Here is a 54,344-nt window from a genome sequence, read left to right as displayed (position 1 = left end):
CCGCTCGACACCTGGGCGATGAGCCATGCCACGGCAACCGCCGTGGTCGGGGACGGCGGCGAGAGCTGGTTCTTCCTCGCCGCGGACTATGCCTATGGCCATGCGCTGCGCGACGACGCCGCGCGCTTCGTGCAGGCCGCCGGCGGGCGGGTGCTGGGCTCGGTGGCGCATCCCTTCCCGGGGACGACGGATTTCGCCTCCTTCCTGCTGCAAGCCCAGGCCAGCCGGGCCAAGGTGGTGGCGCTGGCCAATTCCGGCTCCGACCTCATCAATTGCCTGAAGCAGGCGAAGGAGTTCGGCGTGACGCGGCGCGGCACCCGCCTCGTCGGCCTCGGCGCCTTCATCACCGATGTCGCCGCGGTGGGCCTGCCGGTGGCGCAGGGGCTGCTGCTGACGGAGAGCTTCTACTGGGACCTGACCGAGCGCACGCGCGCCTTCCACACGCGCCTCAAGCCGCAGCTCGCCGCGGGGGTCATCCCGAACACCCTGCATGCGGGGGCCTATGCGCTGGTGCGGCACTACCTGACGACGGCGCGGGGCATGGGCTTCGCCGAGGCGAAGCGGTCGGGCCAGGCGACGGTCGCCGCCATGAAGGCGAGGCCGACCGACGACGATGCCTTCGGCGCGGGCAGGATCCGCGAGGACGGCCAGATGATCGTGCCGGTCCACCTGTTCCAGTCGAAGGCGCCGGAGGAAAGCCGCGGCGCGGGGGACCTGTTCAGGCTCGTCTCCACCATCCCGGCAGCCGAGGCGTTCCGCCCGCTCTCCGAGGGCGGCTGCCCGATGATCCGGACCTGAGACCGGGCGCAGCACGGTTTCGCCGTCCCGCGCCCAGGGCACTTCCCCTGAACACCGGTTCAGGAGAAGTGCCCCAGGCTATTGTTTTCACGAGCATCTTCACCTGTCCGGATGAGGTCATCCGGACAGGATCTACTCTAGTAGGAGGCCATTTCCCCCTGGCCGGCGCTGCGCCAGGATGGCCCCTCGGAAAAGGCCCCTGCCGGCCTGCCAGGGCTGGCGGGCACCGCGGGGACGGGAGGGATGGAGATGGCGATACTGGCATCCGGCGACGCCGCCAGGGGCAGCCGCCGGCCGATCGTGTCCAACGGCGTATCGGCCTTCCTCACCACCTATATCGGCGGCAACCGGTACAACGCCGCGCCGGATGGCGCGGCCCTGCCGGGGGCCGAGGCCGTCTATCCGATGGCCTTCCTGGTGGAGCAGCCGGCGGGCTCGGTGGTGCAGGCGCATTTCCACGAGGCCAACCAGTTCCAGATCGTGGTGGCCGGCAGCGGCCGGCTCGGCACGCACGCCTTGCAGCCCCTCGCCGTGCACTACAGCAATGCCTACAGCGCCTATGGGCCGATCACGGCGGGGCAGGCGGGGCTGCACTACCTGACCCTGCGCAACGGCTATGACCGCGGCGCCCGCTACCTGCCGGCGGCGCGGGCCGAGCTCCGCGGCGTCCGGCGCCGGTTCCGCGAGGCGGTCGCCGAGGCGGCCCCCATCCCGGCCCCCATCCCAGCCCGGATCGCGGTCGAGCCGCTGCTGCCGGCGGCGGCCGACGGCCTCTCGGCCTGGCGCTATCGGCTGCCGGCGGGCGCGGCGGTCACCGGCCCGGACCCGGCCAGCGGCGATGGGCAGTTCTGGGTGGTGACGCGCGGCGGCCTGGCGCGCCCCGATGGCAGCGCCCTGCGGCCGCTGTCCTGCGCCTTCGTCGGCCCGGACGAGCCGGCCTTCGCCGCGCAGGCGGCGGCGGATGGGCTGGAGCTGGTGGTGGTGCAGTTCCCGCGCGGCCGCGACCATCTGCCCGAGGCGGCGCCGGCCGCCGGGGGGTGATACCCGTCGCAGGAGGTTCCGACCCGCCGCCCGCAGGGCCGAGCGCCCGGAGAGGGATCAACCGGGGAGCGGCCCGCCCCTCCCCTCGGCCTGGCAGAGCGTCCGGACCATGGCCTCATAGGCCTTGGCATCGATCTTCCGGAGGGAATTCTCGCTCTGGTAGCGAACGGTCCCGAAGATCGGCCGCCGGGCCCAGGGCCGGTCGTGCAGGCCGTAGATCCAGGCCACGTTGGTGAAGGAGTTCGGGTCCCGGCCATCCAGGAAGAAGCGGTTGTTGAGACGCAGGGTGCGCTCGAAGCCCTCCTCCGGCGTGGCGGACCATTCCAGGATCTTCTTGCCCCAGTACATGCGCAGGTGGTTGTGCATGTAGCCCGTGTCGCGCATCTCGCCCATGGCGACGTTCCAGTAATGGTCGTGCGTGCGCCCCTCGATCAGCTCGTCGTCGCCGTAGCGGTGCGGGCGCCGATCATCCGCATGCTCGGCGAGGGTCTTGCGCGCCCAGGCCGGCACGGCGCCCTCGTAGCGGTCGTAATGCTCCGTGTAATGGACGTGGTTCATGGCCAGCTCGCGCCGCACGACCACCTCCTCGGCGAAGGCGGCCTTGTCCTCCGCCGTGCCGCCCCTCGCGGCCCGCACGGCAAGGACGAGATCCACCGGCGAGATCTGGCCGAAATGCAGATAGGGGCTCATATGCGAGGCCGCGCCCGCCTCCGGCCGGCCGCGATGGCTGCCATAGCCATGGAAGCCGCCGGCGAGATAGGCCGCCAGCCGGCGCCGCGCCGCGGCCTCGCCGCCCTGGAAGCGCCGGACCTGGGGCACCGAGCGGTCGAGCGTCATGCCCCCCAGCACCGCCGCGGGATCGGCGGCGTCGATGCCCCGCGGCTCCAGCCCGTCGGCCCGGCACCGGACCTCGCCCTCGGCCAGCGGCTGCAGGAAATCCTCCATGCGGCGGCCGAGCTTCGGGCGCAGGCTGCGCGCGGCGTATTCATGCTTGCCGGATGCCGTCTCCACCGGCACCACCACGTCGCCTTCGACCTGCACGACCCGCAGCCTGGCCTGGCGCGCGATATCGGCATACCAGCGCTTCTGGATCGCCAGGTAGCCGCGGTCGAGCACCAGCAGCGCGGCGTGCCGCGACAGGTCGATCGCCACCTCGGCCGGCGACCCCTTGCGCATGACGAAGCCGATGCCGCGCCCGGCCAGGCGCCGCGCCACCTCGGCGAGGCCCTCCAGCAGGAAGGCGTAGTGCCGGGCATTGGCCGAGGGAAAGCCGCCCGCGCCGTCGAGCAGCCCGAAGCAGGCCAGCACCGGCAGGTTCAGCCGGTTCGCCTCCTCCACCGCCAGCTCGAGCGCGGGGTTGCCGCGCGACCGACATGACTGCTGCATCAGGTACAAGACATAGCGGCCGCCGGCGCGGATCTCCGCCTGGTTCAGGAGGCGGATGCGGTCCGCTGCTATCGGCATGCCGCGCCACCTTTCAGGATCGCCCCCGGAAGCAAGGACCGGCGCCGACGGCCGCCGCCAGGGTATTTTCACCCGCTCGCGTCTTTCCACTCGGACGGGATCTGCTCTAGGCTTTCTTCAACGCTTCGGGCTTGTGGACGGCCCGCTTCCCCGATGTCGTGCTCTTGACGACCACCTGCGGCTCGTCCTGCGTGGCCTTCGCCACATGGCCCTTGATCCGGGTCGTCCGGGTGACGGTCTTCTCCACGACCCCTTCCGCCCGGCCCTGGGACGTATCCCACGTCACCTTGTCGCCCGTCTTCGGTTTCGCTGCCATGGGGCCTCTCCGCGCCTCCAGGCCCAACGACGCGGCCGGGCGCCGGGTTCGCCGGAACCGCGCGGCGCCGGGCCGGTGGTCCCTCCTCGCCCGGTGCAGGCCGCCTTCGCATGCGTCCAGGCGGCATGCGCCGCCTTGTCGTGGTGCGCGCCTCGTCACGCGCGCCGGCGGTTCCAACGGAGCATGGTCCAGCGTGTTGTTTGGTCGCGTGATCCACGCCTTCGGTGTTTCCACCTCAGGCGATCACGCTCCCAGGCTCCACCCGCCGCGCCAGCACCCGCGCCGGCGCCCCGTCCGCGCCGACGAGGGAGAGCGCGCCGAAGACGAACTCCACCCGTCCGCCGGCCAGCGCCCGCGGGCTGCGCAGATGCTCGCAGATCAGCACGCCGTCGCGCAGCAGCCGGCGATGGATGGGATAGTCGAACTCCCCGGCCGGCCTGCGGCCGACCGGCAGGTCCGGCGTTGCGAAATCGCAGGCGAGCAGCTTCGGCCGGCGCGCCACCAGCCATTCCGCCGCCGCCTCCGAGAGGCAGGGGTGACGGTCGTAGCTTTCCGTGCCCACCCGCTCCGACCAGCCGGTGTCGAGCGCCAGGATGTCGCCCGGCTGCAGCAGCGGCCGCGCCGCCGCCAGATGATCCGGCTCGATCAGGCTGTCGGGCGGCAGGTCCAGCCGCCACACCACGCCGCCGCCATGCAGCCGCTCCAGGGGGATGGCGTCGAAGGCCGGGCCGTCATTGTAGAAATGGAACGGCGCATCCAGATGCGTGCCGGTATGCACCACCATGCTGAAGGCGGTGACGTTCAGCGGATCGGCCGGCAGGCATTTCAACCGCTCCAGATGCAGGGGCCGGAAGACCGGCACGCGCGGCATGTCGGGCGAGAAGGGATGCGAGAGATCGATCCAGGGCCCGGCCGGCGAGCCGATGCGCGGCGGCGGCAGGGACATCCAGCCGCGCCATCCCTGGCCCCGTGGCGGCGATGGGTCGCACATCCCTGTTCCCTCCCCCTTGGCCTCCCCCTGGCCTCCCCTTGGCCCGCGCGCGAGGGCTCGATGCTGGCTCCCTCGCCGGATCCTGGTCAACCGCCCGAGAAGGTTAGCAACCCGGTCAAGGCGCGCAGCGAGCCGGCCTCCGGCAGGCCCTGGATCGCGGCCTGCAGCTGCGCGGTGCGCTCCGGCGTCAGGCTGGCCGCGCAATTGTCGCGGAACTTCGCCTCCAGCTCGGCATCGCTGAGCGGCTGGCCGGGGTCGCCCTTCGGCAGCAGCACCGTCTCGGTGAAGGACGGCCCGTCCTCCAGCGTGATCGTCACGCGGGCCGGGAACTCGGCCGGGTAGCGCGCATTCAGCGCCGCATCCGCGATCACCTCGGTGCGTGCGAGCACCCGGCGCACCAGGGGGTCGTTGATCCGGGCCGGGTCGAACTGCGCCTGGGTCAAGGCCCCGTCCACCGCGGCGACGGCGATGCAGTAGGGGACCGAGATCCGCGCCGCCATCACCGAGCCGACCTCCTTGCTCGAGAAATGGCTCAGCACCGTGTTGTAGGTCTCGTTGGTGATGCGCGCGATCCGCGCCGGGTCGATCGCATGCCGGCGCACCAGGGCGAGCGTCGCCTGGATCGGCGAATGGCTGGCGAGGATGGAGGGGAAGGACTTGAAGCCGTTCTGCAGGATCTCCCATTCCGTGCCGAGCCCCCGGGTCAGCGCCGCGGCGTCGGGCTCCAGCGAGAAGGCGTTCAGATAGCCTTTCGGATGCTCCAGCATGTTCGGCGGGCTGGTCATGCCGAGCCCGGCGAGCTGGGCGGAGAGGATGCCGTTCAACGCCGCCTTGCCCGGATGCAGGCTCTTGGTCATGTCGCCGGATTCGAAGAAGGTGTTGAGCCCGGCCGCCTGCGTGCCGGCCAGGCCCAGGGCGCGCTGCACGCCATCGGCATCGAGGCCGAGCGCATGCGCCGCCGCCGCGGCGGCGCCGAAGGTTCCGTTGGTCGCCGTGGAATGCCAGAAGCGGTAATGCGTCGGCATCACCGCCATGCCGACGCGCACGGCCACCTCGTAGCCGGCCACCAGGGCGGCGAGGCAGCGCCGGCCGTCCAGCCCGCCCGCCTGCGCCATGGCGAGCGCCACCGGAACCACCACGGAGCCGGCATGCAGCAGCGCGCGCTTATGCGTGTCGTCGTTGTCGGCGGCGTTCACCAGGATGCCGTTGGCCAGCGCCGCGAAGGCGGGCTGCGCAGGCTGGCCCGCCACCCCGATCACGCCGGCGCCCTCCGCCCCCGCCGATGCCGGGTACATCGCCGCGACCGCGCCGGCGATGCGGGCCTTGCCGGCATCCTCCGTCCAGGCCGAGACGGCGCAGCCCACCGCATCGAGCACGAGGCGGCACGCCTGACGCCGCACCGCCTCCGGGAGCGCCTCGAAGCGCAGCTGCGCGACGAACTCTGCCATGGCACGCGTGGTCATGTCGTGGTCCTTGCTGCTCGACGGCGATCTCCGGACAGGCGCCGGCCGCCCTGCGCAGGATCGGGCCATTCCGGGGCCACGGCCAGCCCGTCGCCCGCATCGTTGCGGATGAGGCCCGCTGCCGTCCGGCGCGGCCCGCCCCTCGACGCGGTTCGAGAGGCCCGACCATCCCCCTGTTGGATCGCGTGTCGCGCGCCTTCGGTGATTCCACCCGAGGCGATCACGCTCTAGGCTCGACCTTCAATCGAGGCAGGCGCGCGACATGACATTGGCGATGAGCTGGGACGAGTGGGCGGGACAGGATGCCGTGGGGCTGGCGGCCCTGGTCCGCGACGGGCAGGTGACGCCGGCCGAGCTGGCGGCCCAGGCCGCCGCCGGCATCGCCAGGACCAACCCGGTCCTCAGCGCCGTCGTCGAGGTCTTCGAGGATGTCGTCGCCGATCCCTTGCGGGACGGCATGAACCCCGATGGCGCCTTCGCCGGGGTCCCCTACCTGATGAAGGATCTCGGCCCGACCCTCAGGGGGCGGCTGCAGGAGATGGGCTCGCTGTTCATGCGGGGCAACCGCGCCGCGGCGGACAGCCACCTGACGGGGCGGATCCGCGAGGCCGGGCTGAACATCCTCGGCCGCAGCACCACGCCCGAATTCGGCTGCTGCAGCGCCGCCGACAATCCCGCCGTCTATGTCACGCGCAACCCGTGGAACGCGGACTACACCACCAACGGCTCCTCCGCCGGCACGGCGGCCATGGTGGCGGCCGGGGTGCTGCCGATCTCGCACGCCACGGATGGCGGCGGCTCCATCCGCATCCCGGCCGGGGCCTGCGGCAATATCGGGCTGAAGGTGTCGCGCGGCGTCTTCTCCATCGCGCCCGCCGCCTCGGACCTCACGGGGCTGGTCTCCATCCAGGGCTGCCACAGCCGCAGCGTGCGCGACACGGCGGTGTTCGTCGATGCCTGCCGCGGCGGCGCGCCGGGCGAGTTCATGCCCTACTGGACCGCGGCCGAGCCCTATGCCGCGCTCATCCAGCGCGATCCGCCCCGGCTGCGCATCGCGCTGTCGCATGAATGGGGCGATTACCGCGCCACCCCGCATTTCGTGGCGGAGCTGGAGCGGGTCGGCCGCTTCCTCGAAGGCCTGGGCCACAGGGTGGACTGGGCGCTGCCCGCCATCGACTTCCGTGCCGCCTTCGCGGCGCAGACGCGCTGCTACATCAGCAATTTCGCGCAGACCATCGCCAACCTCCTGGCGCCGCGCGGGCTCGACCGGCCGCCCGAGGGCCTGATCGAGCCGATCAACATCAGGATCTGGGAAGCCGGGATCGGCATGTCCTACACCGAGCGGGCGCAGATGCAGGCGGTGTTCAACACCACCTCGCGCGGGTTCGGCGCCTTCTTCGAGGATTGGGACATCATCCTGACCCCGATCACCGCCCTGCCGACGCCCCTCTCCGGCACCACCGAATACCTGACGACCAGCGACAACCCCTCGGTGCAGGACTGGTTCGGCACTCTCTGGCGCCAGTTCGCCTACACGCCGCTGGCCAATCTGTGCGGGATCCCGGCCATCTCCCTGCCGCTCGCGGCGCAGGAGAACGGCCTGCCGCTCGGCATCCAGGCGCAGGCGCGCCAGGCCAATGACGGGTTGCTGCTGCAGCTCGCGGCGCAGATCGAACGGGCGATCGACGGCCGGTGGAATGCCGGGCGCCGCCCGGGCGTGCACGTCGCCGGCGGCTGACGCCGCAGCGCGCCGCGCCGGCACGGCCCGCACCGCCCCGCCGGCCGCCGCTACACCGGCACGTCGCCCGGCGGCTTCAGGGCGGTGAGCACGAAGGAGCTGCGGGTCTCCTTCACGCCGGGCATCCGCAGCAGCGCCTTCAGGGCGAATTCGGCATAGGCCTCGAAATCCGCCGCCAGGACGTGCAGCAGGTAGTCCATCTCGCCGCTCATCGCATAGGCGGCGAGCACCTCCGGCCGCTCGGCCAGCGCCTTGTGGAAGCGCGCCACCACCTCCTCGGCATGGCTCTCGAGCGCGACCATGACGAAGGCCTGCAACGGCAGGCCGAGGCGCGCGGGATCGAGCAGCGCCGCGTAGCGGGTGATGACCCCGGCCTCCTCCAGCCGCCGCAGGCGGCGCTGGCAGGGCGTCGGCGACAGCCCCACCTGCTCGGCCAGCGCCACCACCGGCAGGCGGCCGTCGCGTTGCAGCGCGCGCAGGATGCGGCGGTCGATGGCATCGAGGTCGATGGCGGATTTCGCCATGGCTGGGCTACTCTTTGGTGATTTCCTCCAAGCCTAACCCGGAGCGGACCAAAAATCGCCGAAAACCCCTCCGGCCCTTGCGGCATTCTTGCTGCGATACGGGGAGCGGCCGAGATGGAAGGGAGCCTCTGGGACCTGCCCGCCGGACTGCGCGGCGACTATGCCGCGGCCCGGCCGGACTTCACCCTGCCGCAGCGCTGGGGCGACTACACCGAGGCCGACCACGCCACCTGGCGCACGCTCCAGGCCCGCCAGGCAGGGCTGCTGCCGCGGCATGCCGCGGCGGCCTATCGCAACGGCCTGGCGCAGCTCGACTTCGCCGCCGGCATCCCCGATTTCGCCCTGACCTCCGGCCGGCTCCGGGCCGCCACCGGCTGGACGCTGGTCGCGGTGCCGGGGCTCATCCCCGACGCCGCCTTCTTCGCCCATCTCGCCGCGAGGCGCTTCCCGGTGACGCGCTGGATCCGCCGGCCCGAGGAGCTCGACTACGTGGTCGAGCCCGACATCTTCCACGACGCCTTCGGCCACGTGCCGCTGCTGACCCAGCCCGACTTCGCCGATTTCCTGGAAGCCTATGGCCGGATGGGCGAGGTCGCGGCGCGGCTCGGCGCGCTGAAGCCGCTCGCCCGGCTCTACTGGCACATGGTCGAGTTCGGCCTCATCCGCGAGGCGGGCCAGATCCGCGCCTATGGCGCCGGCATCCTGAGCTCCTCGGCCGAGACGGTGCACGCCACCACCGCGGCGACGCCGCGGCGGCTGCGCTTCGATCCCCGCCGGGTGCTGCGCAGCGACTACTTCATCGACGATCTGCAACCGACCTATTTCGTCATCGAGCGCTATGCCGAGCTCTTCGCGGCGATGCCGCGGCTGCCCGCGCTCCTCGCCGAGGCGCGCGACGCGGCGCCGATCCCGCCCGGCGCGGCGGCGCCCGAGGACCAGCCGGCCGCCTGAGACACCCCCGACCCATCCGGCCTGCCCCGGGCAGCGCCGGCACGCATCGACACGGAGGAGACGCCCCATGGACATCCCGCCCGATCGCACCCCGCTGGCCGGCATCGTCTCCGATGCCAACCCGATGGGCACCGACGGCTTCGAGTTCGTCGAGTTCACCGGCCCCGACCTGCCGGCGCTGGAGGCGCTCTTCGCGCGCCTCGGCTTCGCCGCCGTGGCGCGGCATCGCAGCAAGCAGGTGACGCTCTGGCGCCAGGGCGACGTGAACTTCATCCTGAATGCCGAGCCGGAAAGCTTCTCCAGCGCCTTCCAGCGCGTGCACGGCCCTTCGGCCTGCGCCATGGCCTTCCGGGTGGCCGATGCCGCCGCCGCCTACCGGCGCGCCATCGCCCTCGGCGCCAGGCCGGTCACCGGCAAGCTCGGCCCGATGGAGCTGAACATCCCGGCGATCGAGGGCATCGGCGGCTCGCTGCTCTATTTCGTCGACCGCTACGGGCCGCGCGGCAGCATCTACGACATCGACTTCCGCTGGATCGAGGGCGCCGAGGCGCGGCCGCAGGGCCAGGGCATCACGGTGATCGACCACCTCACCCACAACGTCCATCGCGGGCGCATGGATGTCTGGTGGCAGTTCTACGAGAAGCTCTTCAATTTCCGCGAGATCCGCTACTTCGACATCGAGGGCAAGCTGACCGGGCTGAAGTCCCGCGCGCTGACCTCGCCCTGCGGCCAGATCCGCATCCCGATCAACGAGAGCAGCGACGACAAGTCGCAGATCGAGGAATACCTCCGCGCCTATGGTGGCGAGGGCATCCAGCACATCGCCCTCGGCACCCGGGACATCTTCGCCAGCGTCGAGGGGATGCGGGCGGCCGGCATCGCCTTCATGGACACGCCCGACACCTATTACGAGCTGCTGCCGCGGCGCATGCCCGACCTGGCGCCGGAGGAGATCGCCCGGCTGGCGAGGAACCGCATCCTCACCGATGGCGCGCCGACGCCCGAAGGCGGGCGGCTGCTGCAGATCTTCACCGGCACCGTCATCGGCCCGATCTTCTTCGAGCTCATCCAGCGCAAGGGCGACCAGGGCTTCGGCGAGGGCAATTTCCGCGCCCTCTTCGAGAGCATCGAGCTCGACCAGATCCGCCGCGGCGTGCTCGCGGCCGAATAGGCGGCGCGGCGCACGCGCGCCGCGGGGGCCGGCTCAGCGCGCCGGCGCCGGCCGGTCCTGCGGCGCCGGGCGTGGTTTGGCGGGCGCGTTGGGATCGGAGCCGGTGAGCTCGCGGTAGAGCTGATCCACCGTCTGCCCCTCCTTGCGGCTCTGCTGCCGGTCCGGCGCGACGCCGACGGCCTGCTCGCGGTCCCGCACCTGGCCGGGCCGCGGCTCCCGGTTGTCGAGGGGCTGGGTGCCGGCCGCGGGCTGCGCCGCGGCGCCTCCCCCCAGGGCCAGCATGGTCAGCAGGGCAACGGCAGATCGGGCGCGCATCGGACACCTCCGTCGAGGCCGCAGCATGCGGGCAAGGCGGCGGCCCGCACAACCGGCGGCTGCGCGGCGCGGCGGTCAGCGCCGGTCGGAATCCCGCATCCGGGTCGATTGCGGCTGTGCCGCGGGATCGCTGCCGGTCAGGTCGCGGAAGATCCTGTCGACATCCTGGGCCTCGACATCCCGGGCCTCGCGGTCCCGTGGCTGTTCCGCGAGGCCCCGGGCCCGCGCCCGGGCCTCGATCTCGGCCGGGTTGGGCTGGTGCTCGCGGTGATCCCAGACCGGGCCGATCCGCTCCGGCACCGCCTGCGGGTCGCGCTGCGCCAGGGCCGATACGCCTGGCAGGGCTGCCAGCGCGATCCCCATCCAGCCCGTCCGAAGCCATCGCATGGCCTGACCTCCCTCGCCTCCCGGGCGCCGCCTCGGCGGCGCTCGATCACGCAGGACAGGCAACGCCGCTGCCAGGGGGGCGTTGTCGCCGCCCCGTCATGGACCCGGCGCCTCGCCGGGCCGGCGGCGCTGCGCCGCATCGTCCAGCAGCGCCTGCGCCCGCCGCGCCGCGCACCGCCGCGCCGCCGCCGCCTGCTGCTCGCGCAGCAGCTCGACCGCCCGCTCGGCCGCTCGGGCCTCGGCGAGCGCCTCCCGCGCCTGGTCGCGCCGCGCCGCCGCCTGGTCCCGCGCCAGGGCGGCACGATCGCGCTCCGCCAGGCCGCGCGGCAGCCAGAGGCGCCAGTCCGTCGCATCGGCCGCGGCCTCCGCCCGCAGCGCGGCGCTGGCCCCGGCGAGGCGTTCCGCCGCCGCCGCCTCCTGCGCCAGCATCAGCGCCATCCGTCGCTTCGCCTCGGCCACCTCCAGCCGCCGCAGCCGCGCCAGCGCGCCCAGCCCGTCACGCGCCATCGCCCGGTCCCGCCTCCGCCCCGTCCAGGGCCGCGGCCAGGGCCGCGAAGGCGGAGCCGATGCTGCCACGCTCGCCCTTGCCCTGCGCCAGCATCGCCTCGATCCGCGGCGCCAGGCGGATCGCCTCGTCCACCGCCGGATCGGTCCCGGCCCGATAGGCGCCGAGACGGACCAGATCCGCCATCTCCGCCTGCAGCGCCAGGATGCGCCGGGCGCGCTGCATCAGCGCCCGCTCCTCCCCCGTGAGGCAGCCGGGCACGGTGCGCGACAGGCTGCGCAGCACATCGACCGCCGGATAGCGCCCCGCCTCGCCGATGCGCCGGTCGAGCACCACATGCCCATCGAGGATGCCGCGCACCGCATCCGCCACCGGCTCGTCATGGTCGTCGCCCTCCACCAGCACGGTGAAGAGGCCGGTGATGGCGCCGGGATTGCCCTCCTCCCGCGGCCCAGCGCGTTCCAGCAGCCGCGGCAGCTCGGCGAAGACGCCCGGCGTGTAGCCGCGGGTCGCCGGCGGCTCCCCGGCGGCGAGGCCGATCTCGCGCAGCGCCATGGCGAAGCGCGTGATGCTGTCGATCAGCAGCAGCACCTGCCTGCCCTCGGCCGCGAAATGCTCGGCGACCGTCATCGCGGCATAGGCGGCCTCGCGCCGCATCAGGGCCGAGCTGTCCGAGGTGGCGCAGATGGTGACGGCGCGCGCCATCCCCTCCGGCCCGAGATCGTCCTCGAGGAATTCGCGCAGCTCGCGGCCACGCTCGCCGACCAGGCCGAGCACCGCGACATCGCAATCGGCGCCGCTCGCCAGCATCGAGAGCAGGGTGGACTTGCCGACGCCCGAAGCGGCGAAGAGGCCGAGGCGCTGGCCGCGGCGGCAGGTGGCGAAGGCGTCCAGCACCCGCACGCCGAGATCGAGCCGCGGGCCGAGCCGGGCGCGCCGACCGGCGGGGGGCGGCGGCGCGCGCAGCGGCCGTGGCCGCGGCCCCGGGCGCAACGGGCCACGGCCATCGATCGGCCGGCCAAGGGGGTCGAGCACCCGGCCGAGCCAGCTCCCATCCACGGCCAGGGTCGCGGGCGTGGCGAGCCGCGCCGGCGTGCCGATGCCGATCCCCTCCGGCGGTTCGAAGGCGAGCGCGGTGGCAGCGCCCTGGCGCAGGGCCACCACCTCCCCCGGCACGCTGCCGCCGGCGCCGCACAGGGCCAGCCTGGACCCCAGGGCAAGCCAGGGTGCGAGACCCTCGATCACGAATGAGACGCTGTCGGCCGATACAACCCTGCCGTGTCTCTCGACGGTCGGGAGGCGCCCAAGCCCCAGCCTGGCCGCCCACAATCTTGCAAGACCTTGATTCGATGGTTCTGTTGCCAGGGAAGGAGGAATGATCTTCGCCTTTCAAACCAGGAGTCTCGGAAAATAAGACAACTTTTGGGTGAATTTCTCCTTCACACAACGCGCAGAGATGATAGTTTTTGCACGCGGAACGTGTGGAGAACCCAAGGATGCGCGCTCTCTTGGTTGAGGACGATCTCACCGCCTCTCGCGGCATCGTCGCCCTGCTGAAGGCGGCCGCTATGGTCGTCGATGCGGTCGATACCGGCGAGGAGGCCCTCGAACTCGCCCGTCTCTACGACTACGACGTCGTCGTCCTCGATCTGGTCCTGCCGGACATGGACGGCTACGAGGTGGTGCGCCGGCTCCGGGCGGCCCGGGTGGAGACGCCCGTGCTGGTGCTCTCGGGCCAGACCCGGCCGCAGGCGAAGGTGAAGGCCTTCAGCGTCGGCGCCGACGACTTCATCACCAAGCCTTTCGACCGCGAGGAGCTGGTCGCCCGCATCCAGGCGGTGGTCCGCCGGACCAAGGGCTTCTCGCAGCCGAGCCTGACGGCCGGCCCGCTGATGCTGAACCTCAACTCCCGCGAGGTGACGGTGAACGGCCGGCAGATCCACCTGACGGGCAAGGAATACGCCATCCTCGAGCTGCTGACGCTGCGCAAGGGCGTCGTGATGACGAAGGAGGGCTTCCTCAACCACCTCTATGGCGGCATGGACGAGCCCGAGGTGAAGATCATCGATGTCTTCATCTGCAAGCTGCGCAAGAAGCTGGCCCAGGCGGGGGCGGACAACCTGATCGGCACGGTCTGGGGCCGCGGCTATGTCCTGCGCGAGCCGAGCGCGGCGGCGAACCGCCACGGCGCTGCCGATACGCTCGCGGCCGAGGCGGCCTGATACGAACGGCCGTTGCTGGCGACCCATCAACAGCCCCTCCGTCGCCGGGCGGCTTGCTGCGCAAACCTTGGCACCACGCCGTCGCGCCGTCAGGCGCGCCTGACGGCGCGACGCGCGGCGCCCATCCGGGCGCTCGGCAGGAATGAATCCTTCATGCCGTTGGTATGAGGGCGGTGGACCGCCCTCTGGATCACTGCCCCACGGCCGGCGCCGACGCCCCGCGGCCTCGTGGCGCGCCGGACCGGCGCGACATCGCGCCGCAGCGGGATCGGCGGCCTGCGCCTGGAGCGGATCCCATTCGGGTGGAAACGCCCGGACGGATGCAAATGCCCTGAAAACGACGCGCCGCAGCATCCGCCGCGCAGGCAGTTGAATGGAGGCTGCTCCAGCCTTCGGGCGCCTCGCCCCCGTCGGTGGCCCGGGGCCCCCGCCTCGCCCGCCCTACCCCGCCAGCGCGGCCATCCCGGCGCGCCGATAGGCGCCCCGCTCGCCGGGCAGCGCCACCAGCCTGTCCGTCAGGCCGAGGACGGTCTCCGCCCCGCCGAGATAGAGCACGCCATCGGGGGCGAGCTGCGCCGCCATCGCCTCCAGCACCCGCGCCTTGGTCGGGGCATCGAAATAGATCAGCACGTTGCGGCAGAAGATCACGTCGAACCGTCCGAGCGGCCGCAGATCGGCGAGCAGGTTCCAGCGCTCGAAGCGGATCATCTCCCGCAAATCGGGCGCCACCTGCCACCGCCCCTCCTCCTGGCGGAAATGCCGGACGAGCAGCCGCGCCGGCAGGCCGCGCTGCACCTCGAATTGCGAGAAGCGCCCCTGCCGGGCCCGCGTCACCACCGCCTGGGAGATGTCCGTCCCCAGGATGTCCGCCCGGCAGCCGCCGAGTTGCGGCGCCAGCTCGGCCAGGATCATCGCGATGGAATAGGCCTCCTGGCCGGTCGAACAGGCCGCCGACCAGAGGCGCAGCGGCATCCCGGCGCCGCGCGCGGCGGCCAATCCGGGCAGGAGGCGCCGCAGATGCTCGAAGGGCCTGCCGTCGCGGAAGAAGGAACTCTCGTTGGTGGTCAGCGCCTCGGTCACCGCCTCCGCCAGGCGATGCCCCCCGGGCCCCTGCAGGCGCTCGGCGAGCGCCTCGAAGTCCGCCAGGCCTTCCCGCTTGAGGATGGGGCCAAGCCGCGTCTCCAGCATGTAGCCCTGCTCGGCGGCGAGGACGAGGCCGGACCGGCTCTTCACCAGCGCGGCGATGAAGGCGAAGCTGCGCGGGGTCATGCCGCATGCCCCGCGGCAGGCCCCGTCCGGGCGCCGCAGGCGGCGAGCATCTGCGCGGCGAGGCCGGCCGGCGGCAGCAGCCCCTGCGCGAGCCCGGCCCGCGCGACCGCGCCCGGCATGCCCCAGACCACCGAGCTCGCCTCGTCCTGTGCCATCACCAGCCCGCCGGCGCCGGCCACGGCGCGGCAGCCGGCGAGCCCATCCTGCCCCATGCCGGTGAGGATCACCGCCAGCACCGCCCCGCCGCAGGCCGTGGCCAGGCTGCGCAGCATCGGGTCGACGGAAGGCCGGCAGAAATTCTCCGCCGGCGCGTCGGACAGCCGCGCCACCAGGCCGGCGCCGGCGCTCTCCGCCAGCAGGTGCCGGTCGCCGGGCGCCAGATAGAGGCGGCCCGGCCGCAGCGCCTCGCCGTCCCGCGCCTCGGCGCAGGGAAGCTGGCCAAGCCGGTCCAGATGATCCGCCAGCATGCCGATGAAGCGGGCGGGCATGTGCTGCGTCACCAGGAGCGGCACCGGCGGCGGACGGTCCAGCCCCTGCAGCAGCGCCGCCAGGGCAGCCGGCCCGCCGGTCGAACTGCCAATGCCGATCGCCTTCATGCCCCTGCGCGGCACCCTCGCCGGCGCGGCCCGCGCGCCGGCCGCGGCCGGGACGGCGATGCGCCCCACCCGCGCCCAGCCCCGCACCTTGGCCAGCACCTCGGCCCGGAACGCGGGATCCGCCAGGCCGCCGCCCGCGGCATCCGGCTTCGGGATGTAGTCGACGGCGCCGGCGCGCAGGGCCGCCATGGCCGTCGCGGCGCCGCGCTGGGTAAGGGCGCTGGCGACGATCACCGCCGGCCGCGGCGCCTGCCGCAACAGCAGGGGCAGGGCCGTCATGCCGTCCATCACCGGCATCTCGAGGTCGAGGAGGATGACCTGCGGCCGTTCCGCCGCCGGCAGGCGGGCGAGGGCCGAAACCGCCTCCGCGCCATGCCCGGCCCGCAGGGTGACGCGGATCGCGGGATCGGATTCGAGCAGCCGGGCCAGCGCGTTGCGGACCGTCGCGCTGTCGTCGCACAGCATGACGGAGAGGGGGGAGGCGGGGCCGTCGCTCACGCCGCGGGATCCGGCAGCAGCCCGGCCTGGATCAGCTTGTCCTGCAGCAGCGCCGCGTCGAAGGGCTTCATGACGTATTCCTGCGCCCCGGCCTCCAGCGCCTCGACGATGCGCTCCATCGCCGCTTCCGTCGTGCAGAGCACCACCACCGGCCGGTCCGGCCCGAATTCGGCGCGGGCGGCGCGCAGGAAGGCGATGCCGTCCATCACCGGCATGTTCCGGTCGAGCAGCACCGCCCGCGGCATCTCCGCGCGACAGGCGGCAAGGGCCTCGGCCCCGTCACCGGCCTCGCGCACCTGGAAGCCGAGCCCCTCCAGGATCCGCCGCGCCGCCTTGCGCACCACCCGGCTGTCATCGACGACCAGGCAGGTTCCCTGCCCCGCCGGCGCGGTCATGCGCCGATCGCCAGCACCTGCTCGACATCGAGCAGGATGAGGAGCTTCTCGCCCAGCCGGTGCACGCCCTGCGATACCCCGCGCCAGAGCGGGTCGAGCGTCGGCGGGTTGGGGGCCCGGTCCACGGGCGGCAGCGGCAGCACCTCGCCCACCGCATCGGCCAGCAGGGCGTAGAGCTCGTCCTCGCGCTCGACCACCACGCTCATCGCCCTCCCCGCCTCCCGCGGCGGCAGGCCCAGGCGGCGCCGGAGGTCGAGCGCGGTCACGATGCGGCCGCGCAGGTTGAGGCTGCCCGCGACCTCTGGCGGCGCGAGGGGGATCGGCGTGATCGCCTGCGGGCCGAGCACGTCGCGCACGGCCAGCACCGGCACGCCGCAGAGCTGCCCGGCGACGACCAGGGTCAGGAAGACCTCCGTCGCCGCGCCGGCGGGCCGGCCCTTCGGCCCGGAGGATGGGCTGCCGGCCGGGCCGGTCGGGTCCTGCTGCATGATGCCTCCTCCCCTGCTCAGGCCGCGACCGGTGCCGCGAGGCACTGGGCAAGGCTTTCCAGCAGCCCCGCGCGGTCGAATTTCGCCACGTAATCAGTGAAGCCGGCCTCGCGTCCGCGCTCGACATCCTCGGGCGCGTCGCGGCTGGTCAGCGCGATCAGCGGCAGGTCGCGCCAGGCGCCCGCGTGCCGCAGGGCGCGGGCGAAGGCGAAGCCATCCATGCCCGGCATGGTGATGTCGGAGAGGATGATGTCGAAGGCGCAGCCGGCATCGCGCAGCCGGAGGGCCTCCGCCGCATCGGGCACCGCCGTCACCGCATAGCCCGCGGCACTGAGCGCCGGGACGACGAGGTTGCGGAAGAAGCCGCTGTCCTCCACCAGCAGCACCCGGTGGCCGCTGCCGGCCGTCGCGGCGCCGCCGAACCAGTCCTCGCCCGCCTCGCGCAGCCACCAGGCGGTGTCGAGCAGCTCGGTCACCCTCCCGGCGACGACGATGCTGCCGAGATAGCCCGGCCGCTCGCCGGCGCTGTCGATCGCCAGCGGCGTCTCCACGACGTCGAGGATCTCCTCGACCATCAGGCCCATGCAGCGCTCGCCATCGCCGAAGACGAGCACCGGCTGCCGCGCCGGCGCCGCCGCCGGGTCCCAGCGGCCGGACAGCGGCAGCAGCGGCATCAGCCGGCCGCGATACTGCACCAGCGGGCGACCGCCAACCTGCTCGATGCGCCCGCTCTCGACGGATTCGAGCCGCGCGACGAGGCCGAGCGGCACCGCCTTCGGCGTGGCATCGCCGGCGCGGAAGAGCAGCAGCGCCGTGCCTGCCTCGGACATCGCCCCGACCTGCGGCACCGCCTCGCGCCCGGCCTCGGCTTCGGCGGCATCGGCGCCGAGGCCGGTCGCGCGGGCGATCCCGTTCGGGTCGAGGATCATGATGACGCTGCCATCGCCGAGGATGGTGTTGCCGCCGAACATCGTCACCTGGCGCAGGATCGGCGCCACCGGCTTCACCACGATCTCCTCGGTGTCGAAGACGCGGTCGACGATGAAGCCGAAGACATGCGCGCCGACCTGGGTGACGACGACGAAGCGGCCCGCCGCTGCCTCCATTGGCCCGCCCGCCGCCTCGGCGCCGGTCCGCAGCCGCAGCAGCACGGCGAGGTCGATCAGCGGCAGCAGCCGGTCGCGCAGCCGCAGCACCGGCGCCTCCTTGATGTGCTCGATCCGCGCCGCCCCCTCGCCGCCGACCCGGACCAGCTCGACGACGCCGATCTGCGGCACGGCGAAGCGCTCGCCCCCCGCCTCGACGATGAGGGCGGAGACGATGGCGAGCGTCAGCGGGATCTTGATGACGAAGCGGGTGCCGCGGCCCTCGCGCGCCTGGATGTCGATGGTGCCGCCGATCCGCTCCATGTTGGTCTTGACCACGTCCATGCCGACGCCGCGGCCGGAGACGGCGGTGACGGCGTCGGCGGTCGAGAAGCCGGGGCGGAAGATGAAGCGCTGGATCTCGCGCTCCGGCAGGCCGGCCAGCTCGGCCTCGCTGGCCAGGCCCTGCGCCAGCGCCTTCTGGCGGATGCGCTCGGCATCCAGGCCGCGGCCGTCATCGCCGATCTCGATGACGATGTGCCCGCCCTCGTGCCGCGCATCGAGCGTGATGCGGCCGGTCTCCGGCTTGCCCGCGGCCAGCCGCTCCTCCGGCCGCTCCAGCCCATGGTCGGCGGAGTTGCGGACCATGTGGGTCAGCGGGTCCTTGATCAGCTCCAGCACCTGCCGGTCGAGCTCGGTCTCGGCGCCGCGCATCTCGAGCGCGATCCGCTTGCCGAGCTCGAGGCCGAGATCGCGCACCAGCCGCGGCAGCTTCGCCCAGGCATGGCCGATCGGCTGCATGCGCGTCTTCATCACCCCTTCCTGCAACTCGGTGGTGATGTGCGAGAGGCGCTGCAGCGGCACGGCGAAGGGGCTGTCCTCCCGGCTGCGGGCGAGCTGCAGGAGCTGGTTGCGCGTCAGCACCAGCTCGGAGACCAGCATCATCAGGTCCTCGAGCACCTCGACCGAGACCCGGATGGTCTGGGGTGGCGCGCCGCCGGCCGGCAGCCGGGACGGGTCGGGCTCGGGCGGCGGGGCGGCCGCCGGCCCCGGCCCCGGGTCGGCGCCAGGCGCGCCGTCCGCCTCGGCATCCAGCCGGGCGATCAGCGGCGCGTCCTCGCCGGGCGGCTCCTGGCCGGTGGCCTCGAGGCCGGCGACGATGCCGCGGATGGCGTCCAGCGCCGCGAGGATCAGCGAGATGCCGCCCTGCGTCACCGGCCGGCTGCCGTCGCGGTAGCGGCCGAGGAGGGTCTCCGCCGCATGCGCCACCCGCTCGAGCCGGGCGAGGCCGAGGAAGCCGCAGGTGCCCTTGATGGTGTGGACGATGCGGAAGACCTCGGCGAGCGTCGCGGCGTCCTGCGGCGCCCGCTCCAGCCGCACCAGCGCGGCATCCAGGGCGAGCAGCCCCTCGCTCGTCTCGGTCAGGAAGTCGGCCAGCAGGTCGTCCATCCGCATCCCCCGCCACGGCCTCGCCAGGCCAGCCGGGCCTGGCGACGATGCCAGGGCCCTTCGTTGCCGGAGCCGCTGCGCCCGTTCGGGCGTCGCCGCCCGGACGGGAGTTGCTCCGGCGCGCCGCGGCAACGCCGGGCGTCCCGTCAGCCTGGGGGATGCGGGCGAAGATTCCGTAAAGCGCCGGGAAAGCGCCGGGGTCGGGCGGGGCGGCGGGCGGGGCCGGAGGACGGTCAGCGCGGGCCCTGCGGCGGCTCCAGCCGCAGCGCCGGCGGCCCCGCCGCCACGGGGGTGCCGAAGCCGACCTGCCAGCCGCGTTCGGTCGCCAGCCCCAGCAGCAGCGGCGCCAGGATGCCGCGCGGCCCCTCCGGCGGCGCCGTGCCCTCGCAAAGCGCCCGCAGCCCGGCCGGCCAGGCCGCGTCGCGACCCGCCGGGCTGACGACCAGGCCGTCCTCGGCCGAGCCGGCGAGCAGCACCGTGCCGCCGCGCGGCAGGGCCTCCGCCCCGAGCAGCGCCGCGTTCAGCGCCAGCGGCACCAGCGGCGCCGGCAGGACCGAGCCCGGCGCCAGCGCGGCCAGGCGGAACTCGACCCGCCCGGCGGCGGGGGCGCCGGCGAGCAGCGCGGCGAGGTCCTCGGCCCCGAGCGCGGCCGAGACGCCACCCCAGGCGGCGGCGAAAAGACAGAGCCGCTGGCGCAAGCCGATGGCCGTCTCGCGCGCCAGGTCGAGCAGGCCGGTATCGCCCTCGCTCACGAGGTCGAGCGTGCCGGCGAGGGTGCCGACGGCGCCCCCCAGGTCATGGCACAGACGCGCGGCAAGGGCCTCGGCAAGCCTGGTTTCCGCAACCATATGCAGTTCCTGTCCGGCCTTGGGCGGCGCCGACGGCCTCCGCCGTGCCCCCCCGATCCCACCTTCCCGGCCAACCGCAAAGCGGTTCTGGTGGGATCATATCCCACCAATTTGGGCCAGAGCGTGATCGCTTGAGGCGGACTCACCGAAAAGCGTGAAACACGCGATCAAACAACGACCTAGACCATGGTCCGCGAGCCTGTGTGAGTGGAATCAGGGTGCAGAGCAGATCCTGTCCGGATGGCCTCATCCGGACAGGTGAAGATGCTCGTAAAAACAAATACCTAGAGCATTGCAGGTGAACGGAAGTTCGCAGGAAATGCTCCAGAGTGCCGAACTCCGCCCGCCGCTGTCATCATCCGTGAACCAGGAGGGGACGTGTCCAGCATCATCGAACCGGGCATGCGCGTGCGCCACCCGGAACGCCCGGACTGGGGCGAGGGCCAGGTCCAGTCGGTCATCGGCAACCGCATCACGGTCAATTTCCAGCATGCCGGCAAGCTGTTGATCAACGCGGCGCTGGTCGAGCTCAAGGTGGTGGAGGCCGACGACTGAGCCCGGCGCGGGGCAGCCCCGCGCCGGATGGGCCTGGCCAGGGACTTGCGGCGCGCGGGGGGCGGGGCCCAAATGCCTGGCAGCGCACCGAAACCCCTTGTCCTGGGAATGCTGTCCATGATCGATCCGTTCGGCCGACGGATCTCCTACCTGCGCGTTTCCGTCACCGACCGGTGTGACCTTCGCTGCGTCTATTGCATGGCGGAGGACATGACCTTCCTGCCGAAGCGGGAGGTGTTGACGCTCGAGGAGCTGGACCGGCTGTGCGGCGCCTTCATCGGCCTCGGCGTCGAGAAGATCCGGCTGACCGGCGGCGAGCCGCTGGTCCGCAAGAACGTCCTGTCGCTCTTCCGCAGCCTTGGCGCCCGACTCGGCGGGGGCGGGCTGCGCGAGCTGACCGTGACCACGAACGGCACCCAGCTCGGGGAGATGGCCGAGGGGCTGCACGCGGCCGGCGTCCGCCGGATCAACGTCTCCCTCGACACCCTCGACCCCGGCGTGTTCCGGGCCGTCACCCGCTGGGGGGCGCTGGAGAAGGTGCTGGACGGCGTCTTCGCCGCCAAGGCGGCCGGGCTCGCGGTCAAGATCAACGCCGTCGCCCTCAAGGGCGTGAACGAGGGCGAGTATGACCGCATGCTGGCCTGGTGCGGCGAGCACGGCTTCGATCTCTGCCTGATCGAGACCATGCCGATGGGCGACATCACCGGCGACCGCACCGACCAGTACCTGCCGCTGTCCCTGGTCCGGTCCCGCCTGCGCGAGCACTGGACGCTGGAGGAGAGCGACTACCGCACCGGCGGCCCGGCCCGCTACTTCACGGTGCGGGAGACCGGCGGCCGCATCGGCTTCATCACGCCGATGACCCATAATTTCTGCGAAAGCTGCAACCGCGTGCGGCTGACCTGCACCGGAACGCTGTATATGTGCCTCGGCCAGGAGGATGCGGCCGATTTCCGGGCCCTGCTCCGCGACCCCTCGGTGGACGAGGCCGGGCTGCGGGCGGCCATCGAGGCGGCGATAGCGCGCAAGCCGAAGGGACATGACTTCATCATCGACCGACGGCATAACCGACCCTCGGTCGGCCGGCACATGAGTGTGACCGGCGGTTGATCCTGCCGGGGCGGCAACCCCGGCGCCCCATGCCGAGGTGCAACGCCCATGGCCCTGCTGCAGGAACTCGCGTCGCGGCTCGCCATTCCCGGCCTGCCAGGCTGGACCGGGCTGCTCGCCCTGCTCCTGCTGCTGCTCGCCGGCCTCGCCTATCTCCTCATGCCCTTCAGCGTCTTCGGCCTGAAGGGCCGGCTGGACTCGCTCGAGGCGCAGCTCGACGAGATCCAGGCCGAGATCCGCAGCCTCTCCCTGCAGCTTTCCGGGGCGCCGCGCCACGCCGTGACCGATGACTGGGTGGAGCTGCCGCGGCGGAACCGGGTCGAGGAGGAGCCGCCGCGGGTGACGCCGCCGGTGCCGCCGCCCGCCGCCTGGCCGGACCCCGCGCGCGGCGGCCGGGCCGAGCCGCGGCTGGACTGGCCGGGCGACCGGCGGCGCTGAGGCATCGCCCGGGGCCGCCGGCGGCGGCACCGCTGGGAGCCTGGCGCCCTGGCACGGCTTGCCGCGGCGCGGCCGCCGGGGCTTGATGCGGCACCGGCGGAGGGGCTCGCATGCGCGTCAGCGTCATCCAGATGAACCAGGGCAGCGACAAGGCCGCCAATCTCGACCAGGCGCATCGGCTGGTCACGGCGGCGGTGGAGGCCGACCGGCCGGGCCTCGTCACCCTGCCTGAGACCTGGACCAATCTCGGCGGCGGCCGGGACAGCCGCCGGGCCGCGGCCGAGATCCTGCCGCCCGAGGGGTCCGGCGAGCCGGGCGGCCCGGCCTACGAGCTGCTCCGCGGCCTCGCCCGCCGGCACGGCATCCATGTTCATGGCGGCTCGATGATCGAGGATGGCGGCGAGAAGCTGTTCAACACCACCGTGGTCTTCGACCCGGCGGGCCAGGAGATCGCGCGCTACCGCAAGATCCACCTCTTCGACATCACCGGGCCGGACGGCACCGGCTACCGCGAGAGCGCCCTCTACGGCGCCGGCGACCGGCTGGTGACCTTCGCGGCCGGCGGCATCACCTTCGGCTGCACCATCTGCTACGACATCCGCTTCGCCGAGGCGTACCTGGCGCTGCGCCGGCTCGGCGCCGAGGCCATCTTCGTCCCCTCCAATTTCACCCTGCAGACCGGCAAGGACCATTGGGAGGTCCTGATGCGGGCGCGGGCGATCGAGAGCCAGTGCTGGATCCTCGCCGCCGCCTCCACCGGCCAGTATGAGGAGCGGGGCGCCGCGCGCTCGGTCTACGGCCATTCCCTGGTGGCCGATCCCTGGGGGCATGTGGTCGCCAGGGCCTCCGACGGCATCGGCTGGGCGACGGCGCGGATCGATCCCGCCCTCACCGCCCGGGTCCGCCGCGACATGCCGGTCCTGGAGCATCGCGCCGCGAGGCGCCTGGACTTCGATGCCGCCAGGCGCGCGGACTTCGATGCCGCCACGCGGCCGGACGCCCCGTGAGCCTGGCGTGAGCGACGTCCCGGTCCCCCTCCCCTTTCCGCAGCCGGTCGCCCTGCGGGCCGAGGATGTCCGCGGCCGCATCGCCTTCCACGCCGCCGCGACCGAGGCGGCGCGCGCCGCCCGGGACCGCCTCGTCGCCCGCTACGGCGAGGTGCCGCCGGAGCAGGCGGCGGCGATCGTCGCGCTCGGCGGCGATGGCGGCATGCTGGAGACGCAGCATCGCTGGCTCGGCCACAACATCCCGGTCTACGGGATGAATTGCGGCAGCGTCGGCTTCCTGATGAACGAGTACCGCGAGGAGCGGCTGGAGGAGCGGCTGGCCGAGGCGCAGGCCGCCGTGCTGCACCCGCTTCGCATGCGCGCCGCCACCGAGATCGGCGGCATCGCCGAGGCGCTGGCGATCAACGAGGTCTCGCTGCTGCGCGAGACCCGCCAGGCGGCCAAGGTGCGCATCCTGGTCGATGGCAAGGTGCGGCTGCCCGAGCTGATCTGCGACGGCGTGCTGGTGGCGACGCCGGCCGGCAGCACCGCCTACAACCTCTCGGCGCATGGGCCGATCGTGCCGCTCGGCGCCAACCTGATGCCGCTGACGCCGATCTCCGCCTTCCGGCCGCGGCGCTGGCGCGGCGCCCTGCTGCCCGGGGAGGCGGCGGTGGTGTTCGAGATCCTGGAGGCGGAGAAGCGCCCGGTCGCCGCCGTCGCCGACTATACCGAGGTGCGCGATGTCCGCCGCGTCGAGGTGCGGGAGGATCGCAGCATCGCCCTCACCCTGCTCTTCGATCCCGATCACGGGCTGAGCGAGCGGATCATCGCGGAGCAGTTCACCGTCTGATGCCAACGGCATGAATGCTTCCTTCATGCCGAGCGCCCGGATGGGCGCCGCCGGTCGCGCCGTTCGGCGTGCCTGTCGGCGCGACGCGGCGCAGCCAAGCAAACCGGCGGTTTGCACCAAGCGCCTGAGGGACCGTTGATGGGCCACCCGCAACGGCCGTTGGTGTGATCGCCCCAGCCGGCGCGTTCGCGGCTGCGGGCGGCATCGGGCGCGACCTCCGCGGACGCGACCGATTGGCGCCTGGCCCCTGCGCCGCTACGAACGGGAGGCGCCCCGGGCCCAACCGCACGCGGCCCACCGAGGCAGAGCCGCCGCCAGCCCGATGACCATGCCGCCCGCCCGCACCGCCTCCCCCGGCACCCGGCCGGACGCCGCGAAGCCCGACGGGGACCTGCGCCTCGTCCTCGGCATCGCCAGCGGCCAGATGATCGGCTGGGGGACGCTGTTCTCCGTCTTCCCCCTCTTCGGCGCGCCGATGGAGGCCGAGCTCGGCTGGTCCCGGGCCGCGATCAATGCCGGGCTGACGCTGGCCCTGCTGGTCTCGGGCATCGCCGCCATCCCGGTCGGCCGGCATGTCGACCGCCATGGCGGCCGTGGGCTGCTCGCGTTCGGCGCCTGGCTCGGCGCGGCGCTGCTCGCCCTCTGGGCGGTCACGGACAGCCTGCCGCTCTACTGGCTGCTCTGGACGACGATGGGCCTCGCCCATGCCATGGCGCTCTGGGGCCCGGCCATGGCGGTGGCGGTCGGGGCGGCGCGCGACCCCAACCGCTGCATCGCCGGCATCACCTTCATCACCGGCTTCACCGCCACGGTCTTCGTCCCGCTCGGCGCGGCGCTGATCGCGGCGCTCGGCTGGCGCGGCGCGCTGCTCGCCCTGGCGGCGCTGCAGCTCCTCCCCGGCCTCCTGGCGCTCTGGCTGTTGCCTTCGCCGCCGCCGCGCGATGCCGCGCGCCCGCCCCCGGCCTTCCGGCTGGGCCCGGCGATCCGGCAGCCGGCCTTCCTGGGCCTGGCCGCCTGCTTCGCCGCGCATGCCTTCATCAGCACCGCCCTCGGCGCGCATGCCATCCCGCTGCTGCGCGAGCGCGGCCTGCCGGAGGCGAGCGTGCTGCTCGTCGTCGCGCTGCACGGCCCCTTCCAGGTAGCGGCCCGGCTGGCGCTGTTCGGCCTCGGCCGGCGGGTGACGATGCGCGGCGTCGGCCTGCTGGCGACGCTGCTCGCGCCGCTCGGCATGCTCGTCCTGGCGCTCGCTCCGCCGGACCTGGCCTGGCTGACCCTCTATGCCCTGGCCTGGGCGGTGGCCGATGGGCTGATGACCATCGTGCGGGCGGCGGGGGTGGCGGAGATCCTCGGGCGAGAGGGCTATGGCGCCATCACCGGGGCGCTCAGCCTCGCCACCATGCCGCCGCGCACCGCGGCGCCGCTGCTGATCGCCCTGCTCTGGGAGGGGGCGGGCGGCTATGCGCCGGTGCCCTGGCTGCTGGCCGGGCTGGCGCTGCTGGCCGCCGCCGCCTTCGCCCTGGCGGCCCGGGCCCGATAGGCCGATGGGCGAGGCGGCGGAACGGACCGCCGGAGCCTAGCGGTCCCGCGCCGGGCTGCGGAGGTTGCCGCCGAGGCCGCCGCCGACATAGGGCCCGCTCGGCCCCTCTCCCGCGGCGCAGGCGGCGAGTGCGAGCAGCAGGAGGCAGGCGAGGAGGCGGGTCATGCGGCTATCCCGGGCCGTCATTGAGATGGCAGGCGGCGCGGTGGCCGGGCGCCACCTCCTGCAGGGCCGGCCGTTCCACCTGGCAGCGCGCGAAGGCATGCGGGCAGCGCGGATGGAAATGGCAACCGGGCGGCGGGGTCAGCGGCGAGGGAATCTCGCCCTTGACGCCGGAGAAGGCGCGCTTGCGGGCCTCGATCCGCGGCACCTCGGCCAGCAGGGCGCGGGTATAGGGGTGGTTGGGCCGGCGGAAGACCGCCTCGGTCGGCGCCTCCTCGACCACCCGGCCGAGATACATGATCACCACCCGGTCGGAGAGATGCTCGACCACGCCGAGATCGTGGCTGATGAACAGGTAGGTCAGGTCGAGCTCGCGCCGGAGCTTCATGAAGAGGTTGAGGATCTGCGCCTGGATCGAGACGTCGAGCGCCGCCACCGCCTCGTCGCAGATCAGGAAGTCCGGCTGCACGGCGAGCGCCCGGGCGATGCCGATGCGCTGGCGCTGGCCGCCGGAGAACTGGTGCGGGTAGCGCCGCTTCAGCGCCGGGTCGAGGCCGGCGCGGCGGAGCTGCTCGTCGACATAGGCCTCGAGCCCGGCGCGCCCGACCAGCCCGTGGTAATGCGGCGCCTCGCCGACGATCTCGGCCACCTTCAGCCGCGGGTTCAGCGAGGCATAGGGGTCCTGGAAGATCATCTGCGTGCGCAGCTTGGCCTGTCGCGCCTCCCGCCCCGAGAGGCTGCCGAGGTCGCGGCCATGCCAGTGCACGCTGCCCGCGCTCGGCGGCAGGATGCCGGCGGCCATGCGGCCGAGGGTCGACTTGCCGCAGCCGCTCTCGCCGACCAGCCCCACCACCTCGCCCTTGTGGATGCGGAGATCGACGCCGTCCACCGCATGGACGACCTCCTCCCGCACCCTGAGGCCGAGCCGCCTGGCCAGCCTGCCGGCGAAATCGAGGCTGCTGGCGAAGCGCCGGGAGACGCCGCGCAGCTCGATGATCGGCGGCGCCACCTGCGCGGCGGGACGGGGCGGCGCGACGGCCTCGCTCATGCCGCGATCGCCTCCCCATGCGGATGGATGCAGCGGGCGAAGCGGCCGGGCCGGTACTCGGCGAAGGGCGGCGGCTCGGCGCAGCGCGCCTCGGCGCGCGGGCAGCGGGCGCGGAAGGCGCAGCCCGCGGGCAGGTTCAGCAGCGAGGGCGTCATGCCGGGGATCTGCCGCAGCGGCTCGCCGCGGCGGTTGCGGCTGGGGACGCTGCCGATCAGCCCGACCGTGTAGGGGTGCAGCGGCGCGTCCAGCACCTCGGCGACCGGCCCCTGCTCCACCACCTTGCCGGCATACATCACCGCGATGTCGTCGGCGAGGCCGGCGACCACCGAGAGATCATGGGTGATCCAGATCAGCGCCGTGCCGCTCTCGGCGCAGAGCTTCTGCGCCTCGGCCAGGATCTGCCCCTGGATCGTCACGTCGAGGGCGGTGGTCGGCTCGTCCGCCACGATCAGGTCGGGCTTGTGCAGCAGGGCGATGGCGATGGCGACGCGCTGGCGCATGCCGCCCGAGAATTGGTGCGGATAGGCGCGCAGCCGCTCCTCCGGGCTCGGGATGCCGACCTGGCCGAGCGCGTCCCGCGCCCGCTGCCGCGCCTCCTCCCGGCTGACCTTCGCATGCGCCAGCACCGTCTCGATCATCTGGGTGTCGATGCGGAGCACCGGGTTCAGCGTCATCATCGGGTCCTGGAAGATCATGGCGATGCGGTTGCCGCGCAGCCGCCGCATCGCCTCCTCCGACAGGGTGGCGAGGTCCTGGCCCTGGAACAGCACCTGGCCGCCGACGATCCGGCCGGGCGGATCGACCAGGCCGAGGATGGAGAAGCCGGTGACCGACTTGCCCGAGCCGCTCTCCCCCACCAGCCCCAGCACCCGGCCGCGACCGACGGTGAAGGAGACGTCGTCCACCGCCCGGACCACGCCGGCGCGGGTGAAGAAATGCGTCCTGAGGTTCCGCACCTGCAGGGTCGGCGGGCTCACTTCTTCAGCCTCGGGTTCAGCACGTCGCGGAGCTGGTCGCCGACGAGGTTGATGGCGACGATGGTCACCAGCAGCGCGATGCCGGGATAGAAGCTGATCCAGTATTTCCCGCTCAGCATGTACTCGTAGCCATTGGCGATGAGCAGGCCGAGCGAGGGCTCGGTGATCGGCACGCCGAGGCCGAGGAAGGAGAGCGTCGCCTCCAGCGCGATGGCGCGCGCCACCTGCATGGTGCCGACGACGATCAGCGGCGGCAGGCAGTTGGGCAGCAGGTGGCGGAAGATGATGCGCCGCGTCGGCAGCGCCAGGCATTGCGCCGCCTCGATGTACTCCCGCCGCCGCTCGACCAGCGCGGTGCCGCGGACGGTGCGGGCGTAATAGGCCCATTCGACGACGACGAGGGCGATGACGACGTTGAGGACGCCCTTGCCGAGGAAGGCGAGGATCATCAGCGCCGCGAGGATGGCGGGGAAGGAGAGCTGCAGGTCGACCAGCCGCATGATCAGGCCGTCGGTGCGGCCGCCAGCATAGGCGGCGAGCATGCCGAGCGAGGCGCCGACGAGGCAGGCGAGGATCGCCGAGCCGGCGCCGACGCCGAGCGAGATGCGCAGCCCGTAGAGGATGCCCGAGAGCATGTCCCGGCCCTGGTCGTCGGTGCCGAGCCAATAGGTCATGCGGCCGTCGCCGCTCGGCGAGCCGGGCTCGAGCCGCCCATCCATGATGTCGAGCTGGGCGAGGTCGTAGGGATCCTGCGGCGCGATCCAGGGCGCGAGGAGGGCGGCGGCGGCGATGAGCAGGAAGAGGCCGAGGCCGAAGAGCGCGAGGCGGCTCTCGGCGAACTCGGCGACGAAGCGCCGGAACGGCGTCTCGACCGCCGCGGCCTGCGGCGGGCTCGTGGCCGGCGTGCCGGCCGTGGCGCTGCTCATGACTTGCCCTCCAGCCGGACCCGGGGATCGAGCAGCGAATAGGTGATGTCGACCACGAGGTTGATGGTGATGAACATCAGCACGATGATCATGAGGTAGGCGACCATCACCGGCCGATCCAGCACGTTGATGCTGTCGATGATGAGCTTGCCCATGCCGGGCCAGGCGAAGACGCTCTCGGTCACCACCGAGAAGGCGATGGTGCCGCCGAATTCCAGCCCCACCACCGTCACGACCGGGATGAGGATGTTCTTGAAGACGTGCACGAAGGTGATGCGGGCCGGCGAGAGCCCCTTGGCGCGGGCGAATTTCACGTAGTCCATCAGCATCGTCTCCCGCACCCCGGCGCGGGTGAGGCGGATGACGAGGCTGGTCTTGAACAGGCTGAGGTTGAGCGCCGGCATGACCATATGCGCCAGCCCGTCGCGCGTCAGGAAGCTCCAGCGCATGCCGAGCACGGTCACCGTCTCGCCCCGCCCGGTGCTCGGCAGCCAGCCGAGCTGCACCGCGAAGACCATGATGAGCATCAGCCCGACCCAGAAGGTGGGCAGCGAGAAGCCGAGGATGCTGCCGGCGAGGATGCCCTTGGCGACCGGCGCGTGCGGCCTGAGCCCGGCATAGAGGCCGAGCGGCAGGCCGATCACCAGCGCGACCAGCGTCGCCCCGACGGCCAGTTCCAGCGTCGCCGGCATGCGCTGCAGGATGAGCTGCAGCGCCGGCTCGTTGAAGACGAAGCTGCGGCCGAGATCGCCCTGCAGGGCCCGGCCGAGGAAGACGAGGTATTGCTGCCAGAGCGGCAGGTCGAGGCCGAGCGCCCGGATCGCCCGCTCGCGCTCGATCTGGTCGGCCTCGGGGCTGATCAGGATCTCGACCGGATCGCCGATGGCATAGACGCCGAGGAAGACCAGCAGCGACATGACCAGCACCACCGCGGCGGCCTGCAGCAGCCGGCGCAGCAGGAAGACCGTCATCGCGCCGCACCGGCCGGGCGGATGTCCTGCGCCCGCGTCAGCTCATCCGCCCGCGCGTCATGCGCCAGGCCCTTGCGCATGGCCCAGCTGTTCTTCTGGATGTGCAGCGGCAGGATGCCGACATCCTCGAAGGCCAGGCGCGTCGCCTGCTGCAGCAGCGCCTCGCGCTTCGCGTCGTCGAGCTCCTGCATCGCCGCGGCGAGCAGCCGGTCGAGCTCGGGGTTCGAATAGCGGCCGCGGTTGGAGGCGCCATAGCCCTTCTCGCGGTCGGGCGTCGCAACCAGGTTGCGGAGCGGGTTGGACCCCTCGCCGGAGCTGCTGCCCCAGCCCTGCAGGAAGACCGAGAATTCCTGCCGCCCGGCCCGGGCGACGAAGCTGGTCCAGGGCTGCGCCTCGACCGCGGTGCGCAGCCCGGCCCGCGTCCACATCTGGCCGATCGCCTGGATGATGCGGGCGTCGTTCGGATAGCGGTCGTTCGGCCCGTGCAGGGTGAGGCGGAAGCCCTGCGGGAAGCCGGCCTCGGCCAGCAGCCGCTTCGCGCCCTCGGGGTCGTAGGGGGTCGGCGCCAGGTCCGGCACATGGGAGAAGCTGCCCTCGGGCAGGAATTGCCCGGCCGGGATCACCGCGCCCTCCATCACCCGCTCGACGATGGCGCCGCGGTCGATCGCCATCGACAGCGCGCGCCGCACCCGCGGATCCTGCAGCGGGTTGCGCGGCAGCGGCCTGCCCTCGCCATCGGTGGCGAAGGGCGTGGCCTCGCGCCGCGCATGGTCGAGGGCGAGGTAGATCAGGCGCAGGCCGGTGATCTCCGACAGCGCGAGGCGGGCATCGCCGCGCAGCTTCGCCAGGTCGCTGGTCGGCACCTGGTCGATGACCTCGACATCGCCGGCGAGCAGCGCCGCGGTGCGCGCCGCGTCGTTGGTGATCATGCGGTAGGTGACGCGCTGCCAGGCCGGGCGCGCGCCGAAATAGTCGTCGTTGCGCTCGAAGGCGATGCGGTCGCCGTTGCGGTGGCTCGCCATGCGGAAGGGGCCGGTGCCGATCGCCATCGGCCCGGCATTGAAGCCTTCCGTCGTCGCCTGCGCATGCGTCTCGGCGTCGAGGATCATGACGCTGGCGAGGTCGGTCGGCATCAGCGGATAGGGCGATGCCGTCGTCAGCCGCAGGGTCAGGGGGTCGACGACCTGCACCTCGCGGATCGGCCGGGTGTAGATGGCGTAGGAGGAGGGCGAGTTCGGCACGTTCGGCACGCGCTGGAAGGTGAAGGCGACATCCTCGGCGGTGAAGGCGCTGCCGTTGTGGAAGCGCACGCCCGGACGGAGCCTGAACTCCCAGGTCGTCGCATCCACCGGGCGCCAGCCCTCCGCCAGCTCCGGGACGAGGCGGGCATGCCCGTCCGTCGCGGTCAGGCCGCTGAAGATCATCTGCGCCACGGCGGTGTTGGGCGAGAGCTGGTGGTAATGCGGATCGATGGAGGTGACCGGCGCCCCGACCGCGATCGTCAGGGTCTGGGCCCGACATGGCGTGGCGGGCGTCAACCCGCATGCCAGGATGGCGCCGCACAGCGCCGCGCGAAACCACCCGACCATGTCGCCTCCCGGAAGCCCGCAGCGGGGATGCTAGCAGCGTGCCTCTGCCGCCGAAAGGCGCAGGACCGGGGTGGCCGGTCCGGGCCCGGCCTCGCCCTGGACAGGCCTGCCCGGTTTCGCGCCAGCGCTTGCCCGATCCGCCGCCAGGGGCCGTTGCCGGCCCGGGGATGGGGCGCCGCTGGAGCAGATCCCGATCAGCTGGACTCACCCGATCGGGTGCAGATGCCCTGAAACCACACGCCTTCGCTGATTCCACCTCCGGCGATCACACCCTAGGCTCGGAGCAGCCGAGGAGACCCCGCATGCACCGCCGATCCGCCCTGCCCCTTGCCGTGGCCGCCTTGCTCGGCGCCGCCCTGCTCGGGGCCGCCGCCCCCGCCGCCGCGCAGCCAGAGGTGGTGCTGAACATCGGCATCGGCGGCGCGGTCACCTCGGTCGATCCGCATTTCTACAACGCCTCGCCGAACAACAGCCTGTCGATGCATCTCTTCGACCGGCTGGTCGAGCGCGATGCGAAGGCGCAGCCCTATCCGGGGCTGGCCGAGAGCTGGCGCGTGCTCTCCGACACGGTCTGGGAGTTCCGGCTGCGGCCCGGCATCACATGGCATGACGGCCGCGCCTTCACCGCCGACGACGTCGCCTTCACCATCGCCCGCGCGCCGAACGTGCCCGGCAGCCCGGGCGGCTTCGGCGGCTTCGTCCGCGCCATCGAGCGGGTCGAGGTGGTCGACCCGCTGACGCTCCGCTTCCACACCGCGCGGCCGCATCCGCTGCTGCCGACGGAGCTCGCCTCGGTCGCCGTCATCGCCCGGCATGCCGCCGAGGGCGCCTCGACCGAGGATTTCAACAGCGGCAAGGCGGCGATCGGCACCGGCCCCTATCGCCTGCTGGCCTACCGCCCGGGCGACCGCAGCGAACTCGCGCGCAACGAGGCCTATTTCCGCGGCCCGGAACCCTGGGCGCGGGTGAATTACCGCTTCATCGGCAATGACGGCGCCCGCACCGCGGCGCTGCTCGCCGGCGATGTCGACCTGATCGACCAGGTCCCCTCCACCGATCTCGGCCGGCTGAAGCGGGAGAGCCGGGTCACGGTCTCCGAGATCCAGGGGCTGCGGCTGATCTACCTGGCGCCCGACCGCTCGCGGCAGGGCGAGGTGCCCTTCGTCAGCGACAACGAGGGCAAGCCGCTGCCGGCGAATCCCTTCAACGACCTGCGCATCCGCCGCGCCCTGTCCATGGCGATCAACCGCGAGGCGCTGGCCGCGCGGGTGATGGAGGGGACGGCGCAGCCGAGCGGGCAATGGCTGCCCGAGGGCACCTTCGGTTACAATCCCGAGGTGAAGCCGCCCGCCTACGACCCCGAGGGCGCGAAGCGGCTGCTGGCCGAGGCCGGCTTCCCGCAGGGATTCCGCCTCACCCTGCACAGCCCGAACGACCGCTATCCGAACGATGCCAAGGCCGCCCAGGCGGTGGCGCAGATGTTCACCCGCATCGGCCTGCGCACCGAGGTCGAGGCGGTGCCCTGGGCCAGCTTCTCGCTGCGCTCCAACCGGCAGGACTACGCCCTCCGCCTGGCCGGCTGGGGCAGCGTCACCGGCGAGGCGAGCTATGCGCTGGTCAACATCCTCGGCACCTTCAACCGCGAGACGCGGCTGGGGGCGAGCAATTCCGGCCGCTATGCCAATCCCGAGCTGGATGCGCTGACGGCGCGCGCCGCCGCGACCATCGACGACACAACCCGCGAGGGCCTGCTGCGGCAGGCGGTGAAGATGGCGATGGACGACGTCGCCATCATCCCGCTCTTCCAGCTGGTGAACAGCTGGGCGCTGCGGAAGGGCCTCGCCTACGATGCGCGGATGGACGAACGCACCCTGGCGATGGCGACGCGCCCGGCGAAGTGACGTGCCCTCATTCCTCCGGGTCGGCCGGGGCCACGGGCAGGATCGAGCTCTCCTTCACCGTGGCGATGGTGAGCAGCGTCTCCACCCGCTGCACGCCGGGCAGCAGGCGCAGCTCCTCGTTCAGGAACTGGTCGAGCGCGGCGAGGTCGGGCAGGCGCAGCTTCAGCAGGTAGGTCCAGCTGCCGGTCACGGCATGGCATTCCAGCACCGCCTCCTGCCGCCGGACGGCCTTGCGGAAGCTGGCATCCTCTCGCCCCGGCGCCACGGCGGCGAGGACATGGGCGAGCAGCGGGCAGCCGACCTGGGCGGGATCGAGATCGGCCCGCCAGCCGCGGATCACCCCCCGTTCCTCGAGCCGCTTCACCCGCTCGGCCGTGGCCGAGACCGAAAGCCCGGCGACCTTGGCGAGCTCGGCCAGCCCGGCACTGCCATCGAGCTGCAGGGCGACGGTCAGGTTCCGGTCGATCTCATCCATGACGGGAGCTTAATCGTCCCGGCACGGCTTGTGAACGGAAGGATTTTGGTCCCGGCGGGGCAGGACCCCGCCTGCCCTGGCCATCGCTCATCCCGGGCGCAGGAAGCGCCGACCTGCGGCCCGCAGGGCCGGGCGCCCGAATGGGCGCCGCGGCTTGTGCCGCGCCGCCAAGCAAACCGGAGCCTCGCGCCCGGCGCTTGAGGGGCAGGACGGTGAAACCGGCCTGCGCCCCGTATCAGACGTAATGCTCGGTCAGCGGGCGGAAGCCGTTGAAGGCCTGGCTCGCATAAGTGGTGACATAGGCGCCGGTCGAAAGCAGCTCGATCCGGTCGCCGCTCTCGAGCGCCAGCGGCAGCCGGTAGTTCGACTTCTCGTAGAGCGTGTCGGTGCTGTCGCAGGTCGGCCCGGCGATGGTCACCGGCCCGTCCGCATCGCCGTCATGCGGCGTGCGGAAGGCGTATTTGATCGCCTCGCCCTCGGTCTCGGCCAGGCCGCCGAAGCGGCCGATATCGAGATAGACCCAGCGCACCGGATCGTCCTCGGCCTTGCGGGAGACCAGCACCACCTCGGCCGAGACGATGCCGGCATCGCCGACGATGAAGCGGCCCGGCTCGATCACCAGCTCCGGCAGCGCATTGCCGAAGGCGCGCGCCATGGCGCCCATGATGGCGTCGCCGATCGCGTCGATCGCGGGCACCTCGGAGCGGTAGCGCACCGGGTAGCCGCCGCCGAGATTGACCATGCGGAGATTCACGCCCGCCTCGCGCAGATCGGTGAAGAGCATGCCGACGCGGGCGATCGCCGCCTCATAGGCCGCGGTGCGGGTCTGCTGGCTGCCGACATGGAAGGAGATGCCGTAGGGGTCGAGGCCGAGCCGCCCGGCCTGCACCATCAGCGCCTTGGCCATCTCGACCTCGCAGCCGAATTTGCGGCTGAGCGGCCATTCCGCCCCGTCATTGCCAACCAGGATGCGGCAATAGACGCGCGCGCCCGGGGCGCTGCGGGCGAGCTTCAGCAGCTCCGGCTCGGAATCGAAGGCGAACATGCGCACGCCGGCCGCATAGGCGGCGCGGATGGCGCTCTCCTTCTTCACCGTGTTGCCGAAGGAGATCGCCTCCGGCCGCGCCCCGGCGGCGAGGCAGGCCTCGACCTCCTCGAGGCTGGCGGCATCGAAGGAGGAGCCGAGCCCGACCAGGCGCGTCAGCACCGGCACCGCCGGATTGGCCTTCACGGCATAGTAGACGCGGGCCAGGGGCATCGCCGCCATCAACCGGCGATAGTTTTCCTCGACGCGATCCACGTCGAGGACGAGGCATGGGGTAGCGGGCGCGACGTCGCGCAGATAGCGGGCGACCTTCGGGGTCATGCCTCACCCTCCAAAAACGGACAGGACCGCCCCGGAAAGGGTTGCGCGGCCCCAAGTTGACGAAACGGTCGAACGAACCAGCGACCAAAGGAGCCACCCGGCTTGCGTCCCTGGCGGGATGGGCCGGATGGGGTTGCCAGAACGCTTGACGTCGTTGCGTAAACCTTGCGCCGCGGTGATCCCTAAGCGGGCGCCGTTGTGGAGGAGCGCCGGGATTCCGTGGGCCTGGGGCCAGAGGCACGTGCGTACTGCGTCTGGCGCCGCATATAAGCGTCGCCCCCAGGGCTGCAAAGCGAAAAAGCGCCGCCAGCCGGATATTTTTCCAGGAACCATCGCTGCCGGCCGGAATCTCCCCCGGGGCGGCGCTTGCCCTCAGGCTGAAAGCCCTGCGGGAGGCCCTTGCGGCCGGGAATTCACCGGCCAGGGCGAAGCGCCGATTCGGCAGCGGCAACGGCGCCGGCCGGAGCGGCGGCGCCGGAACGCCTCCGCCTCCCCGGCGGGAGATCCCGCCGGGGTGGGGAAGGCAAGCCAGGATATGGATTGCGACAGCTGGGCAGGGAGGCGCGGCGCCGCGGCCGCGCCGCTCCTCAGCGGGTGATCAGCCCGCTCTGCAACGGGCTCGAGGGATCGGCGGCGTATTGCCGCGGCATCCGCCCGGCCAGGAAGGCATGCCGCCCGGCCTCCACCGCCGCCTTCATCGCCCGGGCCATGCGCACCGGGTCCCGGGCATGGGCAATGGCGCTGTTCATCAGCACCGCGTCGCAGCCGAGCTCCATGGCGAAGGCGGCGTCGCTCGCGGTGCCGACGCCGGCATCGACCAGCACCGGCACCTTGGCGTTCTCGATGATCGCCCGGATCATGACCGGGTTCTGGATGCCGAGGCCGGAGCCGATCGGCGCGCCGAGCGGCATGACCGCGACCGCCCCCATCTCCTCGAGACGCTTGGCGGCGATCGGGTCGTCCGAGCAATAGACCATCACCTGGAACCCATCCCGCAGCAGCGCCTCCAGAGCCTCGAAGGTCGCGCGCATGTCCGGGTAGAGGAAGGGCGGCGGCCCGAGCACCTCGAGCTTCACCAGGTTCCAGCCGCCGGCCTCCCGCGCCAGGCGCAGGGTGCGCACCGCATCCTGGGCGGTGAAGCAGCCGGCGGTGTTGGGCAGGTAGGTGTAGCGCTTGGGGTCGACGTAATCCTGCAGCATCGGCGCCTTCGGATCGCCGAGATTGACCCGCCGCACCGCGACGGTGACGATCTCGGCGCCCGAGGCCTCGATGGCCCGGCCCGTCTCCTCCAGGTCCTTGTAGCGACCGGTGCCGACGATCAACCGGGAGCGGAAGCGCAGGCCGGCCACCTCCCAGGCGTCGTCCTGGGCCGCCGTCCCCGTCGGGATGCCATCCATGTTCAGCCTCCGCCGATGAAATGCACGATCTCCAGCCGGTCGCCGGCGGTCAGGGCCGTCGCGGCATAGGTGGAGCGGGGCACGATCTCGAGGTTGCGCTCGACCGCCACCTTGCGCGTGTCGAGGCCGATCCGCGCCAGCAGGTCGGCCACCGTGGCGGGGCCGGGGATCTCCCGCGGCTCGCCATTCACCATGATGGAAATCCTATCCTCCATGGGCACGAAGATGGCGAAGCCGGGGCCCGCCGACAAGGCGGCGGGGCGCTCCGGGCATCCCGCCGCTTGCGGCGCGAAAACCCCCCGTGCTAGCCCCGCTCTCCTCCCCGACAGGACACCCTGCCGTGAACCCGCCGCTCATTGCCGTCCTGAACGGCCCGAACCTGAACATGCTCGGCACGCGCGAGCCGGAGAAATACGGCCATGCGACCCTCGACGACGTCGAGGCCCTCTGCGCCGAGACGGCCGAGGGGCTGGGGCTGGCGATCGATTTCCGCCAGACCAATGGCGAGGGCGAGCTGATCACCTGGGTCCAGGAATGCCGCGGCCGGGCGGCGGGGATCGTCATCAACCCGGCGGGCTACACCACCACCTCCATCGCCCTCCTCGACGCCCTGCTGGCCGTCGGCCTGCCGGTGATCGAGGTGCACATCACCAACATCCATCGCCGGGAGGAATTCCGGCACCACAGCTATGTGTCGAAGGCGGCAACCGGCGTCATCGCCGGCCTCGGCATCCGGGGCTACGCCCTGGCGCTGCAGGCCATGGCGGGGCTGGTCGAGGACGCCGAGGACCCGGACGACGACGAATGAGCAATGGCATCCAGTTCGATCCCGAGGCGATCCGCGCCCTGGCGCAGATCCTCAAGGACACCGACCTGACGGAGATCGAGCTGGTCGAGAAGGACAGCCGGATCCGGGTGGCGCGCACCCTGCCGCCGGCGCCGGCGATGCAGATGGCCTGGCCCGCCGGCCTGCCGCAGGCCGCGCCCGCCCCGGCGGCGCCCGCTGCCATGGCCTCCCCGGCGCCGGCGGCCGAGGAGAGCATCGACCTCGCCAAGCATCCGGGGCTGGTCGCCTCGCCCATGGTTGGCGTCGCCTATCTGGCGCCGGAGCCGGGGCAGCCCCCCTTCGTCGCGCTCGGGAGCCGGGTGACGCAGGGCCAGACCCTGCTCCTCGTCGAGGCGATGAAGACCTTCAACCAGATCAAGGCGCCGCGCGCCGGCACCGTGACGCGCATCCTGATCGAGACCGGCACGCCCGTGGAATATGGCGAGCCGCTGATGATCGTCGAATGATGCCGTCCGGCGGGCGGATGCGCCGCATGAGGGCTGCATGAAGATCGGAAAGGTGCTGATCGCGAACCGCGGCGAGATCGCGCTGCGGATCCACCGCGCCTGCCAGGAGATGGGCATCCGCACCGTCGCGGTGCACTCCACCGCCGATGCCGCGGCGATGCATGTGCGCCTGGCCGATGAGAGCGTCTGCATCGGCCCGCCGCCGGCGCGGGAGAGCTACCTGAACGTCGCCGCCATCCTCTCGGCGGCGGCGATCACCGGCGCGGACGCGATCCATCCCGGCTATGGCTTCCTCTCGGAGAACGCCAATTTCGCCGAGATGGTGGAGGCGCACGGCTTCGTCTTCATCGGCCCGCGTCCGGAGCACATCCGGATGATGGGCGACAAGATCGCCGCCAAGGACGCGATGCGCCGCCTCGGCGTGCCGCTGGTCCCGGGCAGCCCCGGCGCCCTCGCCTCGCTCGAGGAGGCGCGGCAGGTGGCGGCGGAGGTGAAGTACCCGGTGCTGATCAAGGCGGCCGCCGGCGGCGGCGGCCGCGGGATGAAGGTGGCACGCGACGAGTCCGAGCTCGAGGAGGCCTGGCGCGTCGCCCGCACCGAGGCCAAGGCCGCCTTCGGCGACGATGCCGTCTATCTCGAGAAGTATCTCGACCGGCCGCGGCATATCGAGTTGCAGGTGCTGGCCGACACGCATGGGCATGTCGTGCATTTCGGCGAGCGCGACTGCTCGCTGCAGCGGCGCCACCAGAAGCTGGTCGAGGAGGCGGGATCGCCGGTGCTCGACGCGGCGCAGCGCAATGCGCTCGGCGCGCAGGTCACGCGGGCGCTGCAGCAGCTCGGCTACCGCAATGCCGGCACCCTGGAATTCCTCTGGCAGGACGGGCAGTTCGCCTTCATCGAGATGAACACCCGGCTGCAGGTCGAGCATCCGGTGACCGAGATGGTCTGCGGCATCGACCTGGTGAAGGAGCAGCTCCGCGTCGCCGCCGGCGAGCGCCTCGGCTACGGCCAGTCGGAGATCCGCTTCCAGGGCCATGCCATCGAGTGCCGGATCACCGCCGAGAACCCGGACACCTTCCTCCCCTCCCCCGGCCGCGTCACCACCTATCACGCCCCGGGCGGGCTCGGCGTGCGCGTCGACAGCGCGCTCTATTCCGGCTACGCGGTGCCGCCGCATTACGACAGCCTGATCGCCAAGCTGGTGGTGCATGGCGCGACCCGCGCCGAGGCGATCGCCCGGCTGCGGCGTAGCCTGGCCGAGATGGTGGTGGACGGCATCGAGACCACCCTGCCGCTGCACCTGGCGATCATGGAGGACCCGGAATTCCAGGCCGGGGACTACACGATCCACTGGCTGGAGCAATTCGTCGCCCGCCGCAACGCCGGCGGCTGAACGGGGCGCGCCGGGGCCGGTTGCCGCCGCCCCGACGCTCGCCGTGGCGTGCCGGGATGCTGCTGGCTATACTTGCCGCATGCCGAGCCATCGTCCGGCCCCGCGGCGGGACCGCCCTCCCGCGCCAAGCCCGCCCGCGCCGCCCGGCACCGGGACGGGGGCAGGCGCCGCATGAGCCGCCGGCAGATCGACATCACCCCGGACCTGATGCTGCGCGCCTATCGCGCCGGGCTCTTTCCCATGGCGGAGAGCCGGCGCGGCGACCGGCTCTACTGGCTCGATCCGGAGCGGCGGGGCGTCATCCCGCTCGATGCCGGCTTCCACATGCCGCGGCGGCTGCTGCGCACCGTGCTCTCCGGCCCCTACCGGGTGACGGCGGATGCGGATTTCGCCGCCGCCATCGCCGGCTGCGCCGCCCCGGCCCCGGGGCGCGAGGACACTTGGATCAACCCGGAGATCGAATTCCTCTTCCTCTCCCTGCACCGGCAGGGCCATGCGCACTCGGTCGAGGTCTGGCAGGAGGATGCGCTGGTCGGCGGCCTCTACGGCGTGGTGCTGGGCGGCGCCTTCTTCGGCGAGAGCATGTTCAGCCGCGCCCGCGACGCCTCGAAGGTGGCGCTGGTGCATCTGGTGGCGCGGCTGCGCCTCGGCGGCTTCACCCTGCTCGACAGCCAGTTCCTCACCGAGCACCTGGCCCAGTTCGGCGCGCATGAGATCCCGCGCGCCGAGTACAAGCGCCGCCTCGCGCATGCGGTGAACGCCGTGGCGACCTGGCAGGCCGCGCCCGACCCGGCGGCGCTCGAGACGGCCATCCGCAGCTTGCGGGCCGGGAGCCAGGACGGCGCGTGAGCGAGGCCGGGGATGCGCCCGCGGCGCCGCCGGCGCCGCGGAAGCGGCGCGTGCAGGGCGGCCTGGCGACGGCCGATGTGGTGCTCTCCGCCCATGCCGGCGGCAATGCCGCGCTGTTCCCGCAGATCCTCGCCCTGCATGTGCCGGCCGGGTCGCTGGTCGCCGATGTCACCTTCGGCCAGGGCGTCTTCTGGCGCGAGGTGCCGCCGGGCCGCTACCGGCTGCTGGCCAGCGACCTCGCCACCGGCACCGATTGCCGCGCCCTGCCGCATGCCGATGCCAGCCTGGACGCGCTGGTGCTCGACCCGCCCTATATGGAGGGCCTGCTGCGGCCGAAGCCCGAGACCCGTGGCGGCCTCGGCAGCCATGCCGCGCTCCGCCGCTACTACGATGCCGGCGGCGGGCGCGCGGGGCCGGGCGGCGGGCGCTGGCACCAGGCGGTGCTCGACCTCTACCTGGACGCGGCGCGCGAGGCCCGGCGGGTGCTGCGCGACCACGGCATCCTCATCGTCAAATGCCAGGACGAGGTCAGTGCCAACCGGCAGGAGCTGACGCATGTGCAGATCGTCACCGGCCTCGCCGCGCTCGGCTTCTATGCCCGCGACCTCTTCGTGCTGATGCGGCCCAACCGGCCGGGCATCGCCCGGCTGCTGCGGCAGGTGCATGCCCGGAAGAACCACAGCTATTTCCTGGTCTTCCAGAAGGTGCCGGCCGGGCAGGAGGTCGCCCGCTATCGCAGCCGCGGCCCGGTGCCGCCCCGGGCGGGCTGATACGAACGGCATGCAGGATTCCTTCATGCCGAGCGCCCGAACGGGCGCCGCGGGTCGCGCCGTCAGGCGCGCCAAATGGCGCGACGCCGCGAAGGCCCAGGCAAAAACCGGAGGTTCGCGCCCGGCGCCAAAGGGACTGCCCAATGGGGGCCGCTGATGGGTCGCCAGCAACGGCCGTTGGTATGAGGCGGGCGGAACGGCCGGCCAGGGAGGCGCCGCCAGCCTCCCGGCTGGCGCAGGCCGGGGGTGCGCGCCGCCGGCTTCCGCCGGCCGGCGATCCGGCCTAGAGCGTGCGCGTCGTCCCCTGCCGAACCCGCCAGGAGGCCGGCCTTCCGGAGCCCCGCATGTCCGACCGCATCTCCCTGCCCAAGGAGCGCATCCGCGTCCTGCTGCTGGAAGGGATCTCCGAGAGCGCCGTCGCGCTGCTCGCCGCCGCCGGCTACGAGAACGTCACCCGCATGACCAAGGCGCTGGACGGCCCAGCGCTGGCCGAGGCGCTGCATGGCGTCCACATGCTCGGCATCCGCTCCCGCACCCAGCTGGTGGGCGAGGCGCTGGCGGCGGCGGACCGGTTGATCACGGTGGGCTGCTTCTGCATCGGCACCAACCAGGTCGATCTGGAGACCACCCGGGCCCGCGGCATCCCGGTCTTCAACGCGCCCTTCTCCAACACCCGCTCGGTGGCCGAGCTGGTGATGGGCGAGATCGTCATGCTGCTGCGCGGCATCCCGGACCGCTCGCGCGCGGCGCATCAGGGCGGCTGGGACAAATCGGCCGAGGGCAGCTTCGAGGTGCGCGGCCGCACCCTCGGCATCGTCGGCTACGGCAATATCGGCAGCCAGCTCTCGGTGCTGGCCGAGGCCTTCGGCCTCCGGGTGCTGTACTACGACCACACCGCCAAGCTGCCGCATGGCAATGCCCGGCCTTGCGCCTCGCTCGGCGAGCTGCTGGCCGAGGCCGACATCGTGACGCTGCACGTGCCGGAGACGCCGGCGACGATCGGCATGATCGGCGCCGCCGAGATCCGCGCCATGAAGCCCGGCAGCATCCTGATCAACAATGCCCGCGGCACGCTGGTCGATCTCGATGCGGTGGCGGCGGCGCTGCGCGGGCGGCACCTGCTCGGCTTCGCCGCCGATGTCTTCCCCGAGGAGCCGGCCCGCAACGGCGAGACCTTCCACAGCCCGGTGCAGGGCCTGCCGAACGTCATCCTGACGCCGCATATCGGCGGCAGCACCCAGGAGGCGCAGTCGCGCATCGGCCAGGAGGTGGCGCGCAAGCTGATCGAGTACAGCGACAGCGGCTCGACGGTCGGGGCGGTGAACTTCCCGCAGGTGCAGCTCCCGGTGCGGCCGACCGGGGCGCGCTGGACGCATGTGCACCGCGACACGCCCGGCATGCTCTCGCGCATCAACGAGGCCTTCGGCCGGCGCGGCCTCAACATCGCGGCGCAGTACTACCAGACCTATGGCGAGCTCGGTTACGTCGTTGTCGAGAGCGTCGAGGCGCGCAGCGAGGCGGAGGCGATCCTCGCCGAGCTGAGGGCCCTGCCCGGCACGGTGCGGGCCCGGCTCATCTACGAGCGGGAATAGCCGCCGGCCGCTGCCGGCGGCGATCCCCGGCAGGCAGGCCGGGGCGCGCGGAGACGCCCGGCCCGGCCGGGTTGCGTCAGGCGGCCTCGGCCGCGCGTTCGCGCCGGGCGGCCTCGCGGCCGCGACGGCGCGCCAGCACCTGCAGCCGGGCGAGGTCGGCGCCGGCGATGCCGAACCCTTCGAGCGCGGCGTAGCAGCGATGGGTCTCGGTCATCGCCGCGAAGAAGCCGCGGAGGTCGCCCGAGCGGCGGGCGAGGGCCGCGGCGGTCTCGGCCGCCTCGTATTCGGCGAGGGCAGCGCGGAAGGCGGCCTGGCGCGCCGGGCAGCCGGCCAGCCGGAAGACGCCGCTGCGGCGGGGCCATTCCAGGCTCAGGGGCTCGGGGGCCGCCGGATCACGGGGGGGTGCGAAGAAATCGGCCGGCAAACGCGGCAGGGCCAGCGGGCGGATGCCCGGGAGGCTGGTCACACGTTCCATCCCAAAGTCTCGCTTCTTTTCGTCCAGCGGAGCAGAGGGGGGTCGCCCCGCGCGCCGGGTTATAGCCTGATCGCCATCGTTTGGGGAGCGGGGCGATGATGGATTCGGGTGCGTTTCAGAAAGAATTTCGCGCCTGACGTGTGGCACCGCAGCATGCGCCGACCGGACGCGGGTCATTCCGGACCATACTTAATATCGCATGCTGGCCCGATCCCGCCATGGGTTTCCGCGCCGGGATCGCGCGCCTGCCCTTGCCAGGCCGTTCCGATTGGATATTGGGTCCATCCGTGGCTGGAAGCCACCGGGCTGCGGCCTTTCCGCCCGGGCGAGCGGGTGTCCGCGCCCTTGTCCTCTCGATGACGTGACGCGTCCCCCGGCCGGCAGGGGTCCCCTGGCATCCGCATCGTTGCGCCGGCCGGCCACCGGCAGGGGGGCCCCTCTTCACGGAATGGCGCCGTTTCCCAATGGTGATGTTCCGCCGTCCGCGGATTGTGGCACCAAGCCCACCGGTGGATGGAGGCGAGCCATGCGTGCTGTTGTTCTATCTCTAGGCGCCATCCTGGCCCTGGGCGCGCCGAGCGGCCCGGGCCGGGCCCAGGAGGGCGTCCGCTTCGACCGCCCCGTCTTCACCACCGACGCCACCGCCCTCTGCCGCCGCCAGGACCAGGTCGCGGCGCTGCGCCGCGCCCTCGACGACAACGACCGCGCGGCCATCGACCGCCTCGTCGCCGAGAGCTGCCGGTTGGTCGGGCCGAATATCCGGCTGAGCGTGGTCGCCAGGCCGGGCCTCTACGATCCCGATGTCGAGGTCCAGGTGGCCGGCGGCCCCGCCGTGCCGGCCAGCCTTGCCCGCGGCACCGCCTGGACGCTGAAGGCGCTGGTCCGGAACTGAACAACCGGCAGCCCGGGGGCCGGCGGCGGCAGCCGCGCCCCCTTCCCTCGCCGCGCCCGACCTCCTAAAACCCGGCCCCTTGCCGCACCGCGCAGGCCCTGCCGCCGCAGGGCGCCGCGGCGCGCCCGCTCATTCACCCACCGGACAGGTCGCCCACCCATGGCAAAGATGCAGGCCAACCAGATGCGTGCCGGCATGGTCATCGAATTCGAAGGCCAGCGCTACACCATCCTCAAGCAGAACATCATGATCCCGGGCAAGGGCGCGGCCGTCATCCAGGTGGAGATGCGCAACGTCAAGACCGGCGCCAAGAAGGACCAGCGCTGGCGCACCGCCGATACGGTGGAGCGGCTGGAGACGGCCGACGAGGAGTTCACCTTCTCCTATGCCGAGGGCGAGCAGCTCGTGCTGATGCATCCCGAGACCTATGAGCAGACGCATGTCTCGAAGGATATCCTCGGCGACCGCCTGCCCTTCCTGGTCGAGGGCATGACCGTCAATGTCCGCCTCATCGAGGGCGAGCCGGTGGCGATGTCCCTGCCGGAATCGGTGGTGCTCGAGGTGACCGAGGCCGATCCGGTAGTGAAGGGCCAGACCGCCTCCTCCTCCTACAAGCCGGCCCTGCTGTCGAACGGCGTGAAGACCATGGTGCCGCCCTTCGTCACCGCGGGCGACAAGATCGTGGTGAAGACCGAGGACGCCTCCTACGTCGAGCGCGCGAAGTAGCGCCACGCCCTGCCGCGGCGGCCGCGCGGCCCCCCGGCCGTCCGCCCGTCGCCCTTCCTTCTCGTCCTGCCGCCGGGATTCCCATGGCCCCCTCCCCACGCCTCTCCCCTGCCCTCAACGTCGTGGTGAACGCCGTCCAGAAGGCCGGCCGCCGCCTGCTCCGCGATTTCGGCGAGGTCGAGCAGCTGCAGGTCTCGGTGAAGGGGCCGGGCGACTTCGTCTCCGCCGCCGACCTGCGGGCGGAGGAGACGCTGCGGGCCGAGCTCTCCCGCGCCCGGCCGAATTTCGCCTTCCTGATGGAGGAGAGCGGGGCGCAGGGCGCCGAGGACTGGGAATGGCGCTGGGTGGTCGATCCGCTCGACGGCACCAGCAATTTCCTGCACGGCATCCCGCACTGGGCGATCTCGGTCGGCATCGAGAAGCGGATCGAGGCCGACCGCACCGAGATCGTGGCCGGCGTCGTCTACAACCCCGCCGCCGATGAGATGTTCTGGGCCGAGAAGGGCGTCGGCGCCTTCCTCAACGATCGCCGCCTGCGCGTCTCCGCCCGCCGCGACATGAAGGAGGCGCTCTTCGCCACCGGCATCCCCTTCGCCGGCGTGCCGCGCAAGGCCGAGTTCTCGCAGATCCTGGCGCGGCTCATGCCGCAGGTGGCGGGGGTGCGCCGCTTCGGCGCCGCGGCGCTCGACCTCGCCTGGACCGCCGCCGGCCGCTACGACGGCTTCTGGGAGCTCGGCCTGAAGAAGTGGGACATCGCGGCGGGGCTGATCCTGCTGCGGGAGGCCGGCGGCTTCGTCACCGATCCCGAGGGCGGCGACCCCTATGCCGAGGGCATGGTGGTGGCCGGCAACACCGCGCTGCAGCCGAAGCTGCGCGAGGTGGTGCAGGAGGGCATTGCCGCCGCTGGTGCCGCCCGCGGTCGCAGCGCCGAGGCGCCCCCTGCCGCGGCCCCCTCCGTGGGTTGAGTTTCCAAGCCGGGGCCGATCCCCTACCCTGACGGGCGGGATCCGCCGGCGCGTGCAGCGCCCGCCGGCGACAGGAGCGGGGGCGATAACGGGCGTGTCGCGCAGCAAGCCAGTCCGGACGGGATGGCCGCCTGGGGTGATCCTCCTCGCGGCCCTGCTCCTCGCCGCCCCCGTGGACGCCCAGCCGGCGCCCGCCACGACCGAGGACATGCCGGCGGAGCCGGCGCCGGCGCCGCCCCGCCCCGCCGACCTCTCGCGGGGCCCGGATCGCGGCCGGGCGGCGGGGCCGTCGGCCGCGGTGCTCGCCATCGCCACGCCCGCCGGCCTGGAGGCGCTGCCCGAAGGCGGCTGGCGGCTGCGCTTCCCGCCGGAGCAGGAGGCGCCGCCGGCGGCGGCCGAGGCCGCGCTCGCCACGCTCGGCAAGCGCCTCGCCGCCCTGCCGGAGGGGCGGGTGACGCTGCTCGCCCAGGCCAGCGGCCCGGCCAAGGATGTCTCCATGGCCCGCCGGCGCAGCCTCGCCCGCGGCCTGGCGGTGAAGGCGGCGCTGGTCTCGGGCGGCCTCGCCGCCACCCGCATCGACCTGCGCCCGATGGGCCGGACGCCGGAGGCGGCGGATGCCGTCGATGTGCAGCCGCCCGGGCTCCGGCCCGCCGCCCCGCAGCGCTGACCGGCAAGGCAGGGACGATGACCCCTCCCCTCCGCTTCCTCTGGCGCATGCTCGGCTTCCTCGCCGTGGTCGCCGGCCTCGCCGCGCTGCTCGCGCCGCAGCTCGCCGCCGCCTTCGCCACCAACCTGGTGCTGAACAGCCTCATCCTCGGCGTGCTGTTCATCGGCATCCTCTGGAACCTGCGCCAGGTGCTGACCCTGCGGCCGGAGGTGGACTGGCTGGAGCATTTCCGCAGCCCCCGGCTCGGCGCGCCGGCGATGCCGGTGCCGCGCCTGCTCGGACCGATGGCGAGCATGTTCCAGGCCCGCCGCTCGGAACGCCTCAGCCTCTCGGCGCCGGCGATGCGCAGCGTGCTCGACGGCATCGCCTCGCGGCTCGACGAGAGCCGGGAGCTGTCGCGCTACATGACCGGGCTGCTGATCTTCCTCGGCCTGCTCGGCACCTTCTGGGGCCTGCTGCTGACCATCGGCTCGGTCTCCGACGTCATCGGCAACATGTCGGTCGGGTCGGGCGACCTGAACCAGCTCTTCACCCAGTTGAAGAGCGGGCTGGCGCAGCCGCTGAAGGGCATGGGGACGGCCTTCTCCTCCTCCATGCTCGGCCTCGCCGGCGCCCTCGTCCTCGGCTTCCTCGACCTCACCGCCGGGCAGGCGCAGAACCGCTTCTACTACGAGCTGGAGGAATGGCTGGCCGGCATCACCCGGCTCTCCTCCGGCGTGCTCGGCGACGGCAGCGGCGAGGGCGGCAACGTCCCCGCCTATGTGCAGGCGCTGCTCGAGCAGACGGCGGAGAACCTGGAGGGGCTGCAACGCATCCTGGCGCGCGGCGAGGAGGGGCGGGCGCAGACCAGCCAGGCGATGATGACGCTGACCGAGCGGCTCTCGGTGCTGACCGACCAGATCCGCGCCAGCCAGTCGCTCATGCTGCGCGTCGCCGAGCAGCAGGCCTCGCTCGGCCCGGTGCTGCAACGCCTGGCCGATGCGCAGGCGGCCGCGCCGGCCGGCGACGAGGTGGTGCGCGGCCATCTGCGCAACACCGAGATCTACCTGGCCCGCCTGCTGGAGGAGCTGACCCAGGGCCGCGCCCAGGCGACGGCGGAGCTGCGCAGCGAGATCAAGCTGGTCGCGCGCACCATCGCCGCGCTGGCCGAGGAGGCGCCGCGATGAGCCGCCGCGCCGCGCGGTGGCGCTGAACTCGCGCCGCAACCGCGGCAGCGGGCTGGATGCCTGGCCGGGCTATGTGGATGCGCTGTCCACGCTCCTCATGGTCATCATCTTCGTCCTGCTGGTCTTCGTCCTGGCCCAGGGCTTCCTCAGCGTCGCGCTCTCCTCCCGCGACCGGGCGCTGGACCGGCTGAACGCGCAGGTGGCCGAGCTGGCCGAAATGCTGGCGCTGGAACGCGGCCAGGCGGCCGAGCTTCGCAGCACCCTCTCGCGCACCGCCGAGGAGTTGCGCGCCGCGGCCAGCGCCCGCGACCAGCTCACCGCCCAGCTGCGGGAGGCGCGCGAGGAGCGCGACCGGGCCGGCGGCGAGCGCGACGCCGCCCAGGCGGAACGCGAGCGGCTGGCGGCGCGGCTGGTCGATCTCGAGCTCGCCGGCCGCGGCAATGCCGAGCGGGTGGCCTCGCTCGAGCAGCAGCTCGCCGAGGCGCTGCGCCGCGCCGAGAGCGTCGGCGGCGATGCCGCGCAGACGGTGCGCCGCCTCGCCGAGACCGGCCGGGGCCTCGCCGCCGAGCAGGCGGCGCGACAACAGAGCGAGACCCGCGCGGCGGCGCTCGACCGGCAGCTCGCCGAGAGCCGCGGCGCGACGGAGACGGCGCGGCAGGAGCTGGCCGGCCTCGCCCGGCAATTGCAGGACGCCCAGGCGCAGCTCGCCCAGACGCAGAAGCAGCTCGCGGCGATGCAGGCGGAGATGGCGACGCTGAACCGCACCGTCACGGCCGACAAGACGGTGATCGAGGCGCGGCTGGCCGATATCGCCCGGCTGTCGGAGCAGGTGCGGAGCCTGGCGGCGCTGCGCGACCAGCTCGAGCGGCAGGCGCAGGAGGCGATGCGGCGCGCCGAGGAGCAGGGGCGCGCCCGGACGGCCGCCGAGGGGGCCGCCGCGACGGAGGTCCAGCGCCGCGAGGCGGCCGAGCGCAATGCCGCGGACCAGGCAAGGCTGGCCGAGAGCGCGCGCGCCCAGGTGGCGCTGCTGACGCGGCAGGTGGAGGAGCTGCGCAACCAGATCGGCCGGCTGGCCGCGGCGCTCGATGCCGCGGAGACGGCGGGCCGCGACAAGGATGCGCAGATCGTCACCCTCGGCGCCCGGCTGAACGCGGCGCTGGCGGCGCGGGTCGAGGAGCTGCAGCGCTATCGCAGCGACTTCTTCGGGCGGCTGCGCGACGTGTTGGGCGACCGGCCGGAAGTGCGGATCGTCGGCGACCGCTTCGTGTTGCAGTCGGAGGTGCTGTTCCCGCCGGGCTCCGCCGATCTCTCCGCCGCCGGGCAGCAGCAGATCCGGTCCATCGCCCGCGTGTTGCAGGAGATCGCCCGCAAGATCCCCTCCGACGTGAACTGGCTGCTGCGGGTCGATGGCCATGCCGACCGCACGCCGATGCTGCCCGGGGCCCGCTATGCCACCAATTGGGAGCTTTCGGCGGCACGGGCCATCGCCGTGGCGCAGTTGCTGATGGCGGAGGGCCTGCCGGCCAACCGCGTCGCCGCCACCGCCTTCGGCGACAACCAGCCGATCGACACGGGCGATTCGCCCGAGGCCCTGGCGCGCAACCGGCGGATCGAGTTCCGGCTGACCGATCGCTGACCGGCCCCGGCGGCGAACGTGAAAGGGCCGCGGCATCGCTGCCGCGGCCCCCATCCGGCTCGGGAGGCGGTGCCGGTCAGGCGGCGCTGGTGCCTGGCTCGAGCTTGTAGCCGCCACCCTCGGTCAGCAGCAGCCGGGCGCGGGTCGGGTCCGGCTCGATCTTCTGCCGCAGGCGGTAGATATGGGTCTCGAGGGTGTGCGTGGTCACGTTGCTGTTATAGCCCCAGACCTCGTTCAGCAGCACCTGCCGCGGCACGGGCTTGCCGCCCGCCCGGTAGAGGAATTTCAGGATCGCGCTCTCCTTGTCGGTGAGGCGCACCTTGCGGTTCCGGGTCGGCTCCAGCAGCACCTTGGCCGAGGGCCGGAAGAGATAGGGCCCGATGGTGAAGACCGCGTCCTCGGAGTTGTCGAAGACCCGGAGCTGCGCCCGCACCCGCGCCAGCAGCTCCGGCAGGCGGAAGGGCTTGGCGACGTAGTCGTTGGCGCCCGAATCGAGGCCGCGGACGACATCCTGCTCGGCATCGGCGCCGGTCAGCATGATGACCGGCATGCGCATGCCGTCGCGTCGCAGCTTGGCGCAGAAATCACGTCCATCGCCATCGGGCAGGCCGATATCGAGCAAGATCGCGTCGTAGCGGCCATCGGCATCGGCCAGCTTGGCCGCCGCCTCGGTCGCGCTCTCGGCCTCGTCCGCGGTGAAATCGCCTTCGAGGGCGATCTGCTCGGCGAGGGTCGCGCGCAGGGCGGCATCGTCCTCGACGATCAGGATGGGGCGGGGCGTTGCCAAATCGACCTCCGGAATGTGATGGGCAGAACGCCCGGGACGTGTCGCAAACCTGCGCGATTCCCGGTGTGCTTCGCACAATTGAAACTGTCGCGCGAAAAAACGCATCTCACGGAAGCGTTGGATCGACAACACAATGTTGCGATTCGGGATGGTCCCGTGCTGGCCGGCCTCCGCCAGGGCTCCGCTGTGGCGTCGCTAGAGCATGCGGCCCTCGAAGGGCGGGACGAGGTCGGGGGCCTCGAATTCCACCACCCAGAGATCCGGGTCGCGCTTCACCTGCCGTTCCACATAGGCATCGGCGGCGGCCTGATCGACCGGCTGGGCGCCGCTGCCGCGCAGCCAGGCGGGCCGTCCCTCGGCATCCCGCACCTGGCTCAGCACGACGAGGCCCTCCCTGCCGCGCAGGACGCAGAGGATGCCGCCGGAATCCGGATCGCCCTTGCGCAGCACGGCCCCGCTCCGCCCGGCGATGTCCGCCAGCCGCAGGGCCATCGAGACCCAGATTCCCGCCTTCACGCGCGCTTCCATGCGTCGCATAGGGGCGCGATCCTCCCTCGGCATCAAGCCCCTGCTTGCCGAGCGGCGGGGTTGCCGGCACATCTGCCGGTGCCGATGAGGGTCCCATGGATCAACGCAAGATGACCGAAGCCCAGCGCGCCTATGAGGCGAAACGGGCTGCCAAGGCGGGCATGAGCCTGGAGAAATGGCTGTCCAACAAGGAGAAGGATGCTGCGCTGGAGCGGGCAGACCTGGCGAAGGCCCGCCAGCCGGTGCCGGCCAAGAAGCCCGGCCTGCTCGCCCGCCTCCTCGAGAAGGCGCAGAAGCCGCTCTGAGCCGGCCCGCCCGGCACCGCCGCCATGGGCCACCGGCCGGCGCCGTGCCGGCCATCAGATCATCCGCAGCAGCGTGCCGTCCCGGCGGATCGCCTGGTGGAAGACCACGCCGGCGACATGCAGCACCAGCAGCACCAGGATCGCCCAGCCGCCGATGGTGTGCAGGGTCTGCAATACCTCGGCGAGCCCCTCGTTTTTCTCCATGATCTGCGGCAGGTCGATGAAGCCGAGATAGGCGCTCTCGCCGCGCAGCGGGAAGCCCCAGGCATTGGTGGCGACGAAGCCGAGGATGGGTTGCAGGATCAGCAGCGCGTAGAGGCTGTGATGCACCGCCGCGGCGACCCGCTGCAGCAGCCGCGGCACCTGCGCCGGCAACGGCGGCGGCGGATGCCGCAGCCGCCAGGCCAGCCGCGCCAGGGCGACGAGGAGGATGGTGAGGCCGGCCGATTCGTGCAGGGTGTAGAAGATCGTCTTGTCGCTGTCCTTGATGTGCTGGATGACGAAGCCGACCGGCAGGGCGATCGCCAGCAGCGCCGCGGTGATCCAGTGGAACCACTTGGCGCCGGCGCTGTAGCTCGCAGGCGCCACGCCCACCGGCCTCCGGAGGCCAAGCTCAGCCATTCCCGCCATGACGCCATCCCTCCCCGCCGGCCGCGATCCGCGTGATCGCCCTCCGCTGGACGGCGGCATGCCGCGCGCCGCCTGGCGGGGTGACATGATCGCCGCCCATGCGGATTGGAGCACCGATCCGCGCAAGCGTTGGCTGACTTGGGCCCGTCGCGCGGAAGGACAATGGCGGGCCGGCGCCCCGGAGCCGGTCGGCGACCTCGCGGCGCTGCTGCCGAGGCTGCTCGGGCCTGGCCTGCCGGTCGCGCTCGGGCTCGACCTGCCGCTCGGCCTGCCGCGGGCCTATGCCGCGACGCGGCCGGAGCCGGGCTTTCCGGCGTTCCTGCGCGGGCTCGCGGCGCGGCCGGAATTCTTCGTGGTGAATGCCGGGCTGGAGACGGTCGCCGCGGCCAGCCCCTTCTACCCGGCCCGCGGCGTCGCCGGCATGACGCGGGCGGCGCATGCCGCGGCGCTCGGCCTCGCCGGGCCGCAGGAGTTGTCCCGCTGGTGCGACCGGGCGACGGCGGAGCGGCCGGCCGGCGCGCCGCTCTTCTGGACCCTCGGCGCCAACCAGTCGGGCAAGGCGGCGATCGCCGCCTGGCGGGACTGGCTGATCCCGGCGCTGGAGGGGGCGGCGCCGATCCGCCTCTGGCCCTTCGAGGGCGGGCTGCACGCGCTGCTCGCGCCGGGCCGGGCGGTGCTGGCCGAGGTCTATCCGGCCGAGGCGCTCCGCCAGTGCGGCCTGCGGCTGGCCGGCAGCAAGCGGGCCGAGACAGCGAGGCGGGCGCTGGCGCCGGCCCTGCTGGCCGAGATGACGGCGCGCCGCGTCCAACCCGACGCGGCCCTCCTCGCCGCTGCGACGGCCGGCTTCGGACGCGACGCGGCAGGCGAGGACCGCTTCGATTCCGTCATCGGCCTGCTCGGGCTGATCGGCGTGCTGGATGGGCTGCGGCCGGATTTCGTCCCCGACGATCCCTGGATCCGCCGCTGGGAAGGCTGGGTGCTGGGCCAGACCGCCCTGCCCCGTCCGCCTGCGCCGCCCGCGCCGGCGAGCGGCTGAGACGGAGGGGAAGGCGGCCATGCCGGCGGCCTTCCCCGGGGCGGCTCAGCGGCCGCGCCGTGGCTGCCGCCGGATGCCGGCGAAATCGGCGATGGCGCGAAAATCCGCGACATCGAACACCGCCTTCCGGCGGTCGCGCCAGGGACGGTCCTCGGCGGACGGGCGAGGGCCCGCGCTCGCATCCTCGCGGGGCGGCGGCACATCCCGGCGGCCTATCGTGTCGTTCATGCGGTTCTTCGGACTCAGATGCAGATCCATGCAGCGCTCTTCCTCGCCTCGGACCAGGCCCGCGCGGGACTACAGCGGCGCGCGACCAGGACTGTCCGCCGCACCGATGCAGGGTGTCGTTTTCGGAGTGGATTCACGCACCTCGGCGTTCACGCCCTGGCGCGATCCGCTCCGCAGGGAAGACGCCTAAGGCATGCGTCGCGTTCCACGGAAAAGCGGCGTGCATCACGAGAAGTCTCGACCGCGGCGCCGGCGCAACGGAAAGATCAGGCGATGAAATCGACCACGGCGTTCAAGGCCGGCTCGGCCGGCACGCGCAACCCCGTCGGCGTGGAGTCCACCGCGATGCCGCGGCTCCGCAGCAGGGCCACGGTGTCGGCAAGGGCCGTCACCCTGAGCGCGACGAGCACCAGATGATCGCCCCGCCCGGCGGGATCGGGCGCCGCCTCGCCGAGTTCGGCCGCCACCGCGGCATGCGGCGCGATCTCCACCTGCACCGGCCCGCAGGGCAGGACGACGCGGCCATCCTCGCCGGCCTGGACGGCCGCCGCGCCGTGGATCCGGCGGAACATCGCCGCCTGGCGCTGCGGGTCGCGCGCGGCGAGCAGCACGCGGGCGATGGCACAGGCGCCGTTCGGATGGCGCTGCCATTCCGGGCGCCAGACATGCTGCGGCGTCAGGTGCTCGCACCAGTAGAGCCGGCCATCGAAGGCCGCGGCCCGGTCGAGCCGCACGGTGCGAAAGCGGGCCTCGCCGCGGCCGCCATCCGGCAATTCCACCGGCCGGTGGAAGCTCTGCGCCGGCAGGGCCGGCACACCGCGCGCCAGCAGCGCCGCGGACAGCGCCTCGGCGGCATCGGTCTTGAAGACCAGCCCGTTCAGCCCGACGGGGTCGGCGGCGATGTCCGGCCGCAGCGGCCCGCCCGGCACATCCGTGCCGAGCAGCTCGAGATAGTCCTCGCCGAGGACGGCGAGATGGTTGGCCGAGCCGAGACTGTGGCGCCCCAGCGGGGTGAGCTGGAAGCCGAGCGCCGCCAGCCGCGCCGCGCCGGCCGCCATCCGGTCCCGCACATCGATGACGAGGTGGTCGAGGAGGGGCGCCATGCTCAGCCCCCGGCGCGCCGGTAGAGGCCGGCCGCCTCGGCGGCCTGCGCCGCCATCGCCACCAGCAGGGCGAGGGTCGGCGCCGGGACGCCGCGCTCGCGCCCCAGGCGGAGCACCACCTGGAACAGCGAGTCCATCTCCATCGGCCGCCCGGCCTCGAGATCCTGCAGGATGGAGGGCTTGTGCGGGATGTCGGCCGAGAGGGTGACGCGCTCCTCCGGCGCGCCCGGCACCGCCTGGCCGAGGCTCGCCGCGATCGCCATGCCCTCGCGCACCACCTGCACCGCCGCCTCGCGCAGCACCGGGTCGCGGAAGGTCGCGCGCATGTCCTGGCGCGTCAGCAGGCAGAGCGGGCCGTTGGAGAGGTTGTTCAGCAGCTTGCCCCAGACCTCGGTGCGGATCGTCCCGGAGACGCTGCAGGGCATGCCGCCGGCCTTGAAGGCCCCGGCCAGCGCCACGGCGCGCGCCGAGCGGCTGCCATCCGGCTCCCCGAGGATC

Annotated in this window: 59 protein-coding genes (2 of these 59 cut by a window edge); 27 read left to right on the top strand and 32 right to left on the bottom strand. The window is 72.7% G+C overall.

The features are described 5' to 3' along the window. Together DOO78_RS13050 and DOO78_RS13045 are read left to right on the top strand one after the other, a co-directional pair. Positions 1-798 carry the 3' portion of an ABC transporter substrate-binding protein gene (locus DOO78_RS13050; RefSeq protein WP_111470228.1) on the top strand. Its footprint begins 444 nt before the window's first position, so the window shows 798 of its 1,242 coding nt (coding positions 445-1,242); its start codon lies off the left edge, out of view; its stop codon occupies positions 796-798. A 249-nt stretch (positions 799-1,047) separates the two neighbouring features. Next, positions 1,048-1,839, top strand: a complete 792-nt coding sequence (locus tag DOO78_RS13045; protein WP_128080049.1) for a hypothetical protein — start codon at positions 1,048-1,050, stop codon at positions 1,837-1,839. A gap of 57 nt (positions 1,840-1,896) precedes the next feature. Here DOO78_RS13045 and DOO78_RS13040 read toward each other — a convergent pair whose 3' ends face one another. From DOO78_RS13040 to DOO78_RS13025, 4 genes are all read right to left on the bottom strand, one after another. After that, positions 1,897-3,303, bottom strand: a complete 1,407-nt coding sequence (locus DOO78_RS13040; protein WP_111470226.1) for a deoxyribodipyrimidine photo-lyase — start codon at positions 3,301-3,303, stop codon at positions 1,897-1,899. Between the two features lie 106 nt (positions 3,304-3,409). Beyond that, complete coding sequence (locus DOO78_RS13035; RefSeq protein WP_111470225.1) at positions 3,410-3,619, bottom strand: hypervirulence associated TUDOR domain-containing protein; 210 nt, start codon at positions 3,617-3,619, stop codon at positions 3,410-3,412. A 235-nt stretch (positions 3,620-3,854) separates the two neighbouring features. Then, entirely contained in the window at positions 3,855-4,565 is a 711-nt protein-coding gene (locus DOO78_RS13030) for a cyclase family protein (RefSeq protein ID WP_165838873.1), read from the bottom strand. A gap of 131 nt (positions 4,566-4,696) precedes the next feature. Then, complete coding sequence (locus tag DOO78_RS13025) at positions 4,697-6,073, bottom strand: MmgE/PrpD family protein (protein WP_165838872.1); 1,377 nt, start codon at positions 6,071-6,073, stop codon at positions 4,697-4,699. 274 nt (positions 6,074-6,347) lie between these two features. On the opposite strand from DOO78_RS13025, the gene DOO78_RS13020 reads away from it, so the two are divergent. Continuing rightward, positions 6,348-7,811 (top strand): amidase, encoded by a 1,464-nt coding sequence (locus DOO78_RS13020; protein ID WP_243634531.1) that lies wholly within the window; start codon positions 6,348-6,350, stop codon positions 7,809-7,811. Between the two features lie 50 nt (positions 7,812-7,861). On the opposite strand, the gene DOO78_RS13015 is transcribed toward DOO78_RS13020, so the two are convergent. Next, the gene (locus DOO78_RS13015; RefSeq protein ID WP_207802889.1) at positions 7,862-8,335 is read right to left on the bottom strand and encodes an Lrp/AsnC family transcriptional regulator; all 474 of its coding nucleotides are present in this window, start codon (positions 8,333-8,335) and stop codon (positions 7,862-7,864) included. Positions 8,336-8,449: 114 nt separating this feature from the next. Here DOO78_RS13015 and phhA point away from each other — a divergent pair, with 114 nt between their 5' ends. Both phhA and hppD read left to right on the top strand, forming a co-directional pair. Further along, the gene (gene phhA / locus DOO78_RS13010) at positions 8,450-9,286 is read left to right on the top strand and encodes a phenylalanine 4-monooxygenase (RefSeq protein WP_111470221.1); all 837 of its coding nucleotides are present in this window, start codon (positions 8,450-8,452) and stop codon (positions 9,284-9,286) included. Between the two features lie 67 nt (positions 9,287-9,353). Then, entirely contained in the window at positions 9,354-10,457 is a 1,104-nt protein-coding gene (gene hppD / locus DOO78_RS13005; RefSeq protein WP_111470220.1) for a 4-hydroxyphenylpyruvate dioxygenase, read from the top strand. Between the two features lie 33 nt (positions 10,458-10,490). Here hppD and DOO78_RS13000 read toward each other — a convergent pair whose 3' ends face one another. The 4 genes from DOO78_RS13000 to DOO78_RS12985 form a co-directional block, all read right to left on the bottom strand. After that, positions 10,491-10,772: a hypothetical protein gene (locus tag DOO78_RS13000; protein WP_111470219.1), complete on the bottom strand. Its 282-nt coding sequence runs from the start codon at positions 10,770-10,772 to the stop codon at positions 10,491-10,493. A 75-nt stretch (positions 10,773-10,847) separates the two neighbouring features. After that, positions 10,848-11,159 carry a hypothetical protein gene (locus tag DOO78_RS12995; RefSeq protein WP_128080048.1) on the bottom strand — a complete coding sequence of 104 codons (312 nt, stop codon included), beginning with the start codon at positions 11,157-11,159 and terminating at the stop codon, positions 10,848-10,850. Positions 11,160-11,255: 96 nt separating this feature from the next. Beyond that, on the bottom strand, positions 11,256-11,666 hold the full coding sequence (locus tag DOO78_RS12990) for a hypothetical protein (protein WP_111470217.1): 411 nt from the start codon (positions 11,664-11,666) through the stop codon (positions 11,256-11,258). After that, the gene (locus DOO78_RS12985) at positions 11,656-12,993 is read right to left on the bottom strand and encodes a FliI/YscN family ATPase (protein ID WP_111470216.1); all 1,338 of its coding nucleotides are present in this window, start codon (positions 12,991-12,993) and stop codon (positions 11,656-11,658) included. The genes DOO78_RS12990 and DOO78_RS12985 overlap by 11 nt, the downstream gene beginning before the upstream one ends. 167 nt (positions 12,994-13,160) lie before the next feature. Between DOO78_RS12985 and ctrA the strand changes: the two genes are divergently transcribed. Next, on the top strand, positions 13,161-13,886 hold the full coding sequence (gene ctrA, locus DOO78_RS12980; protein ID WP_111470215.1) for a response regulator transcription factor CtrA: 726 nt from the start codon (positions 13,161-13,163) through the stop codon (positions 13,884-13,886). A 441-nt stretch (positions 13,887-14,327) separates the two neighbouring features. Here ctrA and DOO78_RS12975 read toward each other — a convergent pair whose 3' ends face one another. The 6 genes from DOO78_RS12975 to DOO78_RS12950 all read right to left on the bottom strand — a co-directional run bounded on the left by DOO78_RS12975 (position 14,328) and on the right by DOO78_RS12950 (position 20,514). Then, positions 14,328-15,155 (bottom strand): CheR family methyltransferase, encoded by an 828-nt coding sequence (locus DOO78_RS12975; protein WP_111470214.1) that lies wholly within the window; start codon positions 15,153-15,155, stop codon positions 14,328-14,330. Next, complete coding sequence (gene cheB, locus DOO78_RS12970) at positions 15,152-16,249, bottom strand: chemotaxis-specific protein-glutamate methyltransferase CheB (RefSeq protein WP_341538235.1); 1,098 nt, start codon at positions 16,247-16,249, stop codon at positions 15,152-15,154. The genes DOO78_RS12975 and cheB overlap by 4 nt, the downstream gene beginning before the upstream one ends. Beyond that, complete coding sequence (locus DOO78_RS12965) at positions 16,246-16,644, bottom strand: response regulator (RefSeq protein WP_111470213.1); 399 nt, start codon at positions 16,642-16,644, stop codon at positions 16,246-16,248. Before DOO78_RS12965 ends, cheB begins: the two co-directional genes overlap by 4 nt. After that, positions 16,641-17,132, bottom strand: coding sequence for a chemotaxis protein CheW (locus DOO78_RS12960; RefSeq protein WP_111470212.1), 492 nt, complete (start codon positions 17,130-17,132; stop codon positions 16,641-16,643). The genes DOO78_RS12965 and DOO78_RS12960 overlap by 4 nt, the downstream gene beginning before the upstream one ends. Before the next feature lie 17 nt (positions 17,133-17,149). Next, positions 17,150-19,666: a hybrid sensor histidine kinase/response regulator gene (locus tag DOO78_RS12955; RefSeq protein ID WP_111470211.1), complete on the bottom strand. Its 2,517-nt coding sequence runs from the start codon at positions 19,664-19,666 to the stop codon at positions 17,150-17,152. Between the two features lie 233 nt (positions 19,667-19,899). After that, a complete protein-coding gene (locus tag DOO78_RS12950) occupies positions 19,900-20,514 on the bottom strand; it encodes a histidine phosphotransferase family protein (RefSeq protein ID WP_111470210.1) in 615 nt (204 codons plus the stop codon). A 378-nt stretch (positions 20,515-20,892) separates the two neighbouring features. On the opposite strand from DOO78_RS12950, the gene DOO78_RS12945 reads away from it, so the two are divergent. The 6 genes from DOO78_RS12945 to DOO78_RS12920 all read left to right on the top strand — a co-directional run bounded on the left by DOO78_RS12945 (position 20,893) and on the right by DOO78_RS12920 (position 25,993). Further along, positions 20,893-21,069, top strand: a complete 177-nt coding sequence (locus DOO78_RS12945; RefSeq protein WP_243634530.1) for a DUF3553 domain-containing protein — start codon at positions 20,893-20,895, stop codon at positions 21,067-21,069. Between the two features lie 117 nt (positions 21,070-21,186). Beyond that, a complete protein-coding gene (gene moaA, locus DOO78_RS12940; protein WP_111470209.1) occupies positions 21,187-22,179 on the top strand; it encodes a GTP 3',8-cyclase MoaA in 993 nt (330 codons plus the stop codon). 48 nt (positions 22,180-22,227) lie between these two features. Beyond that, positions 22,228-22,617 carry a hypothetical protein gene (locus tag DOO78_RS12935; protein ID WP_111470208.1) on the top strand — a complete coding sequence of 130 codons (390 nt, stop codon included), beginning with the start codon at positions 22,228-22,230 and terminating at the stop codon, positions 22,615-22,617. 110 nt (positions 22,618-22,727) lie between these two features. Next, positions 22,728-23,624 (top strand): carbon-nitrogen hydrolase family protein, encoded by an 897-nt coding sequence (locus DOO78_RS12930; protein ID WP_111470207.1) that lies wholly within the window; start codon positions 22,728-22,730, stop codon positions 23,622-23,624. 52 nt (positions 23,625-23,676) lie between these two features. Then, positions 23,677-24,456 carry an NAD kinase gene (locus DOO78_RS12925; RefSeq protein ID WP_243634534.1) on the top strand — a complete coding sequence of 260 codons (780 nt, stop codon included), beginning with the start codon at positions 23,677-23,679 and terminating at the stop codon, positions 24,454-24,456. A 328-nt stretch (positions 24,457-24,784) separates the two neighbouring features. Then, complete coding sequence (locus tag DOO78_RS12920; protein ID WP_165838871.1) at positions 24,785-25,993, top strand: MFS transporter; 1,209 nt, start codon at positions 24,785-24,787, stop codon at positions 25,991-25,993. Between the two features lie 36 nt (positions 25,994-26,029). Here DOO78_RS12920 and DOO78_RS28430 read toward each other — a convergent pair whose 3' ends face one another. The 6 genes from DOO78_RS28430 to DOO78_RS12895 are packed head-to-tail and all read right to left on the bottom strand — an operon-like array spanning position 26,030 to position 31,666. Beyond that, positions 26,030-26,158 (bottom strand): hypothetical protein, encoded by a 129-nt coding sequence (locus DOO78_RS28430; RefSeq protein WP_279387803.1) that lies wholly within the window; start codon positions 26,156-26,158, stop codon positions 26,030-26,032. 4 nt (positions 26,159-26,162) lie between these two features. Then, positions 26,163-27,203, bottom strand: coding sequence for an ABC transporter ATP-binding protein (locus DOO78_RS12915; protein ID WP_111470204.1), 1,041 nt, complete (start codon positions 27,201-27,203; stop codon positions 26,163-26,165). After that, positions 27,200-28,180 carry an ABC transporter ATP-binding protein gene (locus DOO78_RS12910; protein ID WP_111470203.1) on the bottom strand — a complete coding sequence of 327 codons (981 nt, stop codon included), beginning with the start codon at positions 28,178-28,180 and terminating at the stop codon, positions 27,200-27,202. Before DOO78_RS12910 ends, DOO78_RS12915 begins: the two co-directional genes overlap by 4 nt. Continuing rightward, positions 28,177-29,106, bottom strand: coding sequence for an ABC transporter permease (locus DOO78_RS12905; protein WP_111470202.1), 930 nt, complete (start codon positions 29,104-29,106; stop codon positions 28,177-28,179). Before DOO78_RS12905 ends, DOO78_RS12910 begins: the two co-directional genes overlap by 4 nt. Next, on the bottom strand, positions 29,103-30,077 hold the full coding sequence (locus tag DOO78_RS12900; RefSeq protein WP_111470201.1) for an ABC transporter permease: 975 nt from the start codon (positions 30,075-30,077) through the stop codon (positions 29,103-29,105). Before DOO78_RS12900 ends, DOO78_RS12905 begins: the two co-directional genes overlap by 4 nt. After that, on the bottom strand, positions 30,074-31,666 hold the full coding sequence (locus tag DOO78_RS12895) for an ABC transporter substrate-binding protein (RefSeq protein WP_111470200.1): 1,593 nt from the start codon (positions 31,664-31,666) through the stop codon (positions 30,074-30,076). Before DOO78_RS12895 ends, DOO78_RS12900 begins: the two co-directional genes overlap by 4 nt. Before the next feature lie 302 nt (positions 31,667-31,968). Between DOO78_RS12895 and DOO78_RS12890 the strand changes: the two genes are divergently transcribed. Beyond that, a complete protein-coding gene (locus DOO78_RS12890; RefSeq protein WP_111470199.1) occupies positions 31,969-33,567 on the top strand; it encodes an ABC transporter substrate-binding protein in 1,599 nt (532 codons plus the stop codon). A gap of 7 nt (positions 33,568-33,574) precedes the next feature. Here the strand turns inward: DOO78_RS12890 and DOO78_RS12885 are convergent, their stop codons facing one another. The 4 genes from DOO78_RS12885 to thiS all read right to left on the bottom strand — a co-directional run bounded on the left by DOO78_RS12885 (position 33,575) and on the right by thiS (position 37,020). Beyond that, positions 33,575-34,042: an Lrp/AsnC family transcriptional regulator gene (locus tag DOO78_RS12885; protein WP_111470198.1), complete on the bottom strand. Its 468-nt coding sequence runs from the start codon at positions 34,040-34,042 to the stop codon at positions 33,575-33,577. A gap of 235 nt (positions 34,043-34,277) precedes the next feature. Further along, positions 34,278-35,408, bottom strand: coding sequence for a type III PLP-dependent enzyme (locus tag DOO78_RS12880; protein WP_111470197.1), 1,131 nt, complete (start codon positions 35,406-35,408; stop codon positions 34,278-34,280). Between the two features lie 587 nt (positions 35,409-35,995). Next, complete coding sequence (locus DOO78_RS12875; RefSeq protein WP_111470196.1) at positions 35,996-36,805, bottom strand: thiazole synthase; 810 nt, start codon at positions 36,803-36,805, stop codon at positions 35,996-35,998. Between the two features lie 2 nt (positions 36,806-36,807). Beyond that, positions 36,808-37,020 (bottom strand): sulfur carrier protein ThiS, encoded by a 213-nt coding sequence (thiS, locus tag DOO78_RS28640; RefSeq protein WP_243634529.1) that lies wholly within the window; start codon positions 37,018-37,020, stop codon positions 36,808-36,810. A 125-nt stretch (positions 37,021-37,145) separates the two neighbouring features. Here thiS and aroQ point away from each other — a divergent pair, with 125 nt between their 5' ends. The 6 genes from aroQ to serA all read left to right on the top strand — a co-directional run bounded on the left by aroQ (position 37,146) and on the right by serA (position 42,702). Beyond that, the gene (gene aroQ, locus DOO78_RS12865; protein WP_111470195.1) at positions 37,146-37,613 is read left to right on the top strand and encodes a type II 3-dehydroquinate dehydratase; all 468 of its coding nucleotides are present in this window, start codon (positions 37,146-37,148) and stop codon (positions 37,611-37,613) included. Next, positions 37,610-38,098: an acetyl-CoA carboxylase biotin carboxyl carrier protein gene (accB, locus tag DOO78_RS12860; RefSeq protein ID WP_111470194.1), complete on the top strand. Its 489-nt coding sequence runs from the start codon at positions 37,610-37,612 to the stop codon at positions 38,096-38,098. Before aroQ ends, accB begins: the two co-directional genes overlap by 4 nt. Before the next feature lie 37 nt (positions 38,099-38,135). Next, complete coding sequence (gene accC / locus DOO78_RS12855; protein WP_111470193.1) at positions 38,136-39,491, top strand: acetyl-CoA carboxylase biotin carboxylase subunit; 1,356 nt, start codon at positions 38,136-38,138, stop codon at positions 39,489-39,491. A gap of 171 nt (positions 39,492-39,662) precedes the next feature. After that, positions 39,663-40,340, top strand: coding sequence for a leucyl/phenylalanyl-tRNA--protein transferase (gene aat, locus DOO78_RS12850; RefSeq protein ID WP_111470192.1), 678 nt, complete (start codon positions 39,663-39,665; stop codon positions 40,338-40,340). After that, complete coding sequence (locus tag DOO78_RS12845; protein ID WP_111470191.1) at positions 40,337-41,110, top strand: site-specific DNA-methyltransferase; 774 nt, start codon at positions 40,337-40,339, stop codon at positions 41,108-41,110. Before aat ends, DOO78_RS12845 begins: the two co-directional genes overlap by 4 nt. Before the next feature lie 344 nt (positions 41,111-41,454). After that, positions 41,455-42,702, top strand: a complete 1,248-nt coding sequence (gene serA, locus DOO78_RS12840) for a phosphoglycerate dehydrogenase (RefSeq protein WP_111470190.1) — start codon at positions 41,455-41,457, stop codon at positions 42,700-42,702. A gap of 76 nt (positions 42,703-42,778) precedes the next feature. Here serA and DOO78_RS12835 read toward each other — a convergent pair whose 3' ends face one another. Beyond that, positions 42,779-43,168: a hypothetical protein gene (locus DOO78_RS12835; protein ID WP_111470189.1), complete on the bottom strand. Its 390-nt coding sequence runs from the start codon at positions 43,166-43,168 to the stop codon at positions 42,779-42,781. A gap of 535 nt (positions 43,169-43,703) precedes the next feature. On the opposite strand from DOO78_RS12835, the gene DOO78_RS12830 reads away from it, so the two are divergent. From DOO78_RS12830 to DOO78_RS12805, 6 genes are all read left to right on the top strand, one after another. Next, positions 43,704-44,069 (top strand): hypothetical protein, encoded by a 366-nt coding sequence (locus DOO78_RS12830; protein ID WP_111470188.1) that lies wholly within the window; start codon positions 43,704-43,706, stop codon positions 44,067-44,069. Between the two features lie 159 nt (positions 44,070-44,228). After that, positions 44,229-44,795 (top strand): elongation factor P, encoded by a 567-nt coding sequence (gene efp / locus DOO78_RS12825; RefSeq protein WP_111470187.1) that lies wholly within the window; start codon positions 44,229-44,231, stop codon positions 44,793-44,795. An 83-nt stretch (positions 44,796-44,878) separates the two neighbouring features. Further along, positions 44,879-45,760, top strand: a complete 882-nt coding sequence (locus DOO78_RS12820; protein ID WP_111470186.1) for an inositol monophosphatase family protein — start codon at positions 44,879-44,881, stop codon at positions 45,758-45,760. A gap of 136 nt (positions 45,761-45,896) precedes the next feature. Beyond that, positions 45,897-46,427 (top strand): hypothetical protein, encoded by a 531-nt coding sequence (locus DOO78_RS12815; RefSeq protein WP_111470185.1) that lies wholly within the window; start codon positions 45,897-45,899, stop codon positions 46,425-46,427. A 17-nt stretch (positions 46,428-46,444) separates the two neighbouring features. Then, the gene (locus DOO78_RS12810) at positions 46,445-47,593 is read left to right on the top strand and encodes a flagellar motor protein MotA (protein WP_111470184.1); all 1,149 of its coding nucleotides are present in this window, start codon (positions 46,445-46,447) and stop codon (positions 47,591-47,593) included. Between the two features lie 16 nt (positions 47,594-47,609). Beyond that, complete coding sequence (locus DOO78_RS12805) at positions 47,610-49,229, top strand: peptidoglycan -binding protein (protein ID WP_111470183.1); 1,620 nt, start codon at positions 47,610-47,612, stop codon at positions 49,227-49,229. A 76-nt stretch (positions 49,230-49,305) separates the two neighbouring features. Here the strand turns inward: DOO78_RS12805 and DOO78_RS12800 are convergent, their stop codons facing one another. Both DOO78_RS12800 and DOO78_RS12795 read right to left on the bottom strand, forming a co-directional pair. Next, positions 49,306-50,016 carry a response regulator transcription factor gene (locus tag DOO78_RS12800; protein ID WP_111470182.1) on the bottom strand — a complete coding sequence of 237 codons (711 nt, stop codon included), beginning with the start codon at positions 50,014-50,016 and terminating at the stop codon, positions 49,306-49,308. Between the two features lie 195 nt (positions 50,017-50,211). Beyond that, positions 50,212-50,544, bottom strand: a complete 333-nt coding sequence (locus DOO78_RS12795; protein ID WP_111470181.1) for a DUF1491 family protein — start codon at positions 50,542-50,544, stop codon at positions 50,212-50,214. A gap of 95 nt (positions 50,545-50,639) precedes the next feature. Between DOO78_RS12795 and DOO78_RS12790 the strand changes: the two genes are divergently transcribed. Further along, the gene (locus DOO78_RS12790; protein WP_111470180.1) at positions 50,640-50,849 is read left to right on the top strand and encodes a hypothetical protein; all 210 of its coding nucleotides are present in this window, start codon (positions 50,640-50,642) and stop codon (positions 50,847-50,849) included. A 54-nt stretch (positions 50,850-50,903) separates the two neighbouring features. Here the strand turns inward: DOO78_RS12790 and DOO78_RS12785 are convergent, their stop codons facing one another. Then, entirely contained in the window at positions 50,904-51,437 is a 534-nt protein-coding gene (locus tag DOO78_RS12785; protein WP_165838870.1) for a cytochrome b, read from the bottom strand. Positions 51,438-51,564: 127 nt separating this feature from the next. On the opposite strand from DOO78_RS12785, the gene DOO78_RS12780 reads away from it, so the two are divergent. Then, positions 51,565-52,515, top strand: a complete 951-nt coding sequence (locus DOO78_RS12780; protein WP_111470178.1) for a hypothetical protein — start codon at positions 51,565-51,567, stop codon at positions 52,513-52,515. Positions 52,516-52,560: 45 nt separating this feature from the next. Here DOO78_RS12780 and DOO78_RS12775 read toward each other — a convergent pair whose 3' ends face one another. The 3 genes from DOO78_RS12775 to DOO78_RS12765 form a co-directional block, all read right to left on the bottom strand. After that, entirely contained in the window at positions 52,561-52,773 is a 213-nt protein-coding gene (locus DOO78_RS12775; protein ID WP_111470177.1) for a hypothetical protein, read from the bottom strand. A gap of 236 nt (positions 52,774-53,009) precedes the next feature. After that, positions 53,010-53,846 carry a VOC family protein gene (locus tag DOO78_RS12770; protein ID WP_111470176.1) on the bottom strand — a complete coding sequence of 279 codons (837 nt, stop codon included), beginning with the start codon at positions 53,844-53,846 and terminating at the stop codon, positions 53,010-53,012. Positions 53,847-53,848: 2 nt separating this feature from the next. Beyond that, positions 53,849-54,344 carry the 3' portion of a ketopantoate reductase family protein gene (locus tag DOO78_RS12765; RefSeq protein ID WP_111470175.1) on the bottom strand. The gene runs 494 nt beyond the window's last position, so 496 of the gene's 990 nt are visible here — the last part of the coding sequence; its start codon lies off the right edge, out of view; its stop codon occupies positions 53,849-53,851.

The sequence above is a fragment of the Roseicella frigidaeris genome (genome assembly GCF_003258945.1).
GTDB lineage: Bacteria > Pseudomonadota > Alphaproteobacteria > Acetobacterales > Acetobacteraceae > Paracraurococcus > Paracraurococcus frigidaeris.
Note: the sequence above shows the minus strand (reverse complement) of the source record. Positions and strands in the feature narration are given on the sequence as shown.

Coding starts and splice junctions, on each gene's coding strand:
- DOO78_RS13045 (WP_128080049.1), top strand. CDS start 1,048: ATGGCGATACTGGCATCCGGCGACGCCGCCAGGGGCAGCCGCCGGCCG.
- DOO78_RS13040 (WP_111470226.1), bottom strand. CDS start 3,303: ATGCCGATAGCAGCGGACCGCATCCGCCTCCTGAACCAGGCGGAGATC.
- DOO78_RS13035 (WP_111470225.1), bottom strand. CDS start 3,619: ATGGCAGCGAAACCGAAGACGGGCGACAAGGTGACGTGGGATACGTCC.
- DOO78_RS13030 (WP_165838873.1), bottom strand. CDS start 4,565: ATGTCCCTGCCGCCGCCGCGCATCGGCTCGCCGGCCGGGCCCTGGATC.
- DOO78_RS13025 (WP_165838872.1), bottom strand. CDS start 6,073: ATGACCACGCGTGCCATGGCAGAGTTCGTCGCGCAGCTGCGCTTCGAG.
- DOO78_RS13020 (WP_243634531.1), top strand. CDS start 6,348: ATGAGCTGGGACGAGTGGGCGGGACAGGATGCCGTGGGGCTGGCGGCC.
- DOO78_RS13015 (WP_207802889.1), bottom strand. CDS start 8,335: ATGGCGAAATCCGCCATCGACCTCGATGCCATCGACCGCCGCATCCTG.
- phhA (WP_111470221.1), top strand. CDS start 8,450: ATGGAAGGGAGCCTCTGGGACCTGCCCGCCGGACTGCGCGGCGACTAT.
- hppD (WP_111470220.1), top strand. CDS start 9,354: ATGGACATCCCGCCCGATCGCACCCCGCTGGCCGGCATCGTCTCCGAT.
- DOO78_RS13000 (WP_111470219.1), bottom strand. CDS start 10,772: ATGCGCGCCCGATCTGCCGTTGCCCTGCTGACCATGCTGGCCCTGGGG.
- DOO78_RS12995 (WP_128080048.1), bottom strand. CDS start 11,159: ATGCGATGGCTTCGGACGGGCTGGATGGGGATCGCGCTGGCAGCCCTG.
- DOO78_RS12990 (WP_111470217.1), bottom strand. CDS start 11,666: ATGGCGCGTGACGGGCTGGGCGCGCTGGCGCGGCTGCGGCGGCTGGAG.
- ctrA (WP_111470215.1), top strand. CDS start 13,161: ATGCGCGCTCTCTTGGTTGAGGACGATCTCACCGCCTCTCGCGGCATC.
- DOO78_RS12975 (WP_111470214.1), bottom strand. CDS start 15,155: ATGACCCCGCGCAGCTTCGCCTTCATCGCCGCGCTGGTGAAGAGCCGG.
- DOO78_RS12965 (WP_111470213.1), bottom strand. CDS start 16,644: ATGACCGCGCCGGCGGGGCAGGGAACCTGCCTGGTCGTCGATGACAGC.
- DOO78_RS12960 (WP_111470212.1), bottom strand. CDS start 17,132: ATGCAGCAGGACCCGACCGGCCCGGCCGGCAGCCCATCCTCCGGGCCG.
- DOO78_RS12955 (WP_111470211.1), bottom strand. CDS start 19,666: ATGGACGACCTGCTGGCCGACTTCCTGACCGAGACGAGCGAGGGGCTG.
- DOO78_RS12950 (WP_111470210.1), bottom strand. CDS start 20,514: ATGGTTGCGGAAACCAGGCTTGCCGAGGCCCTTGCCGCGCGTCTGTGC.
- moaA (WP_111470209.1), top strand. CDS start 21,187: ATGATCGATCCGTTCGGCCGACGGATCTCCTACCTGCGCGTTTCCGTC.
- DOO78_RS12935 (WP_111470208.1), top strand. CDS start 22,228: ATGGCCCTGCTGCAGGAACTCGCGTCGCGGCTCGCCATTCCCGGCCTG.
- DOO78_RS12930 (WP_111470207.1), top strand. CDS start 22,728: ATGCGCGTCAGCGTCATCCAGATGAACCAGGGCAGCGACAAGGCCGCC.
- DOO78_RS12920 (WP_165838871.1), top strand. CDS start 24,785: ATGCCGCCCGCCCGCACCGCCTCCCCCGGCACCCGGCCGGACGCCGCG.
- DOO78_RS28430 (WP_279387803.1), bottom strand. CDS start 26,158: ATGACCCGCCTCCTCGCCTGCCTCCTGCTGCTCGCACTCGCCGCCTGC.
- DOO78_RS12915 (WP_111470204.1), bottom strand. CDS start 27,203: ATGAGCGAGGCCGTCGCGCCGCCCCGTCCCGCCGCGCAGGTGGCGCCG.
- DOO78_RS12905 (WP_111470202.1), bottom strand. CDS start 29,106: ATGAGCAGCGCCACGGCCGGCACGCCGGCCACGAGCCCGCCGCAGGCC.
- DOO78_RS12900 (WP_111470201.1), bottom strand. CDS start 30,077: ATGACGGTCTTCCTGCTGCGCCGGCTGCTGCAGGCCGCCGCGGTGGTG.
- DOO78_RS12895 (WP_111470200.1), bottom strand. CDS start 31,666: ATGGTCGGGTGGTTTCGCGCGGCGCTGTGCGGCGCCATCCTGGCATGC.
- DOO78_RS12890 (WP_111470199.1), top strand. CDS start 31,969: ATGCACCGCCGATCCGCCCTGCCCCTTGCCGTGGCCGCCTTGCTCGGC.
- DOO78_RS12885 (WP_111470198.1), bottom strand. CDS start 34,042: ATGGATGAGATCGACCGGAACCTGACCGTCGCCCTGCAGCTCGATGGC.
- DOO78_RS12880 (WP_111470197.1), bottom strand. CDS start 35,408: ATGACCCCGAAGGTCGCCCGCTATCTGCGCGACGTCGCGCCCGCTACC.
- DOO78_RS12875 (WP_111470196.1), bottom strand. CDS start 36,805: ATGGATGGCATCCCGACGGGGACGGCGGCCCAGGACGACGCCTGGGAG.
- thiS (WP_243634529.1), bottom strand. CDS start 37,020: ATGGAGGATAGGATTTCCATCATGGTGAATGGCGAGCCGCGGGAGATC.
- accB (WP_111470194.1), top strand. CDS start 37,610: ATGAGCAATGGCATCCAGTTCGATCCCGAGGCGATCCGCGCCCTGGCG.
- accC (WP_111470193.1), top strand. CDS start 38,136: ATGAAGATCGGAAAGGTGCTGATCGCGAACCGCGGCGAGATCGCGCTG.
- aat (WP_111470192.1), top strand. CDS start 39,663: ATGAGCCGCCGGCAGATCGACATCACCCCGGACCTGATGCTGCGCGCC.
- serA (WP_111470190.1), top strand. CDS start 41,455: ATGTCCGACCGCATCTCCCTGCCCAAGGAGCGCATCCGCGTCCTGCTG.
- DOO78_RS12830 (WP_111470188.1), top strand. CDS start 43,704: ATGCGTGCTGTTGTTCTATCTCTAGGCGCCATCCTGGCCCTGGGCGCG.
- efp (WP_111470187.1), top strand. CDS start 44,229: ATGGCAAAGATGCAGGCCAACCAGATGCGTGCCGGCATGGTCATCGAA.
- DOO78_RS12820 (WP_111470186.1), top strand. CDS start 44,879: ATGGCCCCCTCCCCACGCCTCTCCCCTGCCCTCAACGTCGTGGTGAAC.
- DOO78_RS12810 (WP_111470184.1), top strand. CDS start 46,445: ATGACCCCTCCCCTCCGCTTCCTCTGGCGCATGCTCGGCTTCCTCGCC.
- DOO78_RS12795 (WP_111470181.1), bottom strand. CDS start 50,544: ATGGAAGCGCGCGTGAAGGCGGGAATCTGGGTCTCGATGGCCCTGCGG.
- DOO78_RS12790 (WP_111470180.1), top strand. CDS start 50,640: ATGGATCAACGCAAGATGACCGAAGCCCAGCGCGCCTATGAGGCGAAA.
- DOO78_RS12780 (WP_111470178.1), top strand. CDS start 51,565: ATGATCGCCGCCCATGCGGATTGGAGCACCGATCCGCGCAAGCGTTGG.
- DOO78_RS12775 (WP_111470177.1), bottom strand. CDS start 52,773: ATGGATCTGCATCTGAGTCCGAAGAACCGCATGAACGACACGATAGGC.
- DOO78_RS12770 (WP_111470176.1), bottom strand. CDS start 53,846: ATGGCGCCCCTCCTCGACCACCTCGTCATCGATGTGCGGGACCGGATG.